Below are 57,490 nucleotides of genomic sequence, written 5' to 3'. Positions count from 1 at the left end.
GTAGAAATGGTATCATACACCAACAACAGACACCTCCTGCGCCACCTATTCCCGATAGGGTGCAGTCTTGCGAGAAGATGCTGCTATGCCCATTACTACCTATCAAACTGCACTCGACTACATCTACAGTTTTATCGACCCCACCCGACAGGGTTCGCCTGACCCGGCGATTGCCGCGCGCGCACTGACCCGGATTACAGCGTTATTGGAAGATGCCGGCAATCCGCACCACCACTTGCGTGCCGTGGTAGTAGCCGGCACGAAAGGCAAAGGCAGCACCTGCGCAATGATCGAAGCGATGGCTCGTGCTGCCGGGTTGAAGGTAGGATTGTGGACATCGCCACACCTTAGCTCGTACCGCGAACGGATTCAGATTGATCGCGAGCCGATCAGCCAACAGACACTGATGAAGCTAGTCAATGCGGTGCAACCGCTGGTAGAGGAGTTTGACGTAGCGACCTATGGCCGCCCCAGCACGTTCGACATTGGTTTTGTGATTGCTATGCGTCACTTTGTCGCCAAGCAGGTCGATCTCGCGGTGGTGGAGGTGGGGTTGGGCGGACGCTATGACGCAGCAGCGACGATCACGCCGCTGGTAGCGGTGATCTCGTCGATTAGTTATGACCACATGGCGATACTAGGGCCAACGTTGCGCGACATTGCCTACAACAAAGCCGGCATTATCCGCGCCGGCCAACCGGCGATTACGGTACCGCAGCGTGCAGAAGCGGCGCAAGTAATTGCTGCTGAGGCGCAAGCTGTTGGCGCGCCGCTCTGGTTAGCCGCTGAAACCGCCGTTGAACCGTGGATCGGCGCCGGATTGCCGCTGACCTATCCAGCGCCGCCGCAGCCAACTAAGCTGCGCGGTGCATTTCAACGCGAAAATGCGCGGTTAGCGATGGGTACAGCATTGCTACTACGCGGGCAAGGCATTGCAATCAGTGATGAGGCGATTCGGCGTGGGTTAGCCGAGGCGTGGTGGCCGGGCCGGTTTGAGTTGATCGATGGCTCGCCGCGCATTTTGATCGACGGTGCCCATAACGGCGATTCGGCAGAAAAGCTCTGGCAGGCGATTACGCAAGCGATACCACACCGCCGAATGATCCTCGTCCTCGGCACTTCCCGCGATAAAGACATCGCCGCAATTGCTGCTGCACTTGCGCCCCACGCGGCGCAGATCATCATTACCCGTTCCAGTCATCCGAAAGCGATGGATCTCGACCGCATCGCGGCAGAGGTAGAACCATGGACGACGGCGCCAGTGCAGATTGCCCCAGTAGTGGCTAATGCTGTCGACGTTGCCCGTACTTTGGCCGGCCCTGATGATTTGATCTGCATTACCGGCTCACTGTTCGTGGCCGGCGCAGCACGTGAGGCGTTGGGCTTGGCGGTAGCCGACTAGGCTGTTCCTCTTTGTGTCCTTTTTGTGTCCTTGCGCCGTTGCGGTGATGCCATTACGACGACGCGCTGGTATACGAACGCAACCCAACTCGCCAAAACGCCCGCGCTGCTAGCAACAACACCCCGGCAATCACCGGCGCCAGCGCAAGGTACATCGGTTCGAGCAGCCCGATCAGGGCTGCGGCTGGAAAGGTGGTTAAGAAAGCAATAGGGATAACAAAGGTGAGTACCAACCGGATTGCGGGGCTGTAGGCGGTGACCGGAAAACGGCCGGTCTCGTAGATGGCAGTCAGCAGCTCAGTAACGTTCTCGACCTGAACGAGCCAGAAGGCCGTCGTTGCCAACAGCATCCAAATTGCGTAGGCCGTCACGATGCCGCAAACTAGCAGAAAGAAAAAGGTTAAGAGCTGGATCGGAGTAGGCCATATCTGTCCCAACCAGAGGCCGTAACCGATCAAGCCAAACCCAACTAGCAGATCAGGTAGCACAAGCAGATTAACATGGCGCAGCGAAGCCATAAACTGGCTGTCAACCGGCTTGACCAGCACAAAATCGAGTGTCCCTTTCTGAATGTGCTCAACGATGCGGGTGATATTCGGGCGCATAATACCATCGATCAAGCCCTCGAAGATGCGAAAGAGACCGACAACCAACAAGGCCTGTGGCAGCGTCCAGCCACCGAGGGTGCCGGTAAACTGGAAGAAGACCAGTGTACCGAGTACTCCCCACAAGAGCCAAAGGCCGCTCTGCAAGAGAGCGGTTAGAAAGTTGACCCGATATTCCAGTGCCAACTGCAGGCTGTTGTGAACAAAAAGTGCGAATAGGCGTAGATAACGAAGCATAGGTTTAGCAACAAGATATCGCAAAGACGCTTATTTCAGCATACCACAGAACCCAACAGGGGATACCTTCTGGCATCCCCTGCGACAGATACAACCGCTCGCAGTAAACTGGCCTGAGCTTACCGCTGCACTAGCGGTACGAAGAGACGCGCCGTGTTGCTCACGCCACCCCAGAAGCCTCCCGCCAAGGTATAACCGCCGCCACTGAGCACACCGCCATCGGGTTGACCAATCGTACCGCCGAGCGTATAACCGCCCCCTGTGCTGAACGTGGCGCCGCCGCTATCAATGGTGCTCCACGTCAAGTCATACCCGGCACCAGCTTGAGCGTGGGCAAGCGGCGTCACACTTACTGTCGGCACACTAGCCAGTGCCAGTAGTACAAGCATTACGTAGATCAAGCGCATGATACCCTCCTAGTCATTGAGTGCTAACTTCCACTGTTCGCACCGTTACCACCCAAGCAGTATTTAGGGGGCTACTTGCGACCAAGAATCGCAGCGTATCAGTTGGATCATCAGCGAGTACGAACACAATCGATGTACCCATAGTAGGTGTACTACTCCCTAAACTTTCGAGGGGGGTGACACCAACTAAACTCGTTGTACCGCCGACATTGGCAATCACGCCGCTCAAGCGAAAACCCGCAGACTCGCCATCAGTCTGCCGACCAACAATCAAAGCCTCAAAGACGACGGTGCGATTGTTGGAGATCGTGATCCGCTCTGTGCCGCCATTGAGAAAGAGTTCAACTGATGAAGAGCTTCCGGTTACGTTGCGCAAGACATAGATTGAGGTTTGCGCATCGCCGGGTACCGCAAAAGAGCCTGATGCATACGCCATCTGGCCGTAATTAGTGGCTACCGCGTGCGAACCGCCGGGAACGGTGGCAAAGACGCCGCTGGCAGTGTTTTGACCGCCGCCACCAACTGTAGCATGAGAACTGCTTGTGGCATTCTGGTTACCGCCACCGATAGTAGATCCATCACCACTAGCGTTATTGCCAATACCGCCACCAATAGTGCTATATGAACCAGCAGCAGAATTGCCATTTCCGCCGCCAATGGTGGCGCCTCCACCACTGGCCACACTGTAGCCGCCGCCAGCAATCGTAGCGCCGTCACCACTAGCCGTATTGCTAACTCCCCCGCCAACCGTTGCATACGATTTGTCACTAGTTGTGCCAGCATCGTCACCAGCCCGATTGTTGTAGCCACCACTGACAACACCGTAATTATCGGTCACGCGGTTGGGGAAAGCATTGTCGCCACCGCCGCCGATAGCTGCGCCGATCACGTTACTGGTGATATTATTACCGCTGAAGCCGCCAATCAGGTTAGGGCTAGTAGGGTTGGGCTGCGTCCACAACCCCGGCAACGCCAGTGCATACGGCGCTGGGGTAAGTGGTTGACGTGGGGTGAGCGGTGTGTAGCTACCGCTTCCCGCCGGACACCGCACGCTAATCGCGAGCCAGCGCGCATCACCGTTGAATGCACTCACACCAAAATCGAGTGCGACGGTAAACACGCCGTTGGTAACCGTGACATTGGTCTTGGTTTGCGTGCTGCCAATCTGGGTTCCGGCGGCAGCGTCATCGTACAACTTGAACTCAAGGTCACAGGTGCCATTCACCGCCCCGCTACTATTGGTCAACCGACCTTGGTAGGTGAATGCAGTTCCTAGCACCGCTTGCAATCCCGGTGTACCGCTTTGGGCAGCTGTGCGCGAGAGTCCCAACGTAGTAACTAAAAGAACGATCGTTGCGAGCAAAATGACCGTGTGCTTCATACAGACGCTCCTTGTATGCGACGAATAGCAACAACAGAGCAGCGATATATACCAACGGTTTAGATGCGTGCTCTGCTATGCAGCCATCGTAGCAAACGAGCGTCCTCAAAACGTCCTTGGCAAAAAAAGCACAGGGACGCAGTGTAGCTGCGCCCCTGCTGTGACCCAAAGAATTACGCGCGGGCAAAACGGGTAAATTGCGCGGCCAACGCCGGTGGCAACCGGCCAACAATATGCGCACCGTTGCTATCAAATTCTTCGACCTCGATCACACCCCGTTGGCGCCAGAGGGCCACGAGATCGTTGCGCTGATAAGGGATCAGCGCCTCCACCCGCACCATTCGCTTGGCCAGCGTCTCGACAATCCGCTCGCCGAGCATCTGCAAGCCCCAACCTTGTTGGGCCGAGACGGCCACAATATCGCCGGGCAGCCCCATTTCAGCCGCAATTTGCCCAATCCCCTCGGCAGTCGCACCTGTGAGCAGGTCAATTTTGTTGAGCACGGTCAGAATCGGCTTTTGATCGACCCCTAGCTCGCGTAGGGTTTGCTCAACGGTTTGAGCGTGCTCTTGCGCGTTACGGTGGGTGACATCAACCACGTGCAACAGCAGGTCAGCCTCTTCGATCTCTTCAAGCGTAGCGCGGAAGGCCGCAACTAGCTTGGGAGGCAGCTTCTGGATAAATCCGACAGTGTCAGTCATCAACGCGACAATATTGCCGGGCAACAACACCTGCCGGGTGGTCGGGTCGAGGGTGGCAAACAGCTTGTCTTCGGCCAACACCTCGGCGCCGGTCATGGCATTGAGCAGCGTACTCTTGCCAGCGTTGGTATAGCCAACTAGCGCGATAATTGGCACACCGCTCTGGCGGCGGCGCTGGCGGTACAGCTCGCGGTGACGGTGAACGTCGGCCAGTTGCTCTTTCAGCCATGCAATCCGGCGCTCGATCAAGCGGCGGTCAATTTCAAGCTGCGTCTCACCGGGGCCACGTAGACCAACCACGCCACCCGCTGAAGTACCGCCACCTATGCCGGCCTGCCGTTCGAGGTGCGTCCATTGCCGGCGCAAACGGGGCAGCAGGTATTGGTATTGGGCTAGTTCGACCTGCAAGCGCCCTTCGTGAGTACGGGCATGACGGGCAAAGATATCGAGGATCAGACCGGTGCGGTCGATCACCTGCGTCTGCAACTCCTCTTCAAGATTGCGAGTCTGGGCCGGACTCAGTTCATCGTCGAAGACGATCAGATCGGCTTGTGTCTGCTCGCGCAGAGCAGCAACTTCCTTGACCTTACCGGGGCCAATGAAAAACTTGGGTAAAGGTTCAGGCAGGCGCTGAAAGATACGACCTACCACTTCAAGGTCGGCTGTCTTAGCGAGAAGGGCCAACTCGTCGAGCGAGTCTTCAACCGGCCATGGGCTGTGCGCACTCGCAATTTCTGCCCCAACAAGCAGCGCGCGTCGGCGGGGTACAGCGGTCGGATAGAGCCGTTTGCCATCGTGAGTACGAATCTCGTTAATAGTTGTCTCCTTTGACTGAACGTGCATATGCTTCACCATTGCCTATATTGTAGCACTGCCTGCTGGTCGCTTCAAGCTGTTGGTGGGACAGTGGTCGAGCCACAACCGGCAGTGATTGTTATTTTTCGCACAATCTCTAGTGTCTATTATACACTACGATTGATGGAAAGCAAAGGTTGCACCTTTGTTTTCATCCGGCGCGAGACAGCGTCGTCGGAGCGTCGCTCAATGATAGAGGAGGTTAGTTATGTATAGCACGTGGCTCGAGTTGACGGCTGCCGAGGTGCATCAGCGCGATCTCATCCGCGATGCCGAACACGAACGGCTGGTGCGCGAAGCGCGTCGCCTCCGCCGCGAACAATCGTGGTGGTACCGGTTGTGGAAGTTATTGACTAACGTCCAACTGGTCAAGAAATAGAACTGCGTCCTACGTCAAGCCGCAAGACGCGCGGGCAGATTTACGAACGGGCAGCGCTTCGGCTGCCCCTTGGTATATAACCCCCGCAGGCCTGTTACCCCCACCCCTGTTCCTCCCCCACTGGGGGACGGGAACATAGGTTACCGCAGAGGACGCTGAGAGCGCGGAGGATGATCCGATGCCATACCCTTTGCGCTGCTCTGCGTCCTTTGTGCCTTTGCGTTCCGATCGCTGCGCCGTTGCGTTGTCGCTCTCTCCGTCTTGGGGATGAGGGTGAACGACATCACTCCCCCACCAACGCCGCCAAGCGCCGTTGCGTGCGCAACGCGGCCAACGGCCCACCGGGAGGCTCGATCCAGCGGGCCAGTGCGGTGATCGAAGTGGTGCGGCGGGCCTGAATAATCCGACGTTGCTGCTGCAAGACCGGCCATTCAGCCAGCGCCATCAGGCGACCAGCGACCATATCCGGCTGCCGGCGTAATGCGGCATACGCCAGTGCCATGCCATCGTAGGCTAGGATTGACGGCAAGCAGGCGGCTAGCAATGGTGCTGGCAAACAACGGATCAGCATGCGGATCCGGTTGCGACCAAGCAGACGCTGCTTGAGCGGGCTGAACATGCCGGCGGTGGCCGAATAGACGTGGCGCGCACGGGCATGGGGTGCCAACACACACGACCAGCCGCGCAACTGGGCCCGCCACGCCAGATCGGCGTCTTCGAGATAGCTGAAAAAGTCGGCAAAGAAGCCGATGTCTTCGAGCATTGCTCGCCGCAGCAACGCCAAGCCGCCACTGGCGCCGAAGACCGGCTGCGGCTGGGCCGGCAGCGCAGCCACCGGCAGCCCCAGCGCCCGCTCGGTCGCAATGCCATCGGCTTGAAAGCGAATACCGGCCCCAGCCACCACCTGTGGGCGGCGGCTGAAGGTTAACACTCCTGCTGCCCAACCTGCCGCCGGCTGTTCGCGCAGCGCATCCCACAGTGCATCCACGCAACCCGGCTCGGCTAGCGCATCATCGTTGATCAGCCAAATCAACTCGCCACGCGCTGCCGCGATACCGGCATTCACACCACCGACAAAACCGGCGTTGTACGGCAGCTCAATCACGCGCACCGCCGGCAAATGAGCGCGCACCCACGCGCCAGCGTGGTCGCGTGAGCGGTTATCAACTAGCACAATTTCGTCATACGGACGCAACTGCGCTTGCACCGCGCTGAGGCAGGCCGGCAGGTAGCGTAGGGCGTGGTAGGTGGGGATCACCACCGAGATAGGCGGACGGGCAGGAGCCATACAATGCTCGCGGTAACGGCGACACCACACGAGTGATTGTAGCGCATGTGGGGAAGGTAGCAGACGCATGCGCAAACAGGGCGTTTTCTGGCAAGCCTATACGTCAAAGTGTGCGTTTCGGTTATCAGAATGAACAACCTCCCCCTCTCGCTGTGAGGCGGGAGAGAAGGGCGAGGGGTGAGAGCCAATGACCAAGGCGCAAAGGACGCAGAAGATTGGGAATGGTGAGCAGGGGAGAGGAACTATCTGATTCCTACTCCCGATTCTCTCCACCCTAATTCACCCGCACCCCCTGCGCCTTCCCCTGCGCGGACGAGGAGCACTGCTACATTCCGCTCCCGCACTGCCGTGCCCGCCATACTGCGGCTCTCCCTCTCTCGCTGTGAGGCGGGAGAGGGGCCGGGGGGCGAGGGCGACCCCCTGCTGACCATACGTTGGTTGTGTACGGCGCCACACAGCCATGCGGCGCTGCGGAGATCTTGACACCTCTACCGTCCTTTGGTATATTGTATACAATCTTTCTAAGGCATAACTAATATAACTATTCGGTATAATTGCGTTTTGATATGTCTTTATGACGTTATCTACATGTCGCTTGACGATGCTCTCATGCAGTTTACCGACTACTACAGTGAATTGTAATGACTAGATTGTATACATCAGATGAATCTTCTTCCGCCGATCAGGTTTACCAGCGCTTGCGCCGGTTGTTGATCGAGGGCCATTACCCGCCCGGCTCCCGGCTGGTCGAAGAGCGATTGGCCAGCGACCTCGGCGTCAGCCGCACGCCGGTACGGCAGGCGCTGGTGCGCGCCGCCGCCGAAGGGTTGGTGCAGATCTTCCCTAACCGAGGCGCAGTGGCGCGCAGTTTTACGATTGATGACCTGCTTGAGATGTATGACTTGCGCGCCCTGCTCGAAGGCCATGCCGCTTTTCTAGCCGCCCAACGGATTTCCCCCGAACAGTTAGCTCGCATGGAAGCCGCTGCCGCAGCGTTGGAAGACTCGCTGAACCAAACCTTTGCTCGCCGCGAAGACGAGGTGCATTTTCTGGTCGAGCAGAATGCCGTCTTTCACCAGACGATTGCCGAAGCTGCCGGCAATCAACGCCTGATTGCAATGCTCAATCAGATTGTCGCGGTACCGTTACAGTTTCGCTCGTTCTATTGGTATCGCCCAGAAGAGCGCCAAATTTCCAATTTTTTCCACCGCAGTATTCTCAATGCACTCGTGCTTGGTGATGGCGATCGCGCTCGCGCCATGATGCGCGAGCATATTTTGTATGGTCGAGATGTGTTGTTGCAGAGCCGGCGCGCGGAATCGGCTGCCGTCGCGTCCGGCGAGGAGAATGAACCGTGAGCCGCCAACGTCCGCCGCGACCACTCGATGATATTCGCGTGCTCGAATTGGGCGCATTTTTGGCCGGGCCGTTTTGCGGCCAGTTGTTGGCCGATTTCGGCGCCGAGGTGATTAAGGTTGAACCGCCCGGTAAGGGTGATCCGATGCGTGAGTGGGGCCGCCATCGCTATAAGGGCCGCACGCTGTGGTGGTCGGTACTGGCCCGTAACAAGAAGTCGGTCACGATCGATCTACGTACCCCTGAAGGTCAAGCGCTGGTCAAGCGGATGGTGCCCCACGTGGATATGGTGCTGGAGAATTTTCGTCCCGGTACGCTTGAAGAGTGGGGGTTGGGTTGGGAAGAGTTGAGCGCGCTGAATCCCGGTTTGATCATGATCCGGGTGAGCGGGTTTGGTCAAACTGGCCCGTACCGCGATAAAGCTGGCTTTGGTTCGATTGGCGAGGCGATGGGCGGCATTCGCGCAATCACCGGCTTCCCCGACCGTCCGCCTACCCGCATCGGTATCAGTATCGGCGATTCGCTTGCGGCGACGTTTGCTGCCCTCGGCGCGTTGGTTGCACTGCATCAACGTCAGCGCAGCGGGCAGGGGCAGGTCGTTGATATTGGTATCTACGAGGGTGTGCTGGCTTTAATGGAAAGCATGATCCCTGAATATCAGTTGACCGGCCATATCCGCGAGCGCACCGGCAATATTTTGCCCAATGTCGCCCCCTCTAATATTTACCCCACTGCTGATGGCGGTTGGTTTGTGATCGGGGCTAATGCCGATACGATCTTTACCCGTCTTGCCCAAGCGATGGGCCAACCCGAATTGGCTCGCGATCCGCGCTTCGCCACCCACCATGCGCGCGGCGAAAACCAAGCTGAACTCGATGATCTGATTGCGGCGTGGACGATCAACTACACTGCTGATCAACTCCAAGCCATGATGGACGAGTATGGCGTCCCGGCTGGCCGGATCTATACCGCCAAGGAGATGTTGAGCGATCCGCATTTTATCGCCCGCCAGTCGATTGTTGGCGTGCCTGACCCCGATTTGGGCGAGATCAAAATGCAGAATGTCGTGCCCCGGCTTTCAGCCACTCCCGGCGGGATTGATTGGACAGGGCCAGCCCTTGGCCAGCATAACCGTGAGGTGTTCGTCGATCTGCTGGGGTTGAGCGAAGACGAGGTAGCGGCGTTGCAAGCGAAGCGAGTGATTTAATGGAAGCAGTGACGATCATTGATGTCGCACCTCGCGATGGCTTACAAAATGAGCCTGAGGTGTTAGAGGTTGCAACGCGGGTTGAGCTGATCGAGCGTCTGCTCGCAGCGGGCGTGCCGCGGGTTGAAATCGGGTCGTTCGTCAATCCGCGGCAGGTGCCACAGATGGCCGGAGCCGGCGAGATTGCGCGCCTCCTTATCGAGCGCGGTCACCATTTGGCCGCCCGTACCAGTAATGATACGTTTCGTTTCACGGCTCTTGCCCCCAACCAGCGTGGCTACGAATTGGCCGCCGCCGCCGGAGTGCGCCACGTCCGGCTGGTACTAGCCGCTAGCGATGGTCTCAATCAGGCCAACTTCAAGCGCACGACTGCCGAGTCGTTAGCCGAGTTTAGTCAATTGGCACTGCGGATCCGTCGTGAAGGCATAGCGTTTGGGATCGCGATCGGCGCGTCGTTTGGCTGCCCCTTCGATGGCTATGTCTCGCCCGCACGGGTGCTCTCGATTGCCGAGCATGCCGCCGATATGGGAGCGAACGAGATCGTCTTCGCCGATACCACCGGTATGGCTGTGCCGACACAAGTGGCCGCGCTGTGCGAGATGGCCGTGCGCAGATTGCCACACGTCACTCTCACGATTCATCTGCACAATACGCGCAATACCGGCTACGCCAACGCCTTCGCCGCTTGGCAAGCCGGTATCCGTTCGTTCGATGCAGCCTTAGGCGGGATCGGCGGTTGCCCCTTTGCCCCCCGCGCCGTCGGCAATATCGCCAGCGAGGATCTGGTTCACATGTTCAACGGTATCGGCGCCCCGACCGGGATCGACCTGCCAGCTTTGCTTGCGGCATCCGATTGGCTGAGCGCAACGCTGGGCCGGACCTTACCGGCGCTGACCGGCAAGGCTGGGCCGGTCTACGCGCAGGTGGTGACCCCGGCAAACCACCGGTTATGAAAGGGGGCGGATCAGAAGCGCTTCACTACGTCTCCCCCTTCTCTCACGGGGTGGAACAAGGGCGGGGGGGGATGAGGGCAGAGATAGCAGTTTCAACGGGAGGAATGGAGCCATGAGTTATCGTATCGGAGTCGACGTCGGCGGCACCTTCACCGACCTTATGCTCTTCGATGAGGAGAGTGGGCGCTATTGGCGCCACAAGACCCCTTCCACGCCCCACGATCCGTCAGAGGCAGTGCTGACCGGGATCGCGGCCATCTGCCAGCAAGCTGGCATTGACCCCGCACAAGTCGCTCAGATCATGCACGGTACCACTGTCGCGACCAACGTCATTCTTGAAGGCAAAGGCGCGCGTGTCGGTCTGATCACCACCGAAGGCTTTAAGCAGATCTTGCACCTTGCCCGCTCGCAGACGCCGGGGCCGTTGGCGGGCTGGATGATCATGATTAAGCCGGAACCGCCCGCAACACTGGCCGATACCCGCGAGGTATCCGAGCGTATGAGTGCGCGCGGCGAGGTCGTGCGCCCACTCGATGAGGCCCAAGCCGAAGCGGTGATGCGCGAGCTGGTCGATTCGGGCATCGAGTCGCTGACGATTTCGCTGATCAATTCGTATGCTAACCCCGATCACGAGCGCCGCCTGAAGGCGATTGCCCAGCGCGTCGCCCCTAACTTGCCAGTAACTATCTCGTATGACGTGCTGCCGGAGTTTCGCGAGTACGAGCGCACGCTCACCGCAACTATGAATGCGTATGTCAAACCAAAAGTCAAGACCTACGTTCACAACCTTGATCAGCATCTGCGCCAGCAGGGGGTGCAAGCCAAGCTCAACATTCTCCGTTCGGATGCCGGCCTGATGACTGCCGAGACGACTGAGGAAAACCCGGTCTATACGCTGCTCTCTGGCCCCTCAGGTGGCGTAGCTGGCGCATTGCACATCGCCATCCGCGCCGGGTATCCCAATATTCTGACCTTCGATATGGGCGGCACTTCAACCGACGTCTCGCTCTGTATGGGTGAGCCGAATATTGCCCGCGAGACGGTGCTCGGCTACTTCCCGGTGAAGGTGCCGTCGGTGGATGTGCGTTCGGTTGGCGCTGGCGGCGGCTCAATTGCCCACGTGCCTTCGCTTACTCGCGCGTTGCGGGTTGGTCCTCAAAGCGCCGGGGCAGTGCCCGGCCCGGCCTGTTATGGCAAAGGCGGCACTGAACCGACCGTTACCGATGCGAATCTGGTCTGTGGCTACTTGCCACCAAGCATTCTTGGTGGTGCGATGCAGCTCGATATATCGGCAGCTAAAGCGGCAGTGCAGAAAATCGCCGATGCGACTGGTTTGAGCTTGATGGACGCTGCCGAGGGAATCTTGCGCATCGTCAACGAGAATATGTTCGGCGCACTGCGGCTGGTCAGTGTCCAACGCGGCTTCGATCCGCGCCAATTTGCTTTGATGGCCTTCGGCGGGGCCGGCCCGCTCCACGGCAACGCGCTGGCCGAATTGCTTGGCTGCTACCCGGTGATCGTGCCGCCTGCCCCCGGTCTGCTCTGCGCGCTTGGTGATCTCAGCGCTGATTACCGTGACGAGTTTGCCCGTACCTACATCCGCACGGTCGATCAGGTAGATCAAGCAGAGATGGTCGGCATACTGCGCGAACTGGGCCGCGAAGCCCGCGCTATGCTCGCCGCCGAAGCTATTCCGCCCGCCCGCCAAGAGATTCGCTACTTCGTTGATATGCGTTACTACCGCCAAGGCTACGAGATGCCGATTGCGGTCAGCGAGGCTGAGTTTGAGCAGGACTTAATCCCGTTACTGGTACAACGCTTTAACGAGCTGCACGACCGCACCTACGGTTTTATGCTCGACAGCAACGTCGAGATCGTCAATCTGCGCGCGGTTGGTATTGGTCGGGTAACGAAAGTTGAATTACCTGAAGCCGAGCCGGGTGATGCCGATGCTAGTAGCGCCTACACTGGCGAACACCAGATCTACCGCCACGGCGAATGGATCACGGCCAAGCTCTACGACCGCAACAAGCTGCGCCCCGGTATGCAGGTCGAAGGCCCGGCCATTATCACTGAAGTTGACAGCACGACGGTGGTGCTGCCCCATCACACTGCGACCGTTGATCGCTATTTCAACCTGTTGATCAATCGCAGCTAAACGCCGGTGCGGCGTTGTGCCAAGACGAAAAACGAGGAACAGCTATGGCGACCAATCTCAAAATCGCGTCGATCCCTCAGATCGAGATCGATCCGATCACGCTCGATATTATCGAAAACGCGCTCAAGAATACCCGCTATGAGATGGACGCGGTGCTCTACCGCACGGCGATGAGTCCGGTTATTCGCGAGCAGCACGACCAGTTTCCGATGATTACCGACCCGCATGGGCGGATGATCGTCGGCCAGTTCGGTTCGTATATCGCCGGTCTGCTCGATAACTGGGATCAGACAATCGAACCCGGCGATGTCATTTTGCTCTCGGATCCCTACCTCTGCGGCGGCGCGATCAGCCACATTAACGACTTGCTGGTAATGTTGCCGATCTTTTACGGCGAAGGGGAGAATCGTGAGCTGATCGGCTGGGCGAGCATGTTTGGTCATGCCCAAGATGTCGGCGGGCCGCTACCCGGCTCGCTGCCCACCAACGCCACCACCATCTTCGGTGAAGGGTTGCGGCTGCCGCCGGTCAAAATCTACGAACGTGGCAAGCTCAACCGGGCCGTACTCGACATTATGCTGAACAACGTCCGCCAACCCGAAATGAACCGCGCCGACCTGATGGCAATCATCGCCAGTTGCCGCACTGCCGAAAAGCGGGTGATCGAGCTGTGTGACCGCTTCGGCAAAGATGTCTATCTGGCTGCCACCCAAGCCTTGCTCGACCGCACTTATCGGGCGATGAAAGAGCTGATCATGCGCAATTTGCCTGAAGAGCCGCAGTCGTTTGAGGATTATGTCGATGACGATGGGCTGGGCAACGGGCCGTTCAAGATGAAGTTGACCATCTGGCGGCAAGGCCACGAAGCCTACTTTGATTGGACGGGCACCGATCCGCAAGCGATGGGGCCGATCAACTTCTACCTCAATGAGTCGATGTTCAAGATGTTCATCGGCGTCTACCTAATCATGGTCTTCGACCCGCAAATCCTGTTCAACGACGGCTTCTATCCGCTGCTGCACGTCACTATGCCCAAAGGCAGCCTCATCCAACCCGAATTTCCGGCGGCGCTAGGATGCCGCACCCATGCCCTCACCCGCTTGTTCGACGTGCTCGGCGGAGCGTTGGCCAAACGCGCACCAGAGTTTACCACCGCCGCCGGTTATGGTACTTCGCCTTACCTGCTCTATTCCGGCTACGACAAAGACGGCGAGTTCTTCTATCTGATGGAAATCAACTACGGCGGGATTCCCGGTCGTCCGATTGGTGATGGAATGGATGGGCATTCGTGGTGGCCGCTGTTTACTAACATCCCCACCGAATACCTTGAGAGCTACTACCCGATCCGGATCGAGCGTTACACCAGCATCATAGATTCGGGTGGCGCCGGTTTCCACCGCGGCGGCAACGGCATCGAGAAGGTCTACACCTTCCTCGAACCGGGCGAAATCTCGATCCACGACGACCGCTGGCTGACGCCGCCGTGGGGCAACGTCGGCGGCAAACCGGGCAGCCGGTCGAGCAAGTTGCTGGTGCGCACCGATGGCAGCCGGCAGGTGCTGCCGAGCAAATGTGACCAAATCGCCGTCGAACCGGGTGATCAACTGATTTACCGCACTGCCGGCGGCGGTGGTTGGAAAGACCCGCTCACTCGACCCGCTGAAGCGGTGCAGCGCGATGTGCGCTACGGACTAGTCAGCCGGGAAAAGGCGCTGAACGACTACGGTGTTGTCCTGACCGATACGCTAGAGATCGATGTTGCCGCCACCGAAGCCAAACGTGCCGAGCTGGCCGCCGCGCGCGGCGAGATCAAAGGCTTCGACTTTGGCCCACCGCTCGAAGAGCTACTGGCGAACGCCGAAGCCGAGACCGGCTTGCCTGCGCCGCGCAAACCGCAACCGGTGCGGTGGGCGATGGCTCGCGCCGCCCGTCGCGAACGCATGGCGCAAGTTGCCGCTCAACGCGAAGTGACGGCAGATTAAGGTAGAGTTGGGGCGACGCATGCGTCGTCCCAACCATTCTGAGGATTATAGTGTGATGACACCGTTTGACCACCTTGCCGATGACTACCGTCAACACGGGTTAGCTGGGCGGGTTGGCTTTGGCGAACGACCGGCGCTGCTGGTGATCGACTTCATCAAAGCCTACACCACCCCCGGCTCGCCGCTATACGCTGCTCCCGGCGTACCGGATGCGGTGCGCGCCAGTCAGCCGGTGTTAGCCGCAGCCCGTGTTGCCGGCATCCCGATCATCTACACCACCGTCGCTTACGCACCCGATGGCCGTGACGGTGGTATCTTCGTCCAAAAGGTACCGGCGCTACGCCAACTTACCCACGACTCGCCGCTCATTGCAATTGTTGACGAACTCCATCCGCAAGGGAATGAACTCGTCATCGAAAAGAAATATGCCAGCGCCTTTTTCGGCACCCATCTCGCTGCCACGCTCACTGCACTGCGGGTCGATACCATCATTATGATTGGCTGCTCAACCAGCGGCTGCATCCGGGCTAGTGCCGTTGATGGCATGCAACACGGCTTTCGGGTGATCGTGCCCCGCGAATGCGTTGGCGACCGCGCCCCTGAACCGCACTTTGCCAATTTATTTGATATCGATGGCAAATACGGTGACGTGGTTGCGGTTGATGAGGTATTGGCGTATTTGCGTCTATCAACGCCATAAAACCATTACATTGTAACAATGAACTATCATTGCAGCCATCGTAGAACCTGAACCCTTAAACAGATAACTCCTGTAGCGCGATATTCGGTTCATCCTGCTCCATTCACGTAATATATTTCTTCTTGACTTTATGCAAAGATAGTATTATCATGGAGGGTACGGCATCTGCTTCAATGCCGACATTTTGTGTTCCTCATAGAAAGTGTACGGTCTTAAGCGATGAGCCACCGCTATCGCTGGATCTTTCTGGCCGGCGTGGTCGTCGCGCTCAGTGGTTGTCTGTCAACATTACCGACAACAATGGACGTGAACGGGCCATTGCCGGCTACCTTGCCACCACTAGCGCAAACCTTGCGCGCCACGATAGGGCCGACAAATCTTGTGCCGGCGCAGGAAGCTGCTGTGCCTGCAAGCACAATGACTGCGACCGCAGCGATTATTGTTGCAACACCGCCACCAGTCACCACAGCGCCGCCCACACCCACCTTAGTGCCAGCGCCAACCCTCGTCTTACCAACGTTGCCGGCATTATCGAGCGAAGAACGTTGGCGATTGCAACAGCTCAATCGCCAAATCTTTGCCGAACCACGTTTATATACAACGAAACGCAGTGAATTGTACTGGTACGATCCAGTTAATCAACAATCAGTATTAATCGGTATCATAAATGGTGAATTTATGGCACAAGCCACATTCACCTTCCGCGAAAATAATCAGCTATCTCTTGAAGTACCATACCATATCAACCATTCTTATGGACTTTCCTCCCTCTCTCCTGCGTTAATCGAACGTATTCGCACCGCAGGATATGATGAATGGATTGAGACGTTCGTCTTTTTAACGCCTGATGTGCAAGCCAAAGGCTGACGGTTTCGCAGTTACCGGGTTACGAACTGGTTAGGAAATGGTTGTATAATCTTTTCGGTTTGGTCACTTTTGATAGTTCTACAGCTATAGTTTAGCAAGGAAGAAGGAACCGCCGTGAGCAGTCGCTATCTTGAAATGGTGCGTGGACAACGCCGCCGAGGCGGCTGGCAATTCACCTCAAAATCGTTGCTTGCCATCCTCGCGTTCATCGCTATGATTGGCTCTGCGGTCTATTGGTGGGGTGTCCAGAGTCAATTAACCGGCAATTGGATTATTGCTGCGGCATACACCGCAATTCTGGTGTTAGCGCCACCGAGCCTCATGTCGTTCCTCATCCCATGGTCGCCGGGTGGGATGCTCTTGCAAAAAATCAACGCAAAGACGTGGGGCTATGTCGCGGTCATGATCGCCGCGCTCTACCTTGTCTATTATTCGTTTGAAATTCAATGGACATGGTGGGCGTCGCAGCCGGTTGTCCAAAGTACCGGATTAGTCGTCCAACAGGTATTGATTGGCATTATCGGCTTTATCATTATTCCTGCGCTCTTGTGGACTCCGGTGACCTCTGAGGAGCTGGTTGAGCAAGTGCGCCAAGCCCATCTGGTGCGTCGCTACGAACTGCAAACACAGGCTGATATTGCCATTCTGCGCGCGACGCTCCTGCGTGCGCAAGAGAAGGCGTTGATCGGGTTTGCGAATCTGACCGTGCAAGAGCGTGAGGAATTGGCCGCCGTGATGCGTGGATTGGTCAAAGGCATTGACGCAACCCTGCGCGATATTGGCGAGAGCGTCAAGACCGTGAGCGGGGCAACTGTTCCGTTCAATAGCCTTGAAGACAATGAGGATATCCAGAAGTACCTCGATTTTGTCGCCGAAACGCTGACCGAAAATTCCCTGCTGCCTCGCCGCTCATCTACCACTGGCCAGCACGAAGCGGCAACCCGCCAACTTTCGACTCGCGAAGATGAGGAGTACTACGAAGATGACCGGCGTACACGCGCATTGCGACAACGCTAGTTAGGTGGGACTATGCGCGGCTACCGTTTCACCACCGATGACCGCCTACCCGAACGCGACTTGCAAGAGCTAGCCGATGAGCTGGCGATCCAGTTGCATTATGCGCTCGGCGAGCGCGTGTTTCTGTTGCCGCGTGCCGATGTAGCTGAGTTGATTTGGCCGTATATCGAAGACCTCCATCCTGATGACCAGAATGATGTTGTCTGGCTGGTGTGGCATCTGTTCCAAGAAGCGCATGAGCTGGACGAAGAGTAACCCGCCTTCATCATGACTACGGTTCGCCGGTTGGGGATTTATGGAGGTACGTTCGATCCGATCCATTTCGGTCATTTAGCCATTGTCGAAGAGGCGCGCTGGTTTTGCCGACTCGATCAGGTGCTCATTGTTCCTGCCGCAGCTCAACCGCTGAAGGAAAGCCATCTCGCTGCTGCTCATCACCGGCTGGAGATGGTGCGGTTAGCGTGCGCCGGCAACGACGCACTGGTCCCATCGTCGCTCGAACTTGATCGTCCGCCGCCCTCGTATACGATTGATACGTTGCGTGTATGCCGGGAACGGTACGGCCCAGAGGTTGAGCTGTTTCTGATTATCGGCGCTGATGCCGCCACCGATTTGCCGCGCTGGCGCGAACCTGACCAGATCGCACACCTCGCTCACCTCGTCGTGGTCGAGCGTCCCAATTATACGTTTGACCACGAATCGCTCGTTGCAGCAGTGCCGGCAGTACGTGATCGTATGATTGTCCTTGCCGGGCCACAACTCGCTATTTCCAGCACTGATCTGCGCCAGCGCCTCGCCACCGGTCGCCCGGTACGCTACCAGTTGCCTGATGCTGTACTGGCTTATGTGAATCATCACCGGTTATATCAAATTGAGGAATAACGCCCCATGGCCGACGATGCCGAGCGCCTCTTGAGCGAGACCGCCGCCGCGTGGAAGCTTGCGCTCAATGAGCGTCAAATCGCCCAATTTCATCGCTATCTCGACGAACTGATCGTCTGGAACGACCGCTTTAATCTCACCGCAGTGCGTGACCGCATCGCTATGGTGCGCCGCCACCTGCTCGATTCGCTGTGGCTGGCCCGTGATTGGCAATCACAACCGGCCAACCTGCTCGACATTGGCAGCGGGGCCGGCTTCCCGGCGCTGCCGATCAAAATTCTCTATCCAGAACTGCCAGTCACGTTAGTCGAAGCTACCGGCAAGAAGGCTGAGTTCTTGCACCACATGATTGATTGTCTCGAACTGGACGGCGCGCGCGTGCTGAATGAACGGATCGAAACAGTAGGACGCGATCCCGCCGAACGCGATCAGTACGACGTGGTGACGGCCCGCGCTGTCGCCGAGCTGCGGGTACTGGTGGAATACGCCTTGCCGCTGTTGCGGATTGGCGGGAGATTGCTTGCGCCCAAAGGCCGCGATCCCGAGGCCGAAATTGTCGCGGCGCGCAACGCACTGGCCCTGCTCGGCGGCGAAATAAGTCTCTGTCAGCCGGTAGATATTCCCGGTGAAGAGCGCCGCAGTCTTGTGATTGTGACCAAAATCGCCCCCACTCCTGACCGTTTTCCGCGCGCGATTGGCATACCGGCCCGCCGGCCACTGTGAACAGGCGTAGAGACAAACAAATAGTTGTCTCTTTGGCACATCCGCATGCGCTGATGCAGTATTCATGCAACTTCTTGACCTCTCCACACGTACAGATCAACGGTTGTGGATGACGGATCGACATGCTATGATGTAAACAGTGTTTCCGTTGCAGCAAGTCCGCAGCCTTGGTCATCTGTCCGAACATCCAAAGGAGGAGCATCCATGTCCATTCTCGGTCGTATCAAGGATCTGATCAGCGCCAACATCAACGCCATGCTAGACAAAGCGGAGGACCCGGAGAAGATGGCGAATGAATACTTGCGCCAACTGACTAATGAGCTGTATGAGGCTCGTACCGGTGTCGCCCAAGCTATGGCCGATGAGACTCGGCTTGAACAACGCCGTATTGCTGCCGAAGGTGAGGCCGAGCAATGGCAGATCAAGGCCGAGCGAGCGTTGCGCGCCGGTGATGAGGCGCTGGCCAAGGCGGCGCTTGCCCGCAAGGTGCAGGCTCAGAAGCTGGCCGAGCAGTACCGTGCCCAAGAGAAGGCTCAGGAAGAGCAGGTAGAGGCCTTACAGCAAGCGTTGATCGATCTCGAAACGCGGATCGCTGAGGTGAAGGCACGCAAAGAGCTGATCATCGCCAAGAAAAACCGTGCCCAAACCCAAGAAGCAATTCAACGCACCGCCAATTCGATTGGTCGTGTCAGCGCACTTGATAAGCTTGATCAACTGGAAGAGAAGGTTGATGACCGCTTGGCCCGGGCTGAGGCAATGGCAAAGCTCGAAGGTGACTCGCTTGAGGCTCGTTTTCGCAACCTTGAGAAGGAGACCGAGGTTGATAGCGAACTGGCTGAGCTGAAGCGCAAGCTGGGATTGAGCTGATCGGATAGCGAGGGGCGGGTGTCAAACCTGCCCCTACACCTACCCCGTCTCTATACCGCCGGCTCGTAGCAAGCGCGGCAGCGTGCCTCGTACATATCAAGACCGCCCACAACAATTGTTGGCGCATTGGCCGGGGCAGGTTTGCCGTCGATCAAACGCTGTGAGCGCGTCGCATACGCGCCGCACTTAACGCAGATCGCGTACAGTTTATCAACTTGCTCGGCCATGGCCAGTAAGTGCATCATCGCTGGAAACGGCTCGGCGCGGTAATTGAGATCGAGGCCGGCCACAATCACCCGCGCGCCACGGTCGGCGAGCCATTGGCAGCCACGCACCATCTCGGCCGGATCGTCATCAAACAGATGCAATTCATCAATCGCCACGACATGCACATCTTGGGCATAGGCCAAAATCTCACGCATTGTTGCCACTGTAATCGCCTCTAGCCGGCTGCCGCTATGGCTAGCTACCTGCCCCTCGGCATAGCGCGTATCCATCCGCGGCGTAAAGATCCGGTACGACTGGCGGGCAATCCGCACTTGCCGCATCCGCCGGATCAGCTCTTCGGTCTTGCCACTGTACATGCAGCCGCAAATAACCTCGATACGGCCGCCATCGCTCGGACGGGTCATTACTCCTCCTGAAATGATCATATGCTAGGCTAAGTAGGGTACACTGTACATACGCCATCGGTAAGGGGAATCATCATTCACCCTTGCCGTTTCGCTCTTGCGGTCGCCTTTCTCGGCTACCGTTAGCTTGCGGAGTATACCATATATGTCACGCCAGACAGAAGACGAACGCCTGCTGCGCACCGATCCGTACCGTCACCCGCACGATTTTACCCATACCGACACGTGGCGCGTGTTGCGGATTATGGGTGAATTTGTGGAAGGATTCGAGAATATGGCCGGGCTTGGCCCCGCCGTCTCGATCTTTGGTTCGGCCCGTATTCCACCAACCTCACCCATCTATTTGGCAGCGAGTGAAACGGCCCGCTTACTCGCGCAGGCCGGCTTTACCATCATCACCGGCGGCGGCCCCGGCCTGATGGAAGCGGCTAACAAAGGCGCGCGCGCCGGTGGCGGGCGCTCGGTTGGCTGTACGATTGAATTACCATTTGAAGCAGGCGCTAATCCCTTCGTTGATCTTGAAGTGCGGTTTCGCTACTTCTTCATCCGCAAAATCATGTTCGTCAAATATGCCCATGCCTTTGTCATCTTTCCCGGCGGCTTCGGCACGCTCGATGAACTATTTGAGGCCTTAACCTTGATCCAAACGGGCAAAATCCACGATTTCCCGATTGTGCTGTACGGCTCAGAGTTTTGGCAAGGTATGATCGATTGGGCGCGCCATACGCTGCTCACCAGCGGTACGATTGCGCAATCCGATCTCGACCGTTTGCAGGTGCGCGACGATCCGCAACAGATTTGCGACCTGATTGTACAAGCTCATCAGCACCGGCAGAGAGGCGGCGATCCGTGGACGCGCTAACGTGGCCAGCGGATGACGAATTGTGTGCATTGCTGCGCCGCTATTATCAAGGTGACGCGGGCCTTTGGTCGGAAATTTTGGCCCGCGTCGAACAAGAATTGCGCCTACGCCAATTGCCGCCCCTCCCGCGCCACGTGCGGTTCCGGCGCATCGGCGATGGCTATGTGGTGGTGATTACGCCGGCGGGGGCATAGACGCCCGCTGTGACACACCTTACGTCGCCGCCGGATACCCGCCGCGTTCGAGGTATTGCCGGCGGTAATAGTCCATGTACTCACCGGATTTGATTGGTCGCCACCACGCCTCGTTCTCGACAAACCAACGCACGGTCTTTTCCAACGCTTCATCAAAAGTATGGCGCGAACGCCACCCCAATGCGCGCAGTTTCGAGCAATCGAGCGCGTAACGCCGATCATGGCCGGCCCGGTCAGCAACGTGCTGGATCAAGCTGTACGGCTTACCAAGAATATCGAGTATCTTGCGCGCCATCTCGATATTCGGTGTCTCGACTTCGGTGCCAACGTTATACACCTCGCCAAGTTGGCCTTTGTGCAGCACGATATCGATTGCCTCACAGTGATCAAGCACGTATTGATAATCGCGCACTTGTAATCCGTCTCCGTAGATCGGCAAGGGGAGATTGTCAATGGCATTAGTGGTAAAGAGTGGCACAGCCTTTTCGGGGTAGTGGTATGGGCCGATATTGTTTGAGCCGCGCGTGGTGGTCACCGGCACGCCATACGTGACGTAGTACGCATAGACAAGATGCTCGGCCCCAGCCTTGCTGGCCGAATAGGGGCTGCGCGGTTCGAGCGGATCACCCTCGCGTGAGCGATGCGGCGCCGGGATCGCGCCGTACACCTCGTCGGTGCTGATCTGATGAAAGCGCTCGAGTTTTAGTTCGCGCGCCACCTCTAGCAACGCCCACGTGCCGTTGACATTGGTGCGCACCACCGCGTCAGGGGCCATAATCGAGCGATCAACGTGGGTCTCGGCGGCAAAATTGATGATGGTATCAATATCATAGGCGCGCACCGCTTCACGCACCGCATCAATATCACAAATATCACCGCGCACAAACGCAAAGCGCGGATCGTTGGCGACCGGCGCCAGATTAGCCAAATTGCCGGCGTAGGTCAGTTTGTCGTAGACGACGATACGATAATCGGCATACTTGCCCAGCATATAGTGAACAAAGTTGCTGCCGATAAAACCGGCCCCGCCAGTCACGAGCAGATGTCTCATAGGAGATCCAATCCCTTTCACTGCATAACGTTCGCGCAACCAACGATAGCATCTTGCTGCAACTGCTATCTTGATACAAACGCCGAAGGTCTGCGCCAACCGGCTTGTGCTATCGCTTGGCGGCAATCATATCTACTTACAGACAACGTTACAGACAATAGCACATGAGAATGAATAGGCAACCAGTCTTGCCGGCCACATAGATTACGCTTCTGTAAAGATGCGGTTTTTGGCCCGCGATTCGGTTGCCATACGCTCTTTGTAAGCTTGCACTTGCGCCAACAAAGCCGGATCGGCGCTAGCCAGAATCTGCACAGCGAGCAAACCAGCGTTGCGACCATTACCAATCGCAACCGTGGCAACCGGTACCCCTGCCGGCATCTGCACAATCGAGAGCAGCGAGTCGAGGCCGTTGAGCGCTTTGCTCGGCACCGGAACACCGATCACCGGCAACGGCGAATAGGCGGCAATCATGCCGGGCAAATGAGCCGCGCCGCCGGCCCCGGCAATGATGACCCTGATACCGCGCTGGTGCGCGGTGATGCCGTATTCGGCCATATCGAGCGGCGTGCGGTGCGCTGAGACAACCCGCGCTTCGTAGGGAACGCCAAACTCGCGACAAACATCGATTGCGCCTTGCATCGTTGGCAAGTCGCTGTCACTGCCCATAATGATACCCACGAGCGGATGATCAGACATAGCGCTTCCTCGTCTCGATTCGTCACGATGGCATCGCCACCAGCGCAGCGGCGCGACGAGCAATCGTTTCGGCTTCAGCCAAGGTATCTGCCAACGCGGTAATATGACCCATCTTGCGCCCGACTCGCTCTTCGCGCTTGCCATAAAAGTGCATGTGCGCACCGGGAACCGCCAGCGCCTCGATGATTGCGCTGGTATTGATAGGGCCGTTGCGCTGGCCGAGCAGATTGACCATCACCGCTGCTGGCGCGCGCATCGCGGTCGAGCCAAGCGGCCACCCTAACACAGCCCGCAGATGCTGCTCAAACTGCGAGATGACGCAGGCTTCAATCGTGTAGTGGCCGGAATTGTGCGGGCGGGGGGCCAACTCATTGATTAGCACCCGGCCATCGGCCAGCGCAAACAACTCGACGCCAAAAATCCCCACCCCCTCGACCGCCTCAATCGCGGCCACCGCCAGTTCAGTCGCCAACGCGGCCATCGTCGGTTCAACCCGCGCCGGCGCGTAGACCACATGGCAGATATGATTCTGCTGCACCGTTTCGACCACTGGGTACACCGCCGTCGCGCCATCGCGCCGGCGCGCAACCATCACCGCCAATTCGCGGCTAAACGGCACCCATGCCTCAACCAACAACAGGCTGCCGCCGCGAGTAAGCCGTTCCCACGCTGGCGCGACATCAGCGGGACCGCGCAGCGTGGCATTGCCGTAGCCATCATAGCCATTGCGGCGCGCTTTGAGCACCAGCGGCCAGCCAAACTCTTTGGCAACCGCCAAGACCTCATCTGGCGCAACGACCGACCGGAACGGCGGCACCGCCAGCCCTGCCGCTGCCAATCGTTCCTTTTGCCACAACTTATCTTGCACCACGGCAACCGTCGCCGGGGCGGGCCAAACCGGCGTACCCAAAGCAACAACCCGCTCGAGCAAGCCGGCATCGATAAACTCGTTTTCTAACGTCACCAGATCGCACTGGCGGGCAAACGCAGCGAGCACCGCTTCATCTTCCCACGGCCCAACCACCGCATGCTGGGTATACCGCGCCGCCGGGCTATCTGGCACCCGCTCGCAGATCACGATTTCAATGCCTAAACTAATGGCTGCCTGCACCAGCATCTGCGCCAACTGGCCGCCGCCAAAAATCCCTACCCGCATAGCGCTTCTCACCACGAACTGATTAACCACGCTGGGTATAGTACCGTTAGAGGACTAGATGCGCAAGCGTATGATGAGCTCGCACGGGTCTATCGCTCTACACCAGCGTCCCATCCCATAGCACGGGTTGAGCAAGACTTCCCTCGCAGCTTATGTCATCCAGCCCACCCCTTCAAAGTCAGGCGCAAACTTCCGCTATAATACAACTGGTGACAACAACCTTCGCAAGGAGCATGGCCGTATGTCGATTTCTTCGCGCAGCAATCGCCGCCGTTCCAATCAACGCTCTAGCCCGGTACGCCGCCCGGTCGCCCGGTCGGTCGAACCGCCTGATTACAGCCGCGAGTATGCCGATGTCCGCCAAGACCTAATTTGGATCACAATCTGGGGCGGGCTGCTCACGATTGGGATGATTGCGGCTTCCTTCGTGCTGTAGCACCACCGATCACTGCCGCAAAGAAGGCAACTCGTCATAGGAGCCTTGCTTTGCGGCCATTCTCTCTATGACACCTATGATGAACAGCGCCGAAAACCGGTTGCGTAGCAAAGCCGCCCGGTTGCGCCACCTTGAGCATAAGCTATACAATGCACCACCCAACGGCTACAGCGTGATCGAACTCGCCAAACTGTGCGGCGTCAACCGGCGCACGATCTACCGCGATCTCGATACGCTGAGCGAAGCGGGGGTACCCATTTGGGAGCACCACGGCAGATACGGCCTCGATCGCAGCAAGTACCTCGCCACCATCCGACTTAACCTCAATGAAGCGATCGCGCTCTTTTTCGCTGCGCGGTTGCTCAGCCACCACAGCGACGAACACAACCCGCACATTGTTTCAGCGCTCGACCAGCTCGCTGCGGGTCTGCCCGACCAAACGATCGCCGGCCACATTGCCCGCTTGGCCGATATTGTGCGCCAGCGCCCGCCGGATCCGCATTACGTCACCATCCTCGAACTCCTCACCCGCGGGTGGGCTGAACGGCGCATGGTGCGCATCTGCTACCGCGCCCCCAACCGTCCGCTCACCGAACGCGACATTGCCCCCTATTTTCTCGAAGTGGTGCGCACGACGCCGGGAGTGTACGTGATCGGCTACGACCGGCTGCGCGATGACTTGCGCACCTTCAAAGTGGAACGGATCGAGCATGCCGAGCTGCTCGACGAGCAGTTCAGTATTCCAGCGGACTTTGACCCGTATACCCACTTAGCGCGGTCGTGGGAGGTGATGAACGAGGCTGAAGTGACGATTCACCTACGCTTCAGCCCGCAAGCTGCGCCGCGCATCCGCGAGACTCGCTGGCACCACAGCCAACAATTGTTTAACCATGCCGATGGCAGTTGCGACTTATGCCTGACCGTCGCCGGCATTCGCGAAATCTTAGGTTGGGTATTGAGTTGGGGAACTGAGGTGGAGGTGATCGAGCCGGAGGACCTACGGGCCGAGGTCATCAACCATGCCCGCCGCATATTAGATAAATACAAATAAGAGAGGGCGACGCGCGCGTCGCCCCAGCTATTTCCGAGACACCAACAACTATTCCGTCTCTTCGCCGTAAATTTCCTTCAGCAGGCTCTTCTTCTTTTCGGGCTGGCGGCCAGCGCGGCGCGCTTCGCGCTCGGTCTGCCGCTCTTGAGCGACATTCAACCGGCGCATAAAGCGATCAACTTGGCCGGCGGTATCGACGATACGCTGTTCACCGGTGTAAAACGGATGGCAGTTGGCACAAATCTCCACCCGCAGATTTGGGCGGGTCGAACCGATCTTCCACACCGTCCCGCAGGTTGTGCAGACGATGCCATCGGTATAGTACTTGGGATGAATACCCTGTTTCACCGTCGTATCCTCTCTAATTGGCAGCGGACTCGGCAGACGCAACTGGGATCACGCTGACCATCTTCTGGGTGCGCGAATAGTGGCCGAACTGCACCACGCCATCAACGAGGGCGTAGAGTGTCCAGTCGCGGCCAACGCCGACATTCTCACCCGGCTTGATTTTGGTGCCGCACTGGCGCACGATAATATTGCCGGCCCGAACCAGCTCGCCGCCGAAGCGCTTGACACCGCGCATTTTCGGATTGCTGTCGCGCCCGTTGCGCGAGCTGCCTACACCTTTTTTGTGTGCCATTGTTCAAGCTCCTCTAGGCGACGATCTCGCTAATGCGAATTTTGGTATAGCGCTGGCGATGGCCGGTGCGGCGGCGATAGCGCGTCTTGTTGCGGTAGCGGAACACGACAATCTTGTCGCCCTTCTGCTCACCCAATACCTCTGCCCGCACCACAGCACCCTCGACCAGCGGCGAGCCAACCTTTACCTGCTCCGCGTCGCCCACCAACAGCACTTCACCTAGCTCAATCTGGCTGCCCGGCTCGGCGCTGATCAGGTCGATGGTCAGGACTTGGCCCGGCTCGACACGGTATTGCATACCACGGTCACGAATAATCGCATACACGGTCTTCTTCTCCTTGGGGCGACGCACGCACTGCGTCGAGACAACATGAAAACAGAGCGGTTGCACCGCCCTTTGCCTTGCGTAGTATAGCAAAGGGTTGGCGTAGTGTCAAACGCCGTTCGCTACTCGCTGCGCGCAATCCGAGCCATCTCCTCGCACGCGCGCAAGGCGGCGATCCGCGCCCAACCGAGCGACGCATTAGCGCCAATTGCCAGCAACAAGATCAGGTCATCAACCGACGCCATAATGATGTTTTGATCTTGGCCCTCGTGAATAACCAAATGGCCGGGACGCTGCTGACCCAAATGGCGGCCAATCTCGGCCAGCGCCAGCGTGTTGCCGGCAGCCAGCGCCGCCACTACCGTGACGTTAATATCGCGCCGCCGGCTCCAATGGCTGAGCACCAACCCGCTCATATCGGCCAAAATCGCACACTGCACATCGGGCGCTAGCGCCAAATCCTTCAACGCCTGCCGCATGCGTTCAAGCTGGGCTTCCGAATAGCTACGCCCGCTTCGACCGGGCTGGTTGGGCGTCAGCCGCATTGCTACCGCCGAGTTCACCGCTGGCGGCGACTGGCGAGCACGCAAGGCGGCCAGCCGCTGACTAAACCGGCTGCCGCTGGCCGGTTCGGCTGATTGCGCTTCGGGACGGCTTGATCCCACCGGCTTGATCGGATCGAGCAAGGTGGTCGCTGCTAACCGCAATTGTTCGGCAGTGGCCGGCTTGGTCAACACGTAGTCGATCTGCAATTCGGCTTTGAGTTGCGGCGACAAGTCTTCGGGGCTAATGGTAAACACGACCACTGCCGTGCTCGGATCGAGCTGGCGCACCCGCTGGATCAACTCGATCCCATTCATACCCGGCATGCGGAGATCGGTGAATAACAGATCGACTGGCTGGCGCGAAATGTGCAACAGCGCAGCCTCCGCCGAAGAGACATCGCTCACTTCATACGGCGTATCATCGGTGAGCGCCAACGCCACCAACCGGCGAATGTTTGGATCATCATCGACAATTAAAATGCGCTTGGGCATACCTGCTCCGGCGAACGCAACGCCGCGCCTGTCTCGGCGCGGCGGCGGCATGGACGTCGTGCATCTTATAGTATAGCTTTTTTGAGCGAACTTGTCGCCGGGTCAGAAGTACTACTTTTTTCCCCAGACACCGTAGCCGGCAGATTTTGCGCCTACCACCGAGTTGCCGATCGGCAGAGACCACTTCCTGTGGTGGCGCTCCGGAGCGTCATTCATCGACGATCCGGATATGCAGCTCTTTCAACTGGCGCTCATCAACCGGCGATGGCGCGTTGGTCATCAGATCGACTGCTTGCTGCGTCTTGGGGAAGGCCATCACTTCGCGGATAGTCGGCTCGCCAGCCAAGATCATCACAAGCCGATCGATACCGGGAGCGATCCCACCGTGGGGTGGCGCGCCATACTCAAACGCTTCCAGCATGTGACCAAATTGCGCCTGCGCCTGTGCCTCACTGATGCCGAGCAGCGAAAAGATCTGTTGCTGCACATCACGGCGATGGATACGGATGCTACCACCGCCCGCCTCATAACCATTGAGGATCAGGTCGTAAGCCTTAGCCCGCACTTTGCCCGGATCGGTTGCCAACAGCGGCAGGTCTTCGTCTTTGGGTGCGGTAAAGGGATGGTGAACGGCATCCCAGCGCTGCTCGTCCTCGTTCCATTCTACCAGCGGAAAATCGATGACCCACGCAAAGCAGAGCGTGTCGGGATCGGCAAGGTTCAGCCGTTCGGCCAGATTGCGGCGCAGCTTGTCGAGTGAGGCAGCAACCACCGCCGGCTGATCAGCGACGATCAACAACAGATCGCCGGGTTGCGCTGCCATACGTTGGGCAATCGCCTCGAACTCGCCGGGAGCAAGGTTTTTGGCAAAGCTTGAGCGGACTTCGCCACCATCAGCGGGTAGAACGGCCCATGCCAACCCTTTCGCACCGCCAGCGCGTGCCACCTCGGCCAGCTCGTCGATCTGCTTGCGTGAGAAGGTTGCACACCCCGGCGCGCGAATCCCTTTCACCTGACCGCCGGTGACCAACGCACTGCGGAACACTTGGAACGGCGTCTCGGCTAGCAGATCGCTCAGATTGACTAATTCGAGGTCGTAGCGCAGATCGGGCTTATCGGAACCGTAGCGCTCCATCGCTTCAGCATAGGTGAGGCGGCGGAATGGCGTCGGCAGATGCTTGTGCGGCGTTATCGTGCGACACAGCGCAGTAAAGAGCCGCTCGATCAGATCGAGCACATCTTCCTGATCGACGAAGCTCATCTCCATATCGAGCTGGGTAAACTCAGGCTGGCGATCGGCGCGCTGATCTTCATCACGGAAGCAACGGGCAATCTGGAAATATTTATCGTAGCCGGCGACCATCAGCAACTGCTTGAGTTGCTGCGGGCTTTGCGGCAGGGCATAAAACTTGCCCGGATGCAAGCGCGAAGGTACTAAATAGTCACGCGCCCCTTCTGGAGTTGATTTGATCAAGATCGGGGTCTCGATCTCAAGAAAACCCTCGTTATCAAGAAAATCGCGGATAAACTTGACCACGCGATGGCGCAAGATCAAGTTACGCTGCATCCGCTCGCGGCGCAGGTCAAGGTAGCGATACTTGAGGCGCACCGCTTCATCTTCGCCACCTTCTTTGGCAATATAGATCGGCGTCGTGCGGGCCGAGTTCAGGATATGCGCTTCAATCGCAGACACTTCGATCTCGCCGGTGGCAATTTCAGGATTGACAGCTTCGGCAGGGCGAATGCGCACCCGCCCACGCACCTGAATAACATATTCCGATCGCACTGTCTCGGCTACTTCATGCGCCGCCGGGTTAGCGCTATCAAATACGACCTGCGTGATACCGTAGCGATCGCGCAGGTCAATAAAAATAAGGTCGCCGTGGTCGCGCCGGCGATGCACCCAGCCGGCCAGTGTCACCTCTTGGCCAGCATGAGCGGGGCGCAACTCACCACAGGTATGTGAACGGTACATAGCCTCTCCTGCCGGATTGAAAGCGGCAACGAACGGTTAGCCGTCGCATTATAACATAGGCGCTCGCACCGCTTAGCCACCAATCTGATCGATCAGCGCCGTGAGCCACGGGGTGGTCACGCCAACCGGCAATTGCGCCAGCGCCTGCCGGGCAGCAGCCTGTTGTTCAACCAGCGCCGCCCGCGCTGCCGGCAACCCATCGCGACGGATGATCGGTACCGCGGCTGCAGTCGTTTCCGGTGACGGATGGGCAAAGAGTGCCTGCAACTCTGGCGCTGGCGCATCACCAGCGGCCAACACTAAGGCCAACGGTACATAACCGGCTTGCAGCAAGGCGCCATCTGCCTCAATATCACGTATCTCCTTGGCTAGCCGCCGGGCTAAGCCAAGCCGCAGGCCAAACTGTGCCGCCGATTCAAGCAATGGGTCAGCCAACCCACCGCACAATACCCCGGCCTGCGCCGCCGCCGCCAACAAGACCCCGGCCAACGCTTCCGCCCGCTGCCAATACGCCGCCAGCGCCGCCTCGTGCGGCGTCAAGCTGCTCACCGTCGTCAACTGGCCTTCACAGATCCGCATCACTGCCTGCGAATATAGACCAATAATGCGCGGATCGGGACTGCGCGCCATCTCTCCGGCAGCCAGTGCAAAGAGGTAATCGCCCACCATGAGCGCCACACCGTGATCCCACGCGCCGTTAGCCACCCGACCAGCGCGGCGGGCCTGCTCGTCGATCAGATCATCGTGCACGCGGGTCGCTGCTTCAATCAGTTCCACCGCTGCCGCGGCATGCGCCACCTGTTCGCCAGAACCATTCCCCAAGCGGGCAATGGCCAGCACAATCAACGCCCGCAACCGATCAGATGGATCGGTCATCAAATGGGGGCCAACCATAGAAATGACGGCTAGCCGCGCCCGCGTGCGCTCACGCAAAAGCTGCTCGACTAACAAGAAATCGTGATGTAATTCTGGTGGAACAGACCAGCTCATGGTTCGTTTCTTCGACTGCGCATGCGATTCCCTTTTGGAAAGATACGCCATCCGTTCGTCACTGTCAACCGCTTAAGCGGATAATGGTCGTAAGCGGCACTACCGCAGGCACTTTCCCCAGATCAGCGTTTGACACTTTCGGCTGTGCGGTTGACAATACAAGTGTCACCATTCTCAGTCTGAAACGGAGGTGGAGCGTGACATTCAACCCCTCTCGCCTCGGACGGGCCATCGGCATTACGATTGGCGCGGTCGCCGCCCTTGCTGGCGTGGGCGCCGTCGCTGCCCTGCGCCGTCCCTTGCCGCGCACCAATGGGCGGGCTAAGCTGCCCGGTCTGCACGCAGCCGTCGAAGTGCGCCGTGATCGTTGGGGAATTCCGCATATCTATGCGGATAACAACGAAGACCTCTTCTGCGCCCTTGGCTATGTGCATGCCCAAGACCGGCTCTGGCAGATGGAGCTGCACCGCCGGATCGGGCATGGCCGGCTAGCCGAGATCTTTGGCCCGATTGCGATCGACTCCGATCGCTTCATCCGCACGCTCGGCTTTAGCCGCATCGCCCGCCGCGAAGCTGCGTTGCTCGACGATGAGACGGCAACCTTGATGACCGCGTATTTGCGCGGCGTGAATGCCTGTATCGAGCAGATTGGCAGCCGGTTGCCGCTCGAGTTTACCATTCTCGGTTTCCAGCCACAGCCGTGGGAATTGGCCGATCTGCTGGTCTGGCCAAAGATGATGTCACTTAATCTCTCGACCAACTGGATGCAAGAGTTGTTGCAGGCGCAGATTGTGGCAACTGTGGGCACCGAGCGGGCCGTTGCACTCCGTCCGCGCTACCCCGAAGACGGCCCTTTGACGGTGCCGTCCGGTGCGCATTACACCGCCAATCTCGGCGCCGCCGCCCTGCAACTGGCTAGCGATGCCGCCCTCTTTACCGGCGAGACCGAGACGCCGCAAGGCTCCAATGCGTGGGTGGCAGCCGGCAAACGCACCACTAGCGGACGCCCTCTGCTGGCGAATGATCCGCATCTGAATGTGTCCTTGCCCAATCTCTGGTACCAAGTGCATCTCGAAGGCGGCGATTTTCACGTCGCCGGAGCGACCATTCCAGCCACCTGCGGCGTGATTATCGGCCACAACCAGCGTATTGCGTGGGGCGTGACCAACGCGCGTACCGATAACCAAGACCTCTTCATCGAGCAGTTCGATCCCGCTGACCCGCTGCGCTATCGCTGGCGCGATGAGTGGCTGACCGCCGAAGTCGTGCCAGAGACGATTACGGTCAAAGGGCAAGCAGAGCCAGTGGTAATCGATGTGCGTATCACCCGCCACGGCCCGATCATCGATCCGGTGGCCGGCACACTGCGCGGCGACCCCACCACGACCAGCGCCGAAACTACCGCCCTTGCCCTCCGTTGGACGGCGCTCGACCCCTCGCCAACCTTAATGCGTTCGGTACTGAAGCTTAACCGAGCCCAAAACTGGAACGAGTTCCGCGCTGCCTTGGCCGATTGGGATACGCCGCCCCAGAATTTCGTCTATGCCGATATTGACGGCCATATCGGCTATTGTTTGGCTGGCCGGTTGCCGATCCGCCGGCACAGTGACGGTATGCTGCCGGTGCCCGGCTGGAGCGGCGAGTATGAATGGGAGGGCATGATCCCATTTGAAGAATTGCCCAGCCAGCTCGATCCGCCGGGTGGCACAATTGTCTCCGCCAACCACCGGATTACCGGTGGTGAACAGCGCAATGCCCCCATCCATGGCTTTTGGCTCAACCCGTATCGCGCCCAACGTATCCAAGAGCTGCTCGATGCCACCAAACAACACGATGTGCGCAGCTTTGCCCGGATTCAGAATGATCTGCTGTCAGTGCCCGGCAAAAAACTTGTCGAACAGGTGGCGCGCCTGAACCTCGAACCGGGGATCGAGCAGCGAATCCGGGACATCCTTGTCGAGTGGGATGGCCAGCTTCACGCCGAGAGTGTCGCCGGCTCGATCTACGACGGGTTGCGTTACCATCTGCTCCGTATCGTCTACCAAGAACTCGCTAACTTGTTCCACGCACCGGCGGCGCTCGGATCGTTTAGTGTGTTGCCGGCTAACATTTATCTGGAATGCGCATTACCGATGGTGCTGGAACGCATGGCATCCCAACCGCTCGACCAACCTGACGAGTGGTTGGGCAATGGTCGCACGTGGGGCGGCGTGTTGCGTGCAGCGCTGGCCCGCACTGCCGCCGAGTTATCCGAACGGCTGGGTACAGATCTGGCTCGCTGGCAGTACGGGAAGATCCATAGCCTGACCTTGCGCCATCCGCTGGGGAGTGTGCCGGCGCTGACCCCGCTCTTCAACCGCGGGCCATGGCCGATGGGTGGCGATCTCGACACCGTTAACCATTGCTACATTCCGCGCGATATTGCCGGCATGACGATCTTCAATGCGCCATCGCTACGCTTTATTCTCGATCTGAGCGACTGGGACGCTTCCCGCGCCATTTTGCCCGCTGGTCAGAGCGGCCATCCGGCCAGTCCGCACTATGCCGATATGACTGATGCGTGGCGGGCCGGCGCGTATCATCCCCTGTTGTGGACGCGACCCGCCGTGGAGCGGTATACTGATGGAGTGTTAACCTTAACGAGTGAAGGATAATGGGATCCTGCAGACGCCGGTGAGCCTCACGCAATGGTCATTGCAAGAGTGCGGAGGGAGCCAACGATGCTGGCTCCCTACCTAGCTCATCAGCAACTGCTGCGCGGATCACGCCATCCAAAATCCGCTCAAGCATTGCCCGTCCCTGTAACCGGCAGCGCTGGCGCGCAGCCCTGTACGGAGCATGCTTACGTGACTGTTGAACCTCATCATGAACAGCATCTTCCAATTGATCGCTGATCTGGCCGATCAGCCGGTGTGGCTAGCTGGCGGCGCTGTGCGCGCGTTGCTGAGCGGGCAAACGCCGGTTGATCTCGATCTGGCCACCGCTGGCAGCGGCTTGGTGCTAGCCAAAACGATTGCTGATGCTAGCGGTGGCGCATTTGTCGCCCTCGATCGCGAACACGACACCGGACGCGCCGTGTTACCCGACGGGATCACGATTGATTGCGCGGCGCTCCGTGCTGCTGATATCGAGGGCGATTTGCACTTGCGCGACTTTACCATCAATGCGCTCGCTTTGCCGCTCGCGGCAGCGCTGGCTGGCGACTGGAGCGCGCTGATCGATCCGCTCGGAGGGCGTGATGATCTGGCCGCCGGTCGCCTGCGCCTCTGTGCACCAACCAGCTTGCGCGATGACCCGTTGCGCGTGGTGCGGGCTGGGAGGTTCCGCGCCACTCACCGGCTGCTCCCAGACCCCAACCTCATCGCGGCGGCACGCGAGGCGGCTCCGCTGCTCGTGAACGTTGCGATCGAGCGCATCCGCGACGAGCTGCTAAAGACATGCGATGGGCCGGCTGCCGCCGCCGGTCTGCGCCTGCTCGACGAGGTTGGCGCGTTGACGATCATCTTCCCCGAACTCGAACCGGCCCGCACCTGCGATCAGCCGCGGGTGCATTTTCTGCCGGTGTTAGCCCACATGCTCGAAACCGTCGCCGCGCTCGACTGGTTGATCGATGACGGTGATCCGCCGGTAGCGGTGCAGACGTATCCGCAGCTTAGCCGCGCACTGCCCTTTGCCGGCCAGTATCACGAGTTGCTCAACCAGCGCCGCGGCATCGTGCGACGCGCCGCATTGCTCAAGCTGGCGGCGCTCTTGCACGACAACGCCAAACCTCAGACGAAGGTCAGTCACCCCGATGGCACCGTGACCTTCTACGGCCATCAAAGCTTAGGCGCAGAAACGGTTGCGCAGATCGGGCGACGGCTACGCCTGAGCCGCGCTGATACCAGCTATCTGGTCAGCGTCGTGCGCGAACACATGCGTCCGGGACAAATGCGCGACAGCGAACAGTTGAGTGAGCGCGGGATCAATCGCTTCTTCCGCGACACCGGCGATGCCGGCCCCGACATTCTGCTGCACGAGTTGGCCGACCATGTGGCAACCCGCGGGCCATGGCTCGACCCGGCGGCATGGCAACGGCATCTGGCGTGGCTAGCGACGATGCTGGATCGATACTGGAACCCGCCAGCGCCGCCAGCGCCGCCACTCATTCGCGGCGACGAACTGATGGCGGCATTACAGATTGGGCCGGGGCCGGAAGTGGGGCGATTGCTGAAGGTGATCCATGAAGCGCAATTAGCGGGTGACATCCATACCGCCGAAGAAGCGCTAGCCTTAGCCCGCGCGCTGCGTCTTGCAGAGCGATAGCAAGCGGGATTATTGGGGCCGGCGCGGCAAACGGATCCGATCGGTCTGCTGGCGCTCGGCAGAAGGTGCGCGCTCATCCTCCAGCAAAGGCAGCAATGCCAGTGTCAGCGCAATCATCACGAACAGCACGATTGAGGGCAACAACGACAGCCAATCAGACATCAGACGCCTCCGGTACGATGGCGACAGCAGTAATAGGCGACCTCATCGTAACGGGAGAACTGGTGCACGAGAATGAAAATGATCTGATGTTATGCTGACAGACTATTTGCGCAACACGTCGCGCACAATCTGCTCGAGACGATCGAGTGGGAAGGGCTTGGGCAGATAGTAATCGATCCGCTGTTCGCGGGCGCGCTTTTCCAACTCAGGGGTAGCGTATGCGGTAATCATGACCACGCTGGTATCGGGGGAAGTCTCCTTGATAGCAGCGGCCAATTGCAGACCATTCATGCCGGGCATATTGTAATCGGTGATCACGAGCGGTACCCGGCGCAGCGCGATTTGGGCCAGCGCATCAGCACCGCTATTGACGGTAATAATATCGTAACCACCGGTCAGATCACGCATCAAGCGATGCAAGATGATGAGGATATCAGGTTCATCCTCTACCAGAATGATGGCTGGATTGCGACCGGAAAAATCCGACATACGAGAAGCTCCTTAAACCGCCAGCAATAGCTGATGCTTGCGCAAAACACCGAGTCGGGCTTTTGCAAGTAGCGGTATTGTATCACAGCCGTGCATGACGGGCAAGCATTGAAGAAATGGTATCATAGATACAGTTCTGCCCCGCCCTTGCCCTACTGATGGGGCACCTGAAGAAAACATAATTTGTATGAGCCAATTACCCGGCATCTTCCTCAACGTACTTGCCCCCGTCTTCTTGCTCGTCTTGCTTGGATACTTTACCGGCCCGCGACTGCAACTCGAAGCGCGCACCCTCTCACGCTTCGCTTATTTTATTCTAACCCCGGCATTCGTGTTCTACGTACTCAGCCAAACCCGGATCGAAGCCGGATTAGCCGGACGCATGATCGGCTTTATCACCGTCGTCTATATCGGCTCAATTATCATCGCCTTTATGGTGGCCCGCCTGCTCAAACGCAGTCCCGCTATGACAGCAGCGTATGTCATGATTGCCGCCTTTGGCAACGTTGGCAATTTTGGCTTACCGATCATTCAATTCGCCGAAGGACCAGCAGCGCTCGGCGTTGCGACAGTCTACTTCTTAGCCAATCTGGTGCTGGCGTTTATTGTTTGCGTCGGCGCAGCCAATTTCAGCCGCGGCTTCAGTCTCGGAATGGCCATTCAAGTCTTTCGCACCCCAGCCCTGCTGGCGCTCCCGCCGGCGCTGTTGTTCAACTGGCTCGAGATCACGCTGCCGCCAGTCGTGATGCGCCCGCTCGAATTGCTCTCCGGCGCGCTGATCCCGACTATGCTGATCGTATTGGGTGCGCAACTGGCCGCTGCCGGCATTCCACGAATGAACGCTGATTTACTCATATCCAGCGCTGTGCGCTTAATCAGCGGGCCCGTCTTGGCCTTTGGCGTCGTCGGCTGGTTTGCCCTGCCGCAGCTCGAACGCAACGTCGGCATCTTGCAGGCTAGCATGCCCACTGCGGTGCTGGTCAGCATTATTGCCATGGAAAACGATCTGCTGCCTGAATTTGTAACCGCAACAGTTTTATTCTCGAATCTGGCGAGTATTGTAACGCTTGCTATTGTCCTCGTATTCTTGTAACCACATTGTCAACAACAAACAACTGGCCTAGCAAATGTTTCACAATCAACAAATCAACAATTTGCACAATTTTGCCAGATCGTCTATAATTAGAATACCGTTTCCTTATAGTTCAGATTGCCTAGGAGCAGAACATGAAACGACGGGAGTTTCTTCGTGGCGCCGCCGCTGGCGTTCTTGGTGGCCTTGGTCTGACGCTTGCCGCCTGTGGCCAACCGCCGGCTGTCACTAATCCACCGACCACTGCCCCAGCTCAACCAACGACGGCTGGTGGTGAACAGCCTACTGCACAGGCCCCAGCGCAGGGTTCGTCGATGCCAGCAGTGGAGTGGCGCATGGGTACGAGCTGGCCGATCTCGCTCGATACCATCTACGGTGGCGCAACGGTGCTAGCCGAGCGGGTGGCCGAACTATCCGGCGGGATGTTCAAGATTAACACCTTCCCAGCCGGCGAGCTGTTCCCCGGTCTCGAAGTGTTACAGAACGTGTCGCAGGGCACGGTTGAGTCGGGACACACGGCGCTTTACTATTATGTCGGTCTTGATCCGGCGTGGGCCTTTGCAACATCATTACCGTTCGGTCTCACGGCGCAGCAGCAGAATTCGTGGTTGTACCACGGTGGTGGTGAAGAGGCGATCAACAAGCTTGGCGCCAATTTCGGTGTCATCTGCTTTGCCGCCGGCAACACCGGCACTCAGATGGGCGGTTGGTTCCGCCGCGAGATCAACACGGTCGCCGATTTGCAGGGTCTCAAGATGCGTATTCCCGGCCTTGGCGCGCAGGTGATGAAGGCCCTCGGTGTAGTGACGCAGACGTTGCCCGGCGGCGAAATCTTCCAAGCACTTTCAACCGGTGCGATCGATGCAGCCGAGTGGGTCGGTGCCTACGACGACGAGAAGCTTGGTTTGCCCGATGCAACAGATTTCTACTACACGCCGGGCTGGTGGGAACCGGGGCCATCACTGCATGCGGTATTCAATCTTGATGCGTGGAATAAGCTACCCAAAGAATACCAGAACTTCCTTCGTGTTGCGGCATGGGAATCGAACATGAATATGCTTGCCAAGTACGATGCGCTGAACAATGATGCCCTTGAGCGCATTATTGCGAAGGGCAAGAAGGTGCGCCCCTACAGCGATGAAATTCTCAACGCGGCGCAGAAGGCGGCCTTCGAGTTGTTTGCCAGCTACGACTCGGCAGCGTTCAAGGAAATCTTCCCCGGTTGGAATTCCTTCCGCCAGAAGATCCAGCGCTGGCATCAGACCAACGAGCTGCCGTTTAACCTCTTCGTCAAGAACAACCCCATTTAGGAGGTAGCAAAGCCGTTGCAGTGCAACGGCTTCATTCTCGTACCACCGGTAGAGCCGTTGCAGTGCAACGGCTCTACGTTTTCTTATCTGCCAAATGAAATGTCTGGCAGATAGGTCGCCAATTGGGGGAAGAAGATCAAAATTACGACAATCGTCAACTGAATAGCAATAAACGGCACTACGCCGCGGTAAATATCACCGGTGGTAACACCGGGAGGGGCCACGCCGCGCAGGTAGAAGAGCGCGAAGCCAAAGGGTGGGGTGAGGAACGAGGTTTGCAGATTAGCACCGAGCAACACGCCAAACCAAATCAGATCAAACCCAAGCGCCTTCGCGACTGGCACAAAGAGCGGGATGACAATAAAGCAGATCTCGAAGAAATCGATGAAGAAACCGAGGAAGAAGACGATCAGCATGCTAACAATGAGGAACCCCCATGCACCGCCGGGTAGGTTCGCCATCAAATCGAACACAAACTTATCACCGCTAAGAGCGCGGAAGACCAACGCGAATGCCGTCGAGCCGATCAGGATAAAGAGCACCATCGTGGTGGCACGCATGGTCGCATCGCACACCGCGATGAAATTCTTCCATGTCAGCCGGCGATTAACCAGCGCCAGCAGCGTTGCACCCAACGCGCCTACGGCGCCTGCTTCAGTCGCGGTAGCAATGCCAAAGAAGATCGAACCGAGCACGGCCATGATTAGCACCAGTGGTGGAATCATGACCTGCATGACCCGCTTGGCCAATGCGGCGCCGGTCATCGAACGGGCCGACAACGGTAGAGCCGGGGCCATCTCTGGTTTCAGCAAAGCCACGATCCAACAGTAGAACGCCAGCGCTGCCGCAAGCAACAGGCCGGGGATCAGCGAGCCAAGGAAGAGCCGGCCCACCGAAACGCCAATCTGGTCGCCGAGCACTACCAACACCACTGACGGCGGGATAATCTGGCCAAGCGTTCCGGCAGCGCAGATCACACCGCAAGCAAGCTCTTTGTTATACCCGTAGCGCAACATGATCGGCAGCGAAATCAGGCCCATTGCCACTACCGTTGCCGCAACCACACCCGTCGTTGCCGCCAACAGCGCGCCAACGACCACCACCGCGATTGCCAAACCACCACGGACTGGACCAAAGAGCACGCCCATTGTATCGAGCAAGTCTTCGGCAAGACCGGACTTCTCGAGCATAGAACCAAGGAAAATGAAGTAAGGAATGGCGAGGAGGGTGTAATTTGACATCACGTTAAAGATACGTGATGGCATCGCGCGAATGATAATCGGGTCAAAGATGCCGAGCGAGACACCGATAATACCGAAGACAATCGCCGTTGCACCTAGGGAAAATGCGACGGGGTAACCGATACCAAGGATGACCAGCGCCCCGAGAAACATCGCGGGTCCGAGCCACTCGTACATGGAGCCTCCAAAGATTACAGCTTGGTCTCTTTTTCTTCGACAACGACTTGGGATGGATCGAGAACGCCGAGGAAGGCGGCAAAGCACTTAATCGCTTCAGAAATACCCTGAATGATCAGCAGAATCGGACTGACGAGAATAAATGTTTTGATAATATAGCGTGGCAAACCGCCGGGATCAGGCGAATTTTCGCGAATGCGCCACGACTGTTCCACGTATGGCCAGCCGAAGTAGAGCAAGAGGCCGCAGAAGGGTAAGAGAAAGAACAATGTGCCTAGCAAATTGACCAACGCTTTGCGTTTGGGAGGGTAATTGCTGTAGAACACATCGACGCGCACATGTTCATTATGCTTTAGAGCATACGCTGAGCCAAGGAGAAAAATCATTGAGAAGATATACCATTGGGCCTCGATGTAAAAATTTGACCCCAATGTAACCCCAATGGCACGACCAACATAACGATTCGCGACATTCCAAACGCCGACCGCAACTACAATCGGCACCAAGATGTAGGCCAAGCGCCCAACCCATTCGGTGAAGGTGTCGATGATGCGTGAAAGACGCAACAGTGCTTGCACTTCAACCCTTCCTTCCCTGCTGGAAATGAGGATACGAAACACAAAGATGAAGCGTAGCGGAGCATTGCGGCAACCGCCATTATGAACAGCAATGCGGAGATGCTTGAACTATCGATATGGGAATTCACAACTTTATAGCCTAAATAGTACACGGAATCACACGCTTTGTCAAAATAAGCGGCGTACCGGCTTGCGCCAGTACGCCAACCGATGTTCGTATTGCGCCCCAATCACGTTATTCGTGCGTCGCACCCCATTTCTCTGGCATACGCCAGAGACTCGAGAGAATAAGATCACGCACCGACAATAACTCTTTCGGCAAGCGATCGTACAGCTTGATGAAGAGATCCTCGTGGAGCAAAATTTCTTGCTGCCACTCTCTCACATCACACTCCATCACCTGTTCAAACTGCGCCGGGCTGAAATCAAGCCCGCGCCAATCAAGATCTTCGTACCGCGGCACCCAGCCGATCGGAGTTTCCACACTCACCGCTTGCCCATGTGCCCGTTCGATGATCCACTTCAACACGCGCAGATTCTCTCCGAACCCCGGCCAGATGAACTCGCCCTGTTCATTCTTGCGGAACCAGTTGACGCTAAAGATGCGCGGCGGATTCTTGAGCCGGCGGCCAAAGCTGAGCCAGTGGTTGAAGTAGTCACCCATATGATAGCCGGCAAACGGCAGCATCGCAAATGGATCGCGACGCACGACACCTTGCTGGCCCATCGCCGCCGCCGTCGTCTCCGATCCCATCGTCGCGGCTAAATAGACACCGTAGGTCCAGTTGAACGCTTGATAGACCAACGGTATTGTACGGCTGCGGCGCCCGCCAAAGATAAAGGCCTCGATTGGCACGCCGTTCGGGTTTTCCCATTCGGGGTCAATCGCCGGATTTTGGGTTGCCGGCGCGGTGAAACGCGCATTGGGGTGAGCAGCCAACCGTCCGCAGCCGGGAGTCCAATCGCGGCCTTGCCAATCGATCAGATGGGCTGGCGGTTCATCAGTCATGCCCTCCCACCAGACATCGCCATCGTCGGTTAGCGCGACATTGGTAAAGATCGTGTTCGCCCGGCAGCTTTCCATTGCGTTAGGGTTGGTTTTATACGACGTACCCGGCGCAACACCGAAATAGCCGGATTCGGGGTTGATTGCATAGAGTTTACCGTCAGGGCCGGGTTTGATCCACGCAATATCATCGCCAACGGTGGTAACTTCCCACCCTTCACGCTTAAAATGCTCTGGCGGAATAAGCATCGCAAAATTGGTTTTGCCGCAAGCTGACGGGAAAGCCGCTGCTACATACGTCTTACGCCCGCTCGGCTCTTTCACGCCGAGGATGAGCATGTGCTCGGCCAGCCAACCCTCTTGGCGGGCCATCACCGACGCGATGCGCAAGGCAAAGCACTTTTTGCCAAGCAGGGCATTGCCGCCATAACCCGATCCAAAGCTCCAGATCGAGCGCTCTTCGGGGAAGTGGACAATATACTTGGTCGGGTTGCAGGGCCACGGCACATCGGGCTGCCCCATCTCGAGCGGCGCACCAACGCTGTGCAGACAGGGAATGTACTCGCCATCTTCACCTAATATGTCGTAGATCTTGGTCGAGACCCGCGTCATAATGTGCATATTAACCACGACATACGGCGAGTCGGTCAATTCGATACCGATATGAGCAATTGGCGACCCGATCGGCCCCATACTGAAGGGGATGACGTACAAGACGCGCCCGCGCATGCTGCCTTTAAACAACTTCAGCAGGATCTCCTTCATCTCTTTCGGTGCCATCCAGTTATTGGTGGGGCCGGCATCGTCTTTCGAGATACTACAGATAAACGTGCGGTCTTCGACACGAGCAACATCAGAGGGATCCGAGCGGGCAAGAAAGCTGTTGGGGCGGAGTTTGGGGTTGAGGCGGATGAACGTTCCCTTTTCCACCATCTGGTTGCAGAGCATATCGTATTCGGCCTGCGTACCATCACAGAAGTGAACCTGTGACGGCTCGCAGAGGTCGACAATTTCTTGAATCCACTCGCGAAGCCGATGGTGCCGAATGTATGCGGGGAACTGCATACGATCCTCCCTCTCTATATTATGGCCACAACCGGGGATGATAGCTGTGACGGCTTGCACGAGTGTGATCATAGCATAGAATGCGCGCTTGTGTAGATATGAAGCTGTAGCCTTTCGGCAACAATTGCGCAACCAACTAACTGGTGCTGGAACGCTTCGAGACATAGGTGCGTAGATCGCACGCAGGGGCATGAACCCTATGACGAATAGGGGACGCGGCAAGCCATGCCGTATCGAGCGGAGCACGCCGATTGATACTCTGTGGTATACTAATGTGCCTGCATAATGCAGCGACAAACGTCGATATGAGGAGCAAGGCACCTATGGAAACCGCTCTCTACATTGCGATTTTGGTTATTAGCGCCGTTATGAGCGTGCTGGTGATTTTGCAATCGCGCGGCGGCGGTCTCAACCGCGACACCAGCTCGATGTATCGCACGCGCCGCGGCATTGAAAAGACGCTGTATCAGGCCACGATTGCGCTGGGAGTAAGCTTTTTACTACTCGCGCTGATCACCAGTCTCCCCATTTTCAATTAAGGTATGGCACGCCGGATTCGTTGGCAGATTGCAATCGCGCTCGCAGGGATCGGGGTGATTGTCGTCTTGTTTGGCCGCTTGGCAGCGCTGAGCGCTTCCACCGATAATCCGGCCACCGGCGGCGTCTATCGCGAGGCGGTGGTCGGTACGCCGGTGATGCCGATCCCGTTGCTAAATGATCCCGCTGCCGATCCGGCCGGGCGGGCATTGATCAGCTTGCTCTTCGAGGGGCTGACTCGCATCGGGGTTGATGGTTTGATCGAGCCGGCTTTGGCCGAAGGGTATACGGTTGACGCCACTGGCGAAATCTATACCTTCACGTTGCGGCCGGGATTGCGCTGGCACGACGGCACGCCGCTTACTGCCGATGACGTGGTCTTTACCCTGCGCACCCTCCAAGAGCTAGAGCAGGCCGGTGAGCCGGCAGTCGCTAGCTTCTGGCGCACCATTCTGATCGAACGAGTCGATAATCGCACAGTACGATTTATTCTGTCAGGGCCATTTGCTCCCTTCCCGGTCTTAGCCCGCGTGCCGATCCTCCCAGCCCATCTACTGCGCACCATTCCACCAACCGCATGGCCTGCCAGCGAGTTCGCCCGCCAATTGATCGGCAGCGGGCCATTCCGGTTGGCCGAATTGCGACCTGAATCGGCACTGTTAACAGCTAACCCAACGTATTACAACGGGCGACCGTTTCTCGATCAGATCGAATTGCGCTTCATCGCTACCCCCGAAGCAGCGATTGCAGCCCTTTCGCGCGGTGAGGTTATGGGGTTCGCAGAACGCTGGGGCACCAACCTGCGCGCGGTTGATCTGCCCGGCAACGAACAGCGTATCGTTTTGCCGGTTGATGAGTATACCGTTCTGACCTTTAACCTCCGCTTGCCGCTGTTTCAAGAAATACCCCTTCGCCGCGCGCTGGCGCTCGGTCTCAACCGCGATGCGTTAATTGAAACGGCGATCAATGGGTTGGCCCAGCCAATCGATACACCGCTTTTGCCCGGCACATGGGCCGATGATCCAGCCATTCGCCGGATACCTGCCGATCCGGCGGCCGCAGCCGACCGGTTGGCCGAAATTGATTTTGAACCGGGCAGTGATGGCATCCGCCAGCGCGGCACGCAACGGCTCAGCTTTACCCTGCTGGTTGATCAGGATGAACGCCGGCTGGCAGTGGCACAAGCCGTCTCAACCCAGTGGCGAGCGATTGGGGTCGAGGTAACGGTTGAATCGGTAGATAGCATGACGCTGACCGATCGCTTGCGGCGCGGTGATTTTATGACCGCGATCCATACTTGGACCCGGATCGGCCCTGATCCCGATCCGTATAGTTTGTGGCATTCCAGTCAGGCCGCTAGCGGACTCAATTACGCCGGTTTGAACGATAGCCGGATCGACCTGCTGCTCGAACAGGCGCGGTCTGAACCAGAGTTAGTGGCTCGTGCCGAGCTATACCATGCGTTTCAACAACGTTGGCTCGAGCTGTCACCAGCGATTACTCTCTACCAACCGATGTATGTCATCGTCAGCACTGCTAATCTGCAAGGACGCGCCTTCGCTAACCCCGATTTCGCCGGCCAGACCTTATTTGGCGCTGAAGATCGCTTCCGTGATGTGCGGCGTTGGTTTATGAATACTTTCCGCCGGATCGAGGGTGATTTACCGTAGATCGCGCAAATCAAATACCGGCCCTTCGACACACCGCCGTTGCCAACCGTTGCGCGTCTCGATTTGGCAGGCCCGGCAGATACCCAACCCGCACGGCAACGGCCCTGCCACTACCACCTGTGCTAGACCGCGATCCCAACGCAAGCGCGCCGACCGCATCGCAGCGGTTGCTTGACTCAGCAAGCTTGGTGGTAGCGCAAACAATACCTGATCAGCCCAACAAATAGGACTGCTGGGCGAATGCGCAGCTAGCAGTTCAAACAATCCCCCCTCACCGGCAGCGCTTGTCTGCACCTCAACCGTTTCAGGCAAGAGAAATGGCGGCGGGAGGTACCCCTTGTCGCCACCTAACAGCAGCGCTATGCTCAGCCGGCTAGCATAGCGACGGGCAACGAAGAGCAGAACCGGCAACGCCGTCCCCACCCCCGCCAATAAGAGGGTATGCGTCGTCGGCGCCGGCCCAAACGGCGTCCCTAACGGTGCGCAGAGATCGAGGATAGCGCCCGCTGGCAGGTCAATCAGCCACGCGAGCGCCGGATCGCGTGGGTCAATGATCAACTCAACCTCGCCCTTCGTTGTATCGGCGCCGGCAAGAAAGACTGCCGGCCACAACAGTGGATCGAGGCTGCGTGAGGGACGCACAAGGGCATACTGGCCGGGTTGCGCAATGCGCGCCAACCCCGGCGCAGTGACACTCAACCAGACTAAACCCTCAAATTGATAGCGTTCATGGATAGCGGCGGTATAATAGAGTTGCATGCGAGCAATCCTTATTGAGCCAAACCAATGGCATCATCAATAAGATTGGTTTGGGCTGTACGCAATATGGTTGCACTCTCGCGATACGATTAAACATCCCCTTGGTATCACTATCATCGCAACACAACCGGGTGATACGATATGAGCCGCTCTAGGACAACGGCTGACCCTTCGATAGCGTGGCTCGCTCAACCCCTCATGCAATCAGGTTGGCTCAGCCATATGACCCACGGCGAGCTATTCCTGCTGCTCGCGAGCCTTGCGCTGTACCTCTACACTCGACTTTCCCACCTGACGGTATTTCCGATCTACTTCTTTTGCGATGAAGCGATCCATGGGGTATTGGCCCGCGATCTCGTCGCCAATGGCTTTCGCGACAGCAACGGTGTTTGGCTACCGCCCTACTTTCAAAACGCCGGCATGTGGAATTTAAGCCTGAGCGTCTATCTGCATGCGTTCAGCATTCTCCTCTTCGGGTTCGACCGGTCGATCTGGTTTACCCGCGCCACATCGGTTGTTGCCAGCTTGCTCGCTCCGCTCGGCATTGCGGCGCTGCTCCGCTTTGGCTACCACGACCGGCGCTGGTGGCTCGGCATCCTCGTGATCTGCGCCATGCCGGCGTGGTTTATCCATTCGCGCACCGCGTTCGAGACCGTCTTGATGGTTGCGTGCTATGCTGGGTTTCTCGCGGCGTATATGGCCTATCGGTATTATGATGATCGCTGGATCGCGGCTGCAATCTTGTTTGGCGCAGCAACATTCTACAGCTATGCCAACGGGCAAGGGGTGATGTTGGTCAGCGGTACGCTCCTCTTCCTCAGCGATATCCGTTACCATCTCAGCCGTCCACCCCAACGTCTCTGGCTCGCTCTTGGGATGTTCGCGCTCACCCTCGTGCCACTGATTCGGTTCCGTTGGCTCCAGCCCAACGCGACGGTAGAGCATTTACGCACGCTCCATTCCTATTGGCTGAAACCGTTGCCGCTCACCGAGAAGATCGAGCGGTTTGTCACCATTTACGCCCAAGGCCTTGATCCGCGCTACTGGTTCTGGCCCAACACGATGGACCTCGACCGCCATCGCTTTCCCGACAGCGGCCATTTCCCGCTGTTCTTGTTACCATTTGTCCTCATTGGCTTGGCGATCTGCTTGTGGCGCTGGCGCGAATCGATCTACCGCTTGCCGATTGGCGCGCTCCTCGCTGCACCGTTTAGCAGCGCTTTGGTTGGGATTGCCGTCACCCGCGCGTTGGCGATGGTCATTCCTGCCACGCTGCTCGCGGTGATCGGGGCCAGTTTCCTGATCGAACGGCTCCCGCACCGCTGGCAACGCCTCGTTACCCTGCTGTTCGGTCTCACCTTCGCGTTCAGCAGTTTGGTGATGCTCCGCACTGCCGTGCTCGGCGGACCGCTCTGGTTCCGCGACTACGGCCTGTACGGGATGCAGTACGGCGCACAACAGCTCTTTGCCGAGACGATACCCGATCTCCTCGCCCGTGATTCGCAAACGACTCTACGAGTATCCACCACATGGGCTAATAACCCGAACAGTTTTGTCGATTTTTTCCTCACCCCAGCGCAACGTCGCCGAATTGAGCTGATCACGATTGATGCGTACTTGTACCAGCGCCGTGATCTCGACCGGCAACGCGATGTGTTCATTATGACAGCAGCCGAATTCGATCGCGCGCAGCAAAGCGGTAAATTCATCATGATGCCACCCGAACAGATTATTCCGTATCCTGATGGCAGTCCGGGCTTCTACGTGGTGCGACTGGAGTATGTCCCCACTATTGATGAGATTCTTGCCGCCGAGCGAGCCGAGCGCGCGACACTGGTGGAAGAGCCGCTCGTGATTGGCGGGCACGAGCTGATCATCGCGCATTCGCGGCTTGACATCGGCAGCATTACCGATCTCTTCGACGGCGATCCGCACACCCTCGCGCGCGGTCTTGAAGCCAATCCGCTCGTGATCGAACTGCGCTTTCCTCATCCCCTGCCGATCAGCGCGGTCGAGCTGATGCTGGGAACCATGGAACTCGACTTAACGGTGACCGTAACCAACCCTGACGGCGAAACCCATGCCTTTCACCAGCCATACCACGAGCTGCCGCCGGATCCCACCGTGACGTTTGATTTCCCGCAACCGCTGCTGGCAACCAACCTCCGGCTCGATATCTTCCAACGAGGAGTCGGTGAACCGGCCCATATTCATGTGCGCGAGGTGCGCTGGCGGTAACAAACGCCGCCTATCGTTCCTCGGCAATCACCTTTGCGCGCCGCAGATCGGCGAGCAGCGCACTGGCCAGCGCCACTGCCCGCGCGCCGGCATCGAGCATCGCGCGGGCATGGTCCGGCGTAGCGACACCACCCATGCCGATCACGGGCGCTGCCACGGCGGCAGCCACCGCCGCAACCAACCGCAACGCAATCGGAAAGATCGCCGGGCCGCCTAGGCGGCCATAGACGAGGCTGCCATCAGCTTGGGGCATACAGGCCGGCAACCCACCGATCAGCGCAATCGCATCAGCGCCGGCGGCAATGCTCGCCTGCGCCACTGCCACCGGATCGGGCAGCTCACCGGGCAGCCGGATAAGGAGGGGGAGCAGCGTGGCCCGGCGCACAGCCGTGACCCGTTGGGCAGCTTCGGAAGCGGTCAGTGCCGGCAGCGCCAACTCAAAGCCGGCAATGCCCGGCACATCGGTGAGTTCGGCGGCAACTGCAGCCGCATCAGCGCCAGCAATACTGACCAAGACTGGCACGTGATAGCCAGCCCAGCGGGGGGCCAATCGTTCGCGCACTTGTTTAACGCCTAAACTCGCGCCGCCGTGATGGTAGAGCACACCAGCAGGGGTAGCCAACACCTGCGGTTGGCCGCGCCTGCCGGCAACCGTCACCGTTGAGCAGATAATCGCGCCAAGGCCGTGATCGGCCGCAGGTTGCGTCAGCCCCAGCCAGCGCGCCACGCTGACCACATCGCCAAGGCTGCCGGCAGCGGCGATGACCGGGGTGGCGATAGTGAGCGTGTGCGGGTTGTCGGGGGCAAGGTCGATCATGACAGGAAGAGCCGTGAACAAGGGGCGCAAGATTGAGCAGTTATTATTATAGTATAGAACCTCTCAACGTATCACCGGTTTGCACTCGCCCTTGTAGGAGATGGCTGCGCCGTGCGAAGACGTGCTCTGTTGTCATTGCGAAGGCGCGCAGCGCCCGCAGCAATCTCCTGCTCTAGCGAGCGCAACCCCTTGTTTGAAGATGTTCAGCCCGGCTCCTGAGATGACTTATGCATCTCTGTGTGGCCGGCATACCCCAGCTCAGCCAGCGCCCGCCGCGCTTCACCCGCTTCATCCCACGGAATAGCGTGATCAGCGTAGATGATGCTGCCTTCGTGGCCTTTCCCCAACAGCAACACCAGATCGCCGGGCCGGGCTGCTGCCAGCGCCGCCCGAATCGCCTGCGCCCGATCAGGAATGCAGAGGTAGCCGCTGCCAGCTCGCTTGCCAGCTCGTTCAGCCCCGGCAGCGATCTGAGCAATAATGGCCTCGCGATCTTCACCACGCGGATCTTCATCGGTCAACACCAGCAGATCGCACATCTGGCCAGCAATCTCGCCCTGAATAGCACGCTTCGCGACATCACGCTCGCCGGCGCTGCCAAAGACGGCAATCATCCGGCCCTGCACCTGTGGCCGGAGCATGGCAAAGATCTGTTCGAACGAATCTGGATTGTGCGCGTAATCCACAATTACACCAAACGGCTGGCCAGCGTTGACCGGAGCCATCCGCCCGCGCGGTGCGCGCACACTAGCCAGCGCTGCGGCTGCCGTTGCGAGCGGAATCCCCTGCGTGAGCGCCACTGCTAGCGCGGCGAGCGCATTGCTGGCGTTGAACCGGCCGGGCAACGGCACTGTGAGGTCAGTTACGCCCCACGGCGACGACACGCGCACTACACTACCCATCGGGCCGCTCTGGATCAGTCGCCCCTGCACCTCAGCCGGCTCGTTCAGACCATAGCGGAGGCGGGATGCAGTCGCGGGAGCAGCGGCGAGAAAGTGGTGATGGTTCGGATCATCGGCATTGACAATCGCCCACGTCGGGCCAGTGCGTTCGGCGAGCAGAGCAAAGAGTTGCGCTTTATCGGCGCGGTACTGCTCAAACGAACCGTGATAATCGAGATGCTCGTGACCGATATTGAGCATCACCGCCACGGCGAAGGCACAGCCAACCAAGCGGCCCCAGCGCGGCGAGAGGGCATGCGAAGTCGCCTCAATCACTGCCATATTGCAACCGGCGGCCACCATCTCGCGCAGCAGCGCCTGCACATCCGGCGCCTCCGGCGTACTCTGGCGGGTGTCGTTCGGCCAGCGCCGCGCGCCAATCTGAAAATCAACCGTGCTGATCATTCCCACCGCGCTACCGGTAGCAGCCAAGAGCTGCGCTGTCAAATCGGTCGTGGTGCTCTTGCCTTTAGTGCCGGTGATGCCAATCGTGATCAATTCGCGCCCCGGATAATCATAGAACGCGGCGGCCAATGGGGCCAGCACCACTCGGCTATCAGCCACCACCACCACCGGTACGCCGGCTGGGGCTGGCCCTTGCCAGTAACGCTGATCGACCACCAACGCTGCGGCGCCGCGACTGAGCGCTTGGGGAATGAAATGGTGGCCATCGCTGTGTTGGCCGCGGATGGCCACAAACAAACTGCCCGGCTCAACCCGGCGCGAATCATAGACGAGTGAACGGATGGGAACGGCCAGATCGCCAATCACGTATTGAGCGGCGACGCCGGGCAAGAGGTCGGCAAGCGTTTTGCTCATACGGTGTTTCTAGGGTTGAATCGTCAAGGACTGCAAACCACTACCCGGCCAGTTTCCGCCGGGCCAGCGGGTAAAGCGGCGGCAGCAGCACTAGATCAAAGGCGGGGACAAACCTCGCCACGCGCCCGCCGAAGCCTTTCTTAAAGCGATAGACCCCGATCAGCGGATCATGCTGCGCTGCTTGTTCGAGAGCGGCGCGGGTTGACTCATCGGTGGCGAACGCAGCCTGCCCCAACGGATCGGGGATTCCCCACAGATCGTAGCCGATGCACCCTAATTCACGCGCCCACTGTAGCGCATACCATTCAAGCAAATGGTTCGCGCCGCTGCGCAACCCGTCTGTGGTCGCACCACTATAAAGGTAACGGCCATAGCGCGCATCGGCAAACACCAGATGGGCCGCCACCAGCGCACCGTTCAATTCGGCAATCAACAGCCGCGCGCGCGGTTGGTGCAACTGCCATGCCGCAGCGTAATACTCGGCGCTATGAATACCAAAATCGGCCCGCGCCCCAGTAGCCTGCATGATAGCGTAAAACGCCGGCAAATCGGCGGCTGAGCCAACACGCACCGTCACACCGAGACGCTCGGCGCGGCGAATATCGGCCCGGTGGCCTTTCGAGCAGGCAGCGAACAGAGCTGCTTCATCTGGTCGCAGATCAACCAGAATAGTACTGCGCGGTTGGATCGTCTCTGCCATCGGCAACCGCTGCCGGCTCAGCCATGCCATCAGCGCATCGGCATCTGGCGCATCGTGCAACACATTCGGTTCCAGCCGGATCAGCACTGCCGCCATTTGCCAACCCAGCCGGCGCAATGCGCGCAGCAACAAATGATCAACCGCCGGATCGCCGGCAAAGAGCGGCCCGCGCGGAACGTAGCCAAACGCCAACCCGTAATAGCGCCGGAAGAGGATCTGCGCCCCGGCGACCATCGCGCCCGCCCGATCAGCCACCACCAACCGCCGGTACTGCCAGCCAAACCGCGCCTTCAGCGCCCCCCACGGGCTGGCCTGTAACAAATTGCCTTGGGGATGGGCAGCCACAAACGCATCCCACTGGGCCGGAGAGGGTTCAGCAACCAGCCACTGCCTGCTCATAGCCGCACCCACTGCCGCTCAGCGTAACGCAACGGCAGCGACGCCACCTGCTCGGCATACGCTGTCACCGCTGCTGGCATCGCCGCAGCACTGCCAAAGAGCACTCCCAACTGGCTGGCATAGGCGGCGATCGCAGCAATCTTGGCCGAAAGTACCGGCTCATCAAGTGGGATAGGATGAGGCGCATAATGCTCCTGCCCAATCATCGCTAGCCGCTGCGCGACCGCGCCGGCGGTGCGCGCGTAGGGGAAGTCTTCGTAATACCAGCAGGAAGCGCCGCACTTAAGCAGCGCAGCCGTGGCCGCGGCAAAGACCAACTGGTGATCGACGTGCATCCCCACCGCTAGCGGCAGATAGAAAGTGGCGGCTGGATAACGCTGCGCCAGCATTGCCACAAGATCGGCGACATCTGCCGCGAGCGGATCGTCACACACTGGCGAACCAAACAAGCTTGTCTCATCAGAGTACGCATCAGGCCGGCGATAGATTGCATCAAGCGCCGGCCACAGCAGCGCATCAGCGCCAAGGATGCGCAACGCTGCGGCATCTTCAGCCCGGCGCTGGGCCACTACCGTTGCCGGCGGCAACCCCCAGCGTTCGTGCAACAATTGGGCAAAAGCGCTAAACGGCGCGTCCGGCGGCGGGCTACCGCTACAGACATTCACCACCAGCACCGGCTCGCCGGCGGCGGTAGCGCGCGCAATGAAGCCACCACAGGAAAGCGCCGCATCATCGAGGTGCGGCGATAGCACTACATGGCAATAGCCGCCGGGCAAGACCGCGGCGTGTTCGGTAACGAGTGGCATACAGCCTCAGAGGGTATCAAGATCGAGTTCAGCGAGGGCATCTTGCGCCGCCTGCGCACGGGTTTCATCACGTGACCGGGCAAGGCGCTTGAGAATCCGGCGCGCATCAGGGCCACCGACTTGGCCGAGCGCCCAGATCGCTGCCAGCGCAATCTCGGTATCATCATCTTCAACCAGCGGCAAGAGCGACGGTAACAACTCGCGACCATCTTCACCAATCTCGCCGACGGCCCGTGCCGCTTCGTAGCGCAGCGCCGGCGAGGGACTTTTCAACTCGCGCTCGATATAGGGGAACCAGCTCGGTCGCATCGAACGGCCCATCGCCAAAACTGCACTCTCGCGCATCAGGATATCGTCCATGCTGTAGGCCCGCCCGATCGCGGCCTGCGCTTCTCGCGAACCGGCAAAATACCCCAGCGCCTCAATTGCCCGCCGCCGCACCTCTAGCGGCTGTTCCGGATCATCGGCTGCATCGAGCAACGCCGTGTGCAGCCGCTCACACGCCTCAAGGGCAAGCTCGCCAATCTCAGCGCGATAGGCAAAGCGGGCAAGACTGAGCAATGCCGCCGCGCGCACCTCACCGGCTGGATCGTGAATCATCCGAATCAGCCGATCCATCATCTGCTCGTGGTCATCTTCCCACAAGCCTTCGATTGCCAGCACCCGAATCTCAGGGTCTTGGTCAGCTAGACAAGCGCGAAACACCGGCCGATAATCAAGCCGAACCTGTTCTTCGGCTAATTCGGCCAACAGGCGCATAATATGCCGCCGCCGGTCAAGGCCAAACCGCTGCCACTGTTCCCAGAAGATATACACACTCTCTGGGCCAAGATTCGCGAGCAGTTTAAGATCGAGGCGGGTCGGAGCCTGTTCAGTGGCATCAAGTTGGGCAACCCGCTCGGCAAAACTTGGGGTCATCATATGCTTTACAGGGATAGAGAGACGTTACTTAGCAACGTCTCTCCATCGTTAAATCGGCTTGAATACTGTGACATGACGCAGCAACGTCGCTTACTCATCTTCCTCGATATAGCGACCGCTACGGCGGCGCAAGGCCGGCTGGGCGGGTACATCCTCGTCTTCCTCAATGGCCTCGGCCTTAGTTTCTTCCTGTGGCGGCGTGAAGAGATACATACCTTCAGCCGCGGGATCGGCGGCAATCGCCGGATGGTTCGCCAGCAGCGCCAGCAAGAAGGAACGTGAGGCTGGACGCAGCACATTGTATGCCATCACAATGTCAGCGAAACTCACCCGGTAGACTGGTTGCTCGCGGCTGCCGCCGCGCTCACCCATCGTCTCGCAGACGTGTTCAAGGATCATCTCGGCCTTCCGCCGCTCACCCATCGGGAAAGCCTTCAGATTGCGCAGCTTGCCGTAACGATTCTGCTCTGGCAGCAGATCATCATCGACAGCGCAGTAGAACGTCATATTCGCAAACGCGAACTTGTTCTTCTTTTCATCCAGCGTCAACAGGCGACTAGTCGTCTCGCTCGCCTCTTCATAGGTAATGGTAAAGACGTTAACGGCATCGCCGCGGCTAATCGTGATCAGCGCACCGGGGACAAGGTGCTCGCGGAAGAAATCTTCCAGACCTTGCAGCCAGCCGCCACGATTACCGGTCGGATAGCGAACTTCCACCAGATAAGTGCTAAAGTGCTGCGGCGACTCGAAGCGGAGCACTGCGCTGCGCTGGTCGGGGAAGACCGGCTTCGGCAACAGTGCCGCCAGTGCCGCGTCAAGCGGCAGGACGCCAAACTCCCACTCGAAGAACGTCAGCCAGCGCGTGACGCTGCCGCTCGCCACAATTGAGTCAGTGCTCTGATCAGCAAGGCTATCATCGAAGCCTTCGATAAGGTACGACGTCAACTGACCCATCTCCGCCGCTTTCACCCGCTTCGAGCCAATTGCCGGCAACCCCTTGGTAGACCAGATATTAGCCCCTTCCACGCCGACGAACTCAAAATCCTTCTCGCGTGACAACCGGTAGTTGAGCGAGAAGCGGAAGCCTTCATAGTCAGACTGGCGGGGATTGTGATAATACAGATCGGCGACAATCTCGGTATCAAGCAACGGCTCGTTGCGTTCGAGAATATAATCGCGGATCTTGCGCAGATCATTCTTTCCGAAGCTCGTCAGTTTATCTTCTGGATAATGCATCCGACCAAAGCTGACGATCCGGCGCAGTGGGTCTTGTTCCAGCCGCTCAGCCAGAATCCGTTCGAGGGCCGGGCCATATTCCGCCACAATCTCGGCTGGCGGGCGGCTCAGATCGATAGCCATGCCCCCCACCACCAAGACCGTGCTGCGTTCAGCAGGCTGCACCGGCTCTGGCTTCGGCGCAGTTTCAACCGGTTCGGCTATTGGCATCGTCTCGACTGGCGCCTCCTCAAGTTCGGCAGTGATCGGCGCTGCTGACGGCGGTTCGACGACTACTGGCGTTACTGGCGCTGCGACTGGCTGCTCGGCGATTACCGGTGTTCCTTCTGGGACTGCCTCAACCGGCACCGGCGGCTCAACATCCGGTTCACGCTCGGCAGCTTTGGCCGTAACCAACCGGGCCTGCTCGATCCAGTAATCGGAAATGTACACCGGTTCGACTGTCGTAATCGCCGGGCGTGAGGTTGAAACCACCACGCTTAAATCATCGATCGGTAGTGGCTTTTCCGGTTCATAGAGCCGCTGCTTGAAGGTGTGGATATCGGTCGTATCACGGGGAACGTAACGCCCTTGCCGGGAGGTCACAAAAATAACTTGGCCATTGACCTCCTCGCGGGTAAAACGCTCGTCAGCCGCCAGCGCCGCTTCGAGTTCGGCGCGCACCTGCGCAGGATCGCGCTGCCAGCGCGCGGCAAAAAACTCGACCAGATTCTGCAATGTCTGGCGGATAGGGGCATCAACGGCGAAGAGGATTCCTTGCGCGGTCATCAGCCGCCATACTTCATCGGCCAACGTTCCTGTCGTGGCGGTCATTCGCTCTCCTCCATCACCAGCTTGCTTAAGATCTCAAGGTATTGCACCAGCAACTCACGCACATCTTTCGGCTCGCCGCTCGCTCGTAGCCACTGGAGCAAGCGATCAACAGCCGTGTCGCCAAAGACGATCATCTTCGCGTCCATGCAGCCCCCATGACACTTACAGACAACAGGAAACAGAGAGGCGTAACTTGCCTCCCTGCTATCCGTAGGGTGTACGATATAGCTTCTCGTATTGTAGCATTGCTCGGCGCTACACGCAAATCACGGCGGGTATCAGGCGTGACGGGAGATTGCGGTTGTAACAGACTGGCCGGAAGCAAGTGCAGCCATAGCCATCAGTAATAGCAGCACACATCCTGCGATACCGACGATATTGCCGGATTGGCAGTCAACTCCACCAATTCTGCTTGCGCCTAATCCGACAAACTATCGAGCGCCATAGCCACTGCGCCGATGGCAACGCTATCGGGGCCGAGCACTGAAGGCACCACCGGCACCGGGCGCGCAAACTGCGGTGCGATGAAGTCATTGACCCGCGCAGCAATCGCTTCAACAAACGGTTCACCGCCGATACGCACCACGATCCCACCCAGCACGACCATTTCAGGATCGAGCAACGCAATGACTTGCGCGATCCGGGTAGCCATCAGATCAACCGTATGCTTCACTACCCGGCGCGCGACCGGGTGATCGCTGAAAATGTCTTCGAGCCGTTCGGCAGCCATCCCTGCGGCATGTGCGCGCCGCAACAAACCGCTGATTGAAACCAATTCCTCTAGCGTTTCTGGACGGCCATCGCCATCCCAGCCGTGGCCCACGACCGCATGGCCAATCTCGCCGGCCATCGAATGCGCACCGTGGTAGAGCCGGCCATTCAACACTGCGCCGCCACCCACACCGGTGCTTAGGTGAAAGTAGAAGAGGTGCTGGCACCCTTTGCCAACCCCAAACGTCGCCTCACCGAGTGCGATCAGATTGGCATCATTATCGATCAGCGTAACTGCGTCAAACGCTTGCTCAAACCGCTCTTGCAACGGATAATTTTCCCAGCCGGGCCGCCGCGGCGCTAGCCGCACCGTCCCATGGCGCAGATCAACCGGCCCGCTGAAGCCGATCCCTACCCGCACCAACCGATCGACCATTACGCCTTCCCGCGCCATCAAGTTCTGCACCAGTGCAATAACCTTCGCCACCGTGGTTTCAGGGTCTTCGTGATCAACTGACTCAATGGCAGCGTTATGATAGGTATGATGCTGCAAATCGACTAGCGCCGCGCGCAAGCCGTAACTGCCAAGGTCGATACCAAGGATGTAGCCCTGATTACCGAGAACTCCCCACAGGTTCTGCGTTAACCGTTCACTGATTAGGGTAGGCAGATCTTTCATAGGGGGTTCCTCTCTGAACAATCGCTTCAGCAGATGGCTGCACCAATGTTGTGAGATTATAGCATATCCTGATCGCGTTGTGCCGCCTTTGCCGGTGTTGGTTCGGCAACAAAGAGCAGTAGGGCGATAACGCCTAATGCTGCCGCTGCCATCCGTGACCATGGCCACGGCGGTTGCGCGCAATCGGCACAGTCCGCTTCCGCCGTAGGCGAGTGGGTTGGCGTTGGGGGCGGAAGAGTGGCGCTCAAGTAGGCGGCTGCTGGCGATCGCGGCAAGAGTGAAGCCGGACGGGGTGCGGCCAGAGGTTGGAAGATTACCGGGGTGAGCACGGAGTCGGTTGCTGTCGCTGCAAGCGAAAGCGTATCTGAGTCGGTTTGCTCACTACCCGGCTGACTCGCATCTGATCGACGCCAAATGATCTGGCCAACCGCCGCTGCTCCATACGTGAAGGTATCGATCACCGTCCCTGACGGATCGTGCAACATAACTGTATCGCCGCCATTATTGAGCAAAGCGCGAGTCATCAGCGTGCGTACAGTCGCCCCCGGCGCCAATTCCTGTTCGGCCAATGACCGGCGCTGGCCACTCGCATCGCTCAGAAACCAGTCGCGTAGATTGATCGGTAACGAATACCGGCTCGTCACTTCAACCCATTCGCTCTCACCGTTCATCGGCGCTGGCAACAGCGCACTGATCACGATGCTCCCTACCGGCCACGGCGTTGGCAAGGCGTTTGGCAGCGCAGTTGGCGTCTTAGTGACCGTGGGAGTTTTCGTTGCCGTTGGCGTGCGCGTGGCAGTTGGTATTTTGGTCGCGGTTGGCGTCCGCGTTTCGGTCGGTGCGCGTGTCGCGGTTGGCGTGCGGGTCGCAGTTGGCGTCCGCGTTTCGGTCGGTGCGCGTGTCGCGGTTGGCGTGCGGGTCGCAGTTGGCGTCCGCGTTTCGGTCGGTGCGCGTGTCGCGGTTGGCGTGCGGGTCGCAGTTGGCGTCCGCGTTTCGGTCGGTGC

Annotated in this window: 55 protein-coding genes; 25 read left to right on the top strand and 30 right to left on the bottom strand. The window is 58.6% G+C overall.

Annotated elements, in window-relative coordinates; genetic code table 11:
• The first annotated feature begins 85 nt into the window (after positions 1-85).
• On the top strand, positions 86-1,402 hold the full coding sequence (locus tag Q1A00_RS10095; RefSeq protein ID WP_299644966.1) for a folylpolyglutamate synthase/dihydrofolate synthase family protein: 1,317 nt from the start codon (positions 86-88) through the stop codon (positions 1,400-1,402).
• 52 nt (positions 1,403-1,454) lie between these two features.
• Here Q1A00_RS10095 and Q1A00_RS10090 read toward each other — a convergent pair whose 3' ends face one another.
• The 4 genes from Q1A00_RS10090 to hflX all read right to left on the bottom strand — a co-directional run bounded on the left by Q1A00_RS10090 (position 1,455) and on the right by hflX (position 5,575).
• Positions 1,455-2,243 (bottom strand): ABC-2 family transporter protein, encoded by a 789-nt coding sequence (locus tag Q1A00_RS10090; protein WP_298403174.1) that lies wholly within the window; start codon positions 2,241-2,243, stop codon positions 1,455-1,457.
• A gap of 119 nt (positions 2,244-2,362) precedes the next feature.
• Positions 2,363-2,650, bottom strand: coding sequence for a hypothetical protein (locus Q1A00_RS10085; RefSeq protein WP_298403176.1), 288 nt, complete (start codon positions 2,648-2,650; stop codon positions 2,363-2,365).
• Positions 2,651-2,663: 13 nt separating this feature from the next.
• Positions 2,664-4,031: a hypothetical protein gene (locus Q1A00_RS10080; protein ID WP_298403178.1), complete on the bottom strand. Its 1,368-nt coding sequence runs from the start codon at positions 4,029-4,031 to the stop codon at positions 2,664-2,666.
• Positions 4,032-4,204: 173 nt separating this feature from the next.
• Entirely contained in the window at positions 4,205-5,575 is a 1,371-nt protein-coding gene (gene hflX, locus Q1A00_RS10075) for a GTPase HflX (RefSeq protein WP_298403180.1), read from the bottom strand.
• A 220-nt stretch (positions 5,576-5,795) separates the two neighbouring features.
• Between hflX and Q1A00_RS10070 the strand changes: the two genes are divergently transcribed.
• Positions 5,796-5,966 carry a hypothetical protein gene (locus Q1A00_RS10070; RefSeq protein WP_298403182.1) on the top strand — a complete coding sequence of 57 codons (171 nt, stop codon included), beginning with the start codon at positions 5,796-5,798 and terminating at the stop codon, positions 5,964-5,966.
• Between the two features lie 283 nt (positions 5,967-6,249).
• Here the strand turns inward: Q1A00_RS10070 and Q1A00_RS10065 are convergent, their stop codons facing one another.
• Positions 6,250-7,254 (bottom strand): glycosyltransferase family 2 protein, encoded by a 1,005-nt coding sequence (locus tag Q1A00_RS10065; RefSeq protein WP_298403185.1) that lies wholly within the window; start codon positions 7,252-7,254, stop codon positions 6,250-6,252.
• Positions 7,255-7,895: 641 nt separating this feature from the next.
• Between Q1A00_RS10065 and Q1A00_RS10060 the strand changes: the two genes are divergently transcribed.
• The 12 genes from Q1A00_RS10060 to Q1A00_RS10005 all read left to right on the top strand — a co-directional run bounded on the left by Q1A00_RS10060 (position 7,896) and on the right by Q1A00_RS10005 (position 19,966).
• Positions 7,896-8,612 (top strand): GntR family transcriptional regulator, encoded by a 717-nt coding sequence (locus tag Q1A00_RS10060; RefSeq protein WP_298403187.1) that lies wholly within the window; start codon positions 7,896-7,898, stop codon positions 8,610-8,612.
• Positions 8,609-9,817 carry a CaiB/BaiF CoA-transferase family protein gene (locus tag Q1A00_RS10055; RefSeq protein WP_298403190.1) on the top strand — a complete coding sequence of 403 codons (1,209 nt, stop codon included), beginning with the start codon at positions 8,609-8,611 and terminating at the stop codon, positions 9,815-9,817. Before Q1A00_RS10060 ends, Q1A00_RS10055 begins: the two co-directional genes overlap by 4 nt.
• Positions 9,817-10,770 (top strand): hydroxymethylglutaryl-CoA lyase, encoded by a 954-nt coding sequence (locus Q1A00_RS10050; RefSeq protein WP_298403192.1) that lies wholly within the window; start codon positions 9,817-9,819, stop codon positions 10,768-10,770. Before Q1A00_RS10055 ends, Q1A00_RS10050 begins: the two co-directional genes overlap by 1 nt.
• A 112-nt stretch (positions 10,771-10,882) precedes the next feature.
• Entirely contained in the window at positions 10,883-12,928 is a 2,046-nt protein-coding gene (locus tag Q1A00_RS10045) for a hydantoinase/oxoprolinase family protein (RefSeq protein WP_298403195.1), read from the top strand.
• A 44-nt stretch (positions 12,929-12,972) separates the two neighbouring features.
• Positions 12,973-14,910 (top strand): hydantoinase B/oxoprolinase family protein, encoded by a 1,938-nt coding sequence (locus tag Q1A00_RS10040; protein ID WP_298403198.1) that lies wholly within the window; start codon positions 12,973-12,975, stop codon positions 14,908-14,910.
• 55 nt (positions 14,911-14,965) lie between these two features.
• On the top strand, positions 14,966-15,610 hold the full coding sequence (locus tag Q1A00_RS10035) for an N-carbamoylsarcosine amidohydrolase (protein WP_298403319.1): 645 nt from the start codon (positions 14,966-14,968) through the stop codon (positions 15,608-15,610).
• Between the two features lie 219 nt (positions 15,611-15,829).
• Positions 15,830-16,477 carry a hypothetical protein gene (locus Q1A00_RS10030; protein WP_298403201.1) on the top strand — a complete coding sequence of 216 codons (648 nt, stop codon included), beginning with the start codon at positions 15,830-15,832 and terminating at the stop codon, positions 16,475-16,477.
• Between the two features lie 114 nt (positions 16,478-16,591).
• Positions 16,592-17,494: a hypothetical protein gene (locus Q1A00_RS10025; RefSeq protein ID WP_298403204.1), complete on the top strand. Its 903-nt coding sequence runs from the start codon at positions 16,592-16,594 to the stop codon at positions 17,492-17,494.
• Positions 17,495-17,506: 12 nt separating this feature from the next.
• Positions 17,507-17,749, top strand: a complete 243-nt coding sequence (locus tag Q1A00_RS10020) for a hypothetical protein (protein ID WP_298403207.1) — start codon at positions 17,507-17,509, stop codon at positions 17,747-17,749.
• Positions 17,750-17,761: 12 nt separating this feature from the next.
• Positions 17,762-18,376 (top strand): nicotinate-nucleotide adenylyltransferase, encoded by a 615-nt coding sequence (gene nadD / locus Q1A00_RS10015; RefSeq protein ID WP_298403210.1) that lies wholly within the window; start codon positions 17,762-17,764, stop codon positions 18,374-18,376.
• 6 nt (positions 18,377-18,382) lie between these two features.
• Complete coding sequence (gene rsmG / locus Q1A00_RS10010) at positions 18,383-19,099, top strand: 16S rRNA (guanine(527)-N(7))-methyltransferase RsmG (RefSeq protein ID WP_298403213.1); 717 nt, start codon at positions 18,383-18,385, stop codon at positions 19,097-19,099.
• Between the two features lie 204 nt (positions 19,100-19,303).
• Positions 19,304-19,966, top strand: coding sequence for a PspA/IM30 family protein (locus Q1A00_RS10005; RefSeq protein WP_298403216.1), 663 nt, complete (start codon positions 19,304-19,306; stop codon positions 19,964-19,966).
• Positions 19,967-20,016: 50 nt separating this feature from the next.
• On the opposite strand, the gene Q1A00_RS10000 is transcribed toward Q1A00_RS10005, so the two are convergent.
• Positions 20,017-20,598 carry a thymidine kinase gene (locus tag Q1A00_RS10000; RefSeq protein WP_298403219.1) on the bottom strand — a complete coding sequence of 194 codons (582 nt, stop codon included), beginning with the start codon at positions 20,596-20,598 and terminating at the stop codon, positions 20,017-20,019.
• Positions 20,599-20,743: 145 nt separating this feature from the next.
• Here Q1A00_RS10000 and Q1A00_RS09995 point away from each other — a divergent pair, with 145 nt between their 5' ends.
• The gene (locus Q1A00_RS09995; protein WP_298403222.1) at positions 20,744-21,460 is read left to right on the top strand and encodes a TIGR00730 family Rossman fold protein; all 717 of its coding nucleotides are present in this window, start codon (positions 20,744-20,746) and stop codon (positions 21,458-21,460) included.
• The gene (locus Q1A00_RS09990) at positions 21,448-21,654 is read left to right on the top strand and encodes a hypothetical protein (protein ID WP_298403225.1); all 207 of its coding nucleotides are present in this window, start codon (positions 21,448-21,450) and stop codon (positions 21,652-21,654) included. Before Q1A00_RS09995 ends, Q1A00_RS09990 begins: the two co-directional genes overlap by 13 nt.
• A gap of 19 nt (positions 21,655-21,673) precedes the next feature.
• On the opposite strand, the gene rfbB is transcribed toward Q1A00_RS09990, so the two are convergent.
• The 3 genes from rfbB to Q1A00_RS09975 all read right to left on the bottom strand — a co-directional run bounded on the left by rfbB (position 21,674) and on the right by Q1A00_RS09975 (position 24,560).
• Positions 21,674-22,705 carry a dTDP-glucose 4,6-dehydratase gene (rfbB, locus tag Q1A00_RS09985; protein WP_298403227.1) on the bottom strand — a complete coding sequence of 344 codons (1,032 nt, stop codon included), beginning with the start codon at positions 22,703-22,705 and terminating at the stop codon, positions 21,674-21,676.
• A gap of 204 nt (positions 22,706-22,909) precedes the next feature.
• Entirely contained in the window at positions 22,910-23,404 is a 495-nt protein-coding gene (purE, locus tag Q1A00_RS09980; protein ID WP_298403230.1) for a 5-(carboxyamino)imidazole ribonucleotide mutase, read from the bottom strand.
• Between the two features lie 22 nt (positions 23,405-23,426).
• Positions 23,427-24,560 carry a 5-(carboxyamino)imidazole ribonucleotide synthase gene (locus tag Q1A00_RS09975; protein WP_299756542.1) on the bottom strand — a complete coding sequence of 378 codons (1,134 nt, stop codon included), beginning with the start codon at positions 24,558-24,560 and terminating at the stop codon, positions 23,427-23,429.
• Between the two features lie 241 nt (positions 24,561-24,801).
• Between Q1A00_RS09975 and Q1A00_RS09970 the strand changes: the two genes are divergently transcribed.
• The gene (locus Q1A00_RS09970; RefSeq protein WP_298403235.1) at positions 24,802-24,996 is read left to right on the top strand and encodes a hypothetical protein; all 195 of its coding nucleotides are present in this window, start codon (positions 24,802-24,804) and stop codon (positions 24,994-24,996) included.
• A 76-nt stretch (positions 24,997-25,072) separates the two neighbouring features.
• Complete coding sequence (locus tag Q1A00_RS09965) at positions 25,073-26,047, top strand: YafY family protein (RefSeq protein ID WP_298482421.1); 975 nt, start codon at positions 25,073-25,075, stop codon at positions 26,045-26,047.
• Positions 26,048-26,095: 48 nt separating this feature from the next.
• Here Q1A00_RS09965 and rpmE read toward each other — a convergent pair whose 3' ends face one another.
• The 6 genes from rpmE to Q1A00_RS09935 form a co-directional block, all read right to left on the bottom strand.
• Positions 26,096-26,395: a 50S ribosomal protein L31 gene (rpmE, locus tag Q1A00_RS09960; protein ID WP_366144819.1), complete on the bottom strand. Its 300-nt coding sequence runs from the start codon at positions 26,393-26,395 to the stop codon at positions 26,096-26,098.
• Positions 26,396-26,408: 13 nt separating this feature from the next.
• Positions 26,409-26,687 (bottom strand): 50S ribosomal protein L27, encoded by a 279-nt coding sequence (gene rpmA / locus Q1A00_RS09955; RefSeq protein WP_298403240.1) that lies wholly within the window; start codon positions 26,685-26,687, stop codon positions 26,409-26,411.
• A 13-nt stretch (positions 26,688-26,700) separates the two neighbouring features.
• Positions 26,701-27,012, bottom strand: a complete 312-nt coding sequence (gene rplU / locus Q1A00_RS09950; RefSeq protein WP_012258181.1) for a 50S ribosomal protein L21 — start codon at positions 27,010-27,012, stop codon at positions 26,701-26,703.
• 122 nt (positions 27,013-27,134) lie between these two features.
• Positions 27,135-28,049 carry a response regulator gene (locus Q1A00_RS09945; RefSeq protein ID WP_298403255.1) on the bottom strand — a complete coding sequence of 305 codons (915 nt, stop codon included), beginning with the start codon at positions 28,047-28,049 and terminating at the stop codon, positions 27,135-27,137.
• Between the two features lie 208 nt (positions 28,050-28,257).
• Positions 28,258-30,024, bottom strand: a complete 1,767-nt coding sequence (gene aspS / locus Q1A00_RS09940) for an aspartate--tRNA ligase (RefSeq protein ID WP_298403257.1) — start codon at positions 30,022-30,024, stop codon at positions 28,258-28,260.
• Positions 30,025-30,096: 72 nt separating this feature from the next.
• Complete coding sequence (locus Q1A00_RS09935) at positions 30,097-31,014, bottom strand: polyprenyl synthetase family protein (RefSeq protein ID WP_298403259.1); 918 nt, start codon at positions 31,012-31,014, stop codon at positions 30,097-30,099.
• Positions 31,015-31,211: 197 nt separating this feature from the next.
• Here Q1A00_RS09935 and Q1A00_RS09930 point away from each other — a divergent pair, with 197 nt between their 5' ends.
• Entirely contained in the window at positions 31,212-33,668 is a 2,457-nt protein-coding gene (locus Q1A00_RS09930; RefSeq protein WP_298403262.1) for a penicillin acylase family protein, read from the top strand.
• A gap of 211 nt (positions 33,669-33,879) precedes the next feature.
• Entirely contained in the window at positions 33,880-35,319 is a 1,440-nt protein-coding gene (locus Q1A00_RS09925) for an HD domain-containing protein (protein WP_298403265.1), read from the top strand.
• Between the two features lie 9 nt (positions 35,320-35,328).
• On the opposite strand, the gene Q1A00_RS09920 is transcribed toward Q1A00_RS09925, so the two are convergent.
• Complete coding sequence (locus Q1A00_RS09920) at positions 35,329-35,481, bottom strand: hypothetical protein (RefSeq protein ID WP_298403268.1); 153 nt, start codon at positions 35,479-35,481, stop codon at positions 35,329-35,331.
• 102 nt (positions 35,482-35,583) lie between these two features.
• On the bottom strand, positions 35,584-35,970 hold the full coding sequence (locus tag Q1A00_RS09915) for a response regulator (protein WP_066784786.1): 387 nt from the start codon (positions 35,968-35,970) through the stop codon (positions 35,584-35,586).
• Positions 35,971-36,157: 187 nt separating this feature from the next.
• Here Q1A00_RS09915 and Q1A00_RS09910 point away from each other — a divergent pair, with 187 nt between their 5' ends.
• Together Q1A00_RS09910 and Q1A00_RS09905 are read left to right on the top strand one after the other, a co-directional pair.
• Positions 36,158-37,063 carry an AEC family transporter gene (locus tag Q1A00_RS09910; RefSeq protein WP_298403275.1) on the top strand — a complete coding sequence of 302 codons (906 nt, stop codon included), beginning with the start codon at positions 36,158-36,160 and terminating at the stop codon, positions 37,061-37,063.
• Between the two features lie 134 nt (positions 37,064-37,197).
• On the top strand, positions 37,198-38,373 hold the full coding sequence (locus tag Q1A00_RS09905) for a TRAP transporter substrate-binding protein (protein WP_298403277.1): 1,176 nt from the start codon (positions 37,198-37,200) through the stop codon (positions 38,371-38,373).
• 83 nt (positions 38,374-38,456) lie between these two features.
• Here the strand turns inward: Q1A00_RS09905 and Q1A00_RS09900 are convergent, their stop codons facing one another.
• The 3 genes from Q1A00_RS09900 to Q1A00_RS09890 form a co-directional block, all read right to left on the bottom strand.
• Entirely contained in the window at positions 38,457-39,791 is a 1,335-nt protein-coding gene (locus Q1A00_RS09900) for a TRAP transporter large permease subunit (RefSeq protein ID WP_298403280.1), read from the bottom strand.
• Positions 39,792-39,805: 14 nt separating this feature from the next.
• Complete coding sequence (locus Q1A00_RS09895; protein ID WP_299756532.1) at positions 39,806-40,369, bottom strand: TRAP transporter small permease subunit; 564 nt, start codon at positions 40,367-40,369, stop codon at positions 39,806-39,808.
• A 235-nt stretch (positions 40,370-40,604) separates the two neighbouring features.
• A complete protein-coding gene (locus Q1A00_RS09890) occupies positions 40,605-42,440 on the bottom strand; it encodes a phosphoenolpyruvate carboxykinase (GTP) (protein ID WP_299756529.1) in 1,836 nt (611 codons plus the stop codon).
• Between the two features lie 323 nt (positions 42,441-42,763).
• Here Q1A00_RS09890 and secG point away from each other — a divergent pair, with 323 nt between their 5' ends.
• A complete protein-coding gene (gene secG, locus Q1A00_RS09885) occupies positions 42,764-42,979 on the top strand; it encodes a preprotein translocase subunit SecG (RefSeq protein ID WP_298403287.1) in 216 nt (71 codons plus the stop codon).
• 3 nt (positions 42,980-42,982) lie between these two features.
• A complete protein-coding gene (locus tag Q1A00_RS09880) occupies positions 42,983-44,647 on the top strand; it encodes a peptide ABC transporter substrate-binding protein (protein WP_298403290.1) in 1,665 nt (554 codons plus the stop codon).
• Here the strand turns inward: Q1A00_RS09880 and Q1A00_RS09875 are convergent.
• On the bottom strand, positions 44,639-45,406 hold the full coding sequence (locus Q1A00_RS09875; RefSeq protein WP_298403292.1) for a hypothetical protein: 768 nt from the start codon (positions 45,404-45,406) through the stop codon (positions 44,639-44,641). The two genes, Q1A00_RS09880 and Q1A00_RS09875, sit on opposite strands and share 9 nt — an antisense overlap.
• Positions 45,407-45,604: 198 nt before the next feature.
• On the opposite strand from Q1A00_RS09875, the gene Q1A00_RS09870 reads away from it, so the two are divergent.
• Complete coding sequence (locus tag Q1A00_RS09870) at positions 45,605-47,644, top strand: hypothetical protein (RefSeq protein ID WP_298489941.1); 2,040 nt, start codon at positions 45,605-45,607, stop codon at positions 47,642-47,644.
• 10 nt (positions 47,645-47,654) lie between these two features.
• On the opposite strand, the gene Q1A00_RS09865 is transcribed toward Q1A00_RS09870, so the two are convergent.
• From Q1A00_RS09865 to Q1A00_RS09825, 9 genes are all read right to left on the bottom strand, one after another.
• Positions 47,655-48,461, bottom strand: coding sequence for a dihydroorotate dehydrogenase (locus tag Q1A00_RS09865; RefSeq protein ID WP_298403297.1), 807 nt, complete (start codon positions 48,459-48,461; stop codon positions 47,655-47,657).
• 203 nt (positions 48,462-48,664) lie between these two features.
• Positions 48,665-50,221 (bottom strand): UDP-N-acetylmuramoyl-L-alanyl-D-glutamate--2,6-diaminopimelate ligase, encoded by a 1,557-nt coding sequence (locus Q1A00_RS09860; protein WP_298403299.1) that lies wholly within the window; start codon positions 50,219-50,221, stop codon positions 48,665-48,667.
• Between the two features lie 40 nt (positions 50,222-50,261).
• A complete protein-coding gene (locus tag Q1A00_RS09855; RefSeq protein ID WP_298403301.1) occupies positions 50,262-51,320 on the bottom strand; it encodes a peptidoglycan bridge formation glycyltransferase FemA/FemB family protein in 1,059 nt (352 codons plus the stop codon).
• On the bottom strand, positions 51,317-52,126 hold the full coding sequence (locus Q1A00_RS09850) for a PIG-L family deacetylase (RefSeq protein WP_299644971.1): 810 nt from the start codon (positions 52,124-52,126) through the stop codon (positions 51,317-51,319). Before Q1A00_RS09850 ends, Q1A00_RS09855 begins: the two co-directional genes overlap by 4 nt.
• Positions 52,127-52,132: 6 nt before the next feature.
• Positions 52,133-53,047: a HEAT repeat domain-containing protein gene (locus Q1A00_RS09845; RefSeq protein ID WP_298403305.1), complete on the bottom strand. Its 915-nt coding sequence runs from the start codon at positions 53,045-53,047 to the stop codon at positions 52,133-52,135.
• Between the two features lie 90 nt (positions 53,048-53,137).
• A complete protein-coding gene (locus tag Q1A00_RS09840; protein ID WP_298403308.1) occupies positions 53,138-55,096 on the bottom strand; it encodes a hypothetical protein in 1,959 nt (652 codons plus the stop codon).
• Positions 55,093-55,242, bottom strand: coding sequence for a hypothetical protein (locus Q1A00_RS09835; RefSeq protein WP_156525279.1), 150 nt, complete (start codon positions 55,240-55,242; stop codon positions 55,093-55,095). Before Q1A00_RS09835 ends, Q1A00_RS09840 begins: the two co-directional genes overlap by 4 nt.
• Positions 55,243-55,514: 272 nt before the next feature.
• Positions 55,515-56,486: an ROK family protein gene (locus tag Q1A00_RS09830; RefSeq protein ID WP_298403313.1), complete on the bottom strand. Its 972-nt coding sequence runs from the start codon at positions 56,484-56,486 to the stop codon at positions 55,515-55,517.
• Between the two features lie 56 nt (positions 56,487-56,542).
• On the bottom strand, positions 56,543-57,490 hold a 948-nt coding region (locus Q1A00_RS09825), incomplete at its 5' end, for a lamin tail domain-containing protein (RefSeq protein WP_299756520.1).

It is taken from the genome of uncultured Chloroflexus sp., from assembly GCF_938091255.1.
GTDB lineage: Bacteria > Chloroflexota > Chloroflexia > Chloroflexales > Chloroflexaceae > Chloroflexus.
This window is presented reverse-complemented; position numbering and strand designations above follow the sequence as displayed.

Bases quoted from the DNA above. Each gene is read 5' to 3' on its own strand.
- Q1A00_RS09840 (WP_298403308.1), bottom strand. From the start codon at position 55,096: ATGACCGCCACGACAGGAACGTTGGCCGATGAAGTATGGCGGCTGATG.
- Q1A00_RS09875 (WP_298403292.1), bottom strand. From the start codon at position 45,406: ATGCAACTCTATTATACCGCCGCTATCCATGAACGCTATCAATTTGAG.
- rfbB (WP_298403227.1), bottom strand. From the start codon at position 22,705: ATGAGACATCTGCTCGTGACTGGCGGGGCCGGTTTTATCGGCAGCAAC.
- Q1A00_RS09865 (WP_298403297.1), bottom strand. From the start codon at position 48,461: ATGATCGACCTTGCCCCCGACAACCCGCACACGCTCACTATCGCCACC.
- Q1A00_RS09855 (WP_298403301.1), bottom strand. From the start codon at position 51,320: ATGAGCAGGCAGTGGCTGGTTGCTGAACCCTCTCCGGCCCAGTGGGAT.
- Q1A00_RS09900 (WP_298403280.1), bottom strand. From the start codon at position 39,791: ATGTACGAGTGGCTCGGACCCGCGATGTTTCTCGGGGCGCTGGTCATC.
- Q1A00_RS09965 (WP_298482421.1), top strand. From the start codon at position 25,073: ATGATGAACAGCGCCGAAAACCGGTTGCGTAGCAAAGCCGCCCGGTTG.
- Q1A00_RS09975 (WP_299756542.1), bottom strand. From the start codon at position 24,560: ATGCGGGTAGGGATTTTTGGCGGCGGCCAGTTGGCGCAGATGCTGGTG.
- Q1A00_RS09845 (WP_298403305.1), bottom strand. From the start codon at position 53,047: ATGATGACCCCAAGTTTTGCCGAGCGGGTTGCCCAACTTGATGCCACT.
- Q1A00_RS09995 (WP_298403222.1), top strand. From the start codon at position 20,744: ATGTCACGCCAGACAGAAGACGAACGCCTGCTGCGCACCGATCCGTAC.
- Q1A00_RS09945 (WP_298403255.1), bottom strand. From the start codon at position 28,049: ATGCCCAAGCGCATTTTAATTGTCGATGATGATCCAAACATTCGCCGG.
- Q1A00_RS10000 (WP_298403219.1), bottom strand. From the start codon at position 20,598: ATGACCCGTCCGAGCGATGGCGGCCGTATCGAGGTTATTTGCGGCTGC.
- Q1A00_RS09830 (WP_298403313.1), bottom strand. From the start codon at position 56,486: ATGAAAGATCTGCCTACCCTAATCAGTGAACGGTTAACGCAGAACCTG.
- Q1A00_RS09920 (WP_298403268.1), bottom strand. From the start codon at position 35,481: ATGTCTGATTGGCTGTCGTTGTTGCCCTCAATCGTGCTGTTCGTGATG.
- Q1A00_RS10095 (WP_299644966.1), top strand. From the start codon at position 86: ATGCCCATTACTACCTATCAAACTGCACTCGACTACATCTACAGTTTT.
- hflX (WP_298403180.1), bottom strand. From the start codon at position 5,575: ATGCACGTTCAGTCAAAGGAGACAACTATTAACGAGATTCGTACTCAC.
- Q1A00_RS10045 (WP_298403195.1), top strand. From the start codon at position 10,883: ATGAGTTATCGTATCGGAGTCGACGTCGGCGGCACCTTCACCGACCTT.
- purE (WP_298403230.1), bottom strand. From the start codon at position 23,404: ATGTCTGATCATCCGCTCGTGGGTATCATTATGGGCAGTGACAGCGAC.
- secG (WP_298403287.1), top strand. From the start codon at position 42,764: ATGGAAACCGCTCTCTACATTGCGATTTTGGTTATTAGCGCCGTTATG.
- Q1A00_RS09880 (WP_298403290.1), top strand. From the start codon at position 42,983: ATGGCACGCCGGATTCGTTGGCAGATTGCAATCGCGCTCGCAGGGATC.
- Q1A00_RS09870 (WP_298489941.1), top strand. From the start codon at position 45,605: ATGCAATCAGGTTGGCTCAGCCATATGACCCACGGCGAGCTATTCCTG.
- Q1A00_RS09835 (WP_156525279.1), bottom strand. From the start codon at position 55,242: ATGGACGCGAAGATGATCGTCTTTGGCGACACGGCTGTTGATCGCTTG.
- nadD (WP_298403210.1), top strand. From the start codon at position 17,762: ATGACTACGGTTCGCCGGTTGGGGATTTATGGAGGTACGTTCGATCCG.
- Q1A00_RS10070 (WP_298403182.1), top strand. From the start codon at position 5,796: ATGTATAGCACGTGGCTCGAGTTGACGGCTGCCGAGGTGCATCAGCGC.
- Q1A00_RS10035 (WP_298403319.1), top strand. From the start codon at position 14,966: ATGACACCGTTTGACCACCTTGCCGATGACTACCGTCAACACGGGTTA.
- rpmA (WP_298403240.1), bottom strand. From the start codon at position 26,687: ATGGCACACAAAAAAGGTGTAGGCAGCTCGCGCAACGGGCGCGACAGC.
- Q1A00_RS09925 (WP_298403265.1), top strand. From the start codon at position 33,880: ATGAACAGCATCTTCCAATTGATCGCTGATCTGGCCGATCAGCCGGTG.
- Q1A00_RS10060 (WP_298403187.1), top strand. From the start codon at position 7,896: ATGACTAGATTGTATACATCAGATGAATCTTCTTCCGCCGATCAGGTT.
- aspS (WP_298403257.1), bottom strand. From the start codon at position 30,024: ATGTACCGTTCACATACCTGTGGTGAGTTGCGCCCCGCTCATGCTGGC.
- Q1A00_RS10020 (WP_298403207.1), top strand. From the start codon at position 17,507: ATGCGCGGCTACCGTTTCACCACCGATGACCGCCTACCCGAACGCGAC.
- Q1A00_RS10005 (WP_298403216.1), top strand. From the start codon at position 19,304: ATGTCCATTCTCGGTCGTATCAAGGATCTGATCAGCGCCAACATCAAC.
- Q1A00_RS10085 (WP_298403176.1), bottom strand. From the start codon at position 2,650: ATGCGCTTGATCTACGTAATGCTTGTACTACTGGCACTGGCTAGTGTG.
- Q1A00_RS09860 (WP_298403299.1), bottom strand. From the start codon at position 50,221: ATGAGCAAAACGCTTGCCGACCTCTTGCCCGGCGTCGCCGCTCAATAC.
- Q1A00_RS09890 (WP_299756529.1), bottom strand. From the start codon at position 42,440: ATGCAGTTCCCCGCATACATTCGGCACCATCGGCTTCGCGAGTGGATT.
- Q1A00_RS09905 (WP_298403277.1), top strand. From the start codon at position 37,198: ATGAAACGACGGGAGTTTCTTCGTGGCGCCGCCGCTGGCGTTCTTGGT.
- Q1A00_RS10050 (WP_298403192.1), top strand. From the start codon at position 9,817: ATGGAAGCAGTGACGATCATTGATGTCGCACCTCGCGATGGCTTACAA.
- Q1A00_RS10090 (WP_298403174.1), bottom strand. From the start codon at position 2,243: ATGCTTCGTTATCTACGCCTATTCGCACTTTTTGTTCACAACAGCCTG.
- Q1A00_RS09850 (WP_299644971.1), bottom strand. From the start codon at position 52,126: ATGCCACTCGTTACCGAACACGCCGCGGTCTTGCCCGGCGGCTATTGC.
- Q1A00_RS09915 (WP_066784786.1), bottom strand. From the start codon at position 35,970: ATGTCGGATTTTTCCGGTCGCAATCCAGCCATCATTCTGGTAGAGGAT.
- Q1A00_RS10080 (WP_298403178.1), bottom strand. From the start codon at position 4,031: ATGAAGCACACGGTCATTTTGCTCGCAACGATCGTTCTTTTAGTTACT.
- rsmG (WP_298403213.1), top strand. From the start codon at position 18,383: ATGGCCGACGATGCCGAGCGCCTCTTGAGCGAGACCGCCGCCGCGTGG.
- Q1A00_RS09935 (WP_298403259.1), bottom strand. From the start codon at position 31,014: ATGAGCTGGTCTGTTCCACCAGAATTACATCACGATTTCTTGTTAGTC.
- Q1A00_RS10040 (WP_298403198.1), top strand. From the start codon at position 12,973: ATGGCGACCAATCTCAAAATCGCGTCGATCCCTCAGATCGAGATCGAT.
- Q1A00_RS09970 (WP_298403235.1), top strand. From the start codon at position 24,802: ATGTCGATTTCTTCGCGCAGCAATCGCCGCCGTTCCAATCAACGCTCT.
- Q1A00_RS09910 (WP_298403275.1), top strand. From the start codon at position 36,158: ATGAGCCAATTACCCGGCATCTTCCTCAACGTACTTGCCCCCGTCTTC.
- Q1A00_RS10065 (WP_298403185.1), bottom strand. From the start codon at position 7,254: ATGGCTCCTGCCCGTCCGCCTATCTCGGTGGTGATCCCCACCTACCAC.
- Q1A00_RS10030 (WP_298403201.1), top strand. From the start codon at position 15,830: ATGAGCCACCGCTATCGCTGGATCTTTCTGGCCGGCGTGGTCGTCGCG.